Origin of the sequence: Olsenella uli, assembly GCF_016899935.1 — a bacterium.
Classification (GTDB): domain Bacteria; phylum Actinomycetota; class Coriobacteriia; order Coriobacteriales; family Atopobiaceae; genus Thermophilibacter; species Thermophilibacter uli_B.
In genome coordinates this window covers 220,891-271,375 of sequence record NZ_JACJJK010000003.1, presented here as the reverse complement: position 1 = coordinate 271,375, position 50,485 = coordinate 220,891, and the positions used below count along the sequence as shown (strand labels likewise).

General features: G+C 68.6%; 44 protein-coding genes and 1 pseudogene (1 of these 45 cut by a window edge). 17 read left to right on the top strand and 28 right to left on the bottom strand.

Annotated elements, in window-relative coordinates; genetic code table 11:
- From H6A07_RS04370 to H6A07_RS04360, 3 genes are all read right to left on the bottom strand, one after another.
- Nucleotides 1-887 (bottom strand): InlB B-repeat-containing protein (locus tag H6A07_RS04370; RefSeq protein WP_204813706.1); only part of this gene is annotated, 887 nt, incomplete at its 3' end.
- 413 nt (nt 888-1,300) lie between these two features.
- The gene (locus H6A07_RS04365) at nt 1,301-3,904 is read right to left on the bottom strand and encodes a heavy metal translocating P-type ATPase (protein ID WP_204813705.1); all 2,604 of its coding nucleotides are present in this window, start codon (nt 3,902-3,904) and stop codon (nt 1,301-1,303) included.
- Nucleotides 3,905-3,987: 83 nt separating this feature from the next.
- Nucleotides 3,988-4,299: a metal-sensing transcriptional repressor gene (locus H6A07_RS04360; RefSeq protein WP_204813704.1), complete on the bottom strand. Its 312-nt coding sequence runs from the start codon at nt 4,297-4,299 to the stop codon at nt 3,988-3,990.
- Nucleotides 4,300-4,476: 177 nt separating this feature from the next.
- Here H6A07_RS04360 and H6A07_RS04355 point away from each other — a divergent pair, with 177 nt between their 5' ends.
- Nucleotides 4,477-5,040 carry a GNAT family N-acetyltransferase gene (locus tag H6A07_RS04355; protein ID WP_204813703.1) on the top strand — a complete coding sequence of 188 codons (564 nt, stop codon included), beginning with the start codon at nt 4,477-4,479 and terminating at the stop codon, nt 5,038-5,040.
- 115 nt (nt 5,041-5,155) lie between these two features.
- Here the strand turns inward: H6A07_RS04355 and H6A07_RS04350 are convergent, their stop codons facing one another.
- Nucleotides 5,156-5,353: a hypothetical protein gene (locus H6A07_RS04350; protein ID WP_204813702.1), complete on the bottom strand. Its 198-nt coding sequence runs from the start codon at nt 5,351-5,353 to the stop codon at nt 5,156-5,158.
- 128 nt (nt 5,354-5,481) lie between these two features.
- On the opposite strand from H6A07_RS04350, the gene H6A07_RS04345 reads away from it, so the two are divergent.
- From H6A07_RS04345 to pflA, 5 genes are all read left to right on the top strand, one after another.
- Nucleotides 5,482-6,717: an iron-containing alcohol dehydrogenase gene (locus H6A07_RS04345; RefSeq protein WP_204813701.1), complete on the top strand. Its 1,236-nt coding sequence runs from the start codon at nt 5,482-5,484 to the stop codon at nt 6,715-6,717.
- Between the two features lie 159 nt (nt 6,718-6,876).
- Nucleotides 6,877-7,515, top strand: coding sequence for a DedA family protein (locus H6A07_RS04340; RefSeq protein WP_204813700.1), 639 nt, complete (start codon nt 6,877-6,879; stop codon nt 7,513-7,515).
- Nucleotides 7,516-7,927: 412 nt separating this feature from the next.
- Nucleotides 7,928-10,018, top strand: a complete 2,091-nt coding sequence (gene pflB, locus H6A07_RS04335) for a formate C-acetyltransferase (protein WP_204813699.1) — start codon at nt 7,928-7,930, stop codon at nt 10,016-10,018.
- 34 nt (nt 10,019-10,052) lie between these two features.
- Nucleotides 10,053-10,304, top strand: a complete 252-nt coding sequence (gene grcA3, locus H6A07_RS04330; protein ID WP_204813698.1) for an autonomous glycyl radical cofactor GrcA3 — start codon at nt 10,053-10,055, stop codon at nt 10,302-10,304.
- A 3-nt stretch (nt 10,305-10,307) separates the two neighbouring features.
- The gene (pflA, locus tag H6A07_RS04325; protein ID WP_204813697.1) at nt 10,308-11,108 is read left to right on the top strand and encodes a pyruvate formate-lyase-activating protein; all 801 of its coding nucleotides are present in this window, start codon (nt 10,308-10,310) and stop codon (nt 11,106-11,108) included.
- A gap of 59 nt (nt 11,109-11,167) precedes the next feature.
- On the opposite strand, the gene H6A07_RS04320 is transcribed toward pflA, so the two are convergent.
- On the bottom strand, nt 11,168-12,196 hold the full coding sequence (locus H6A07_RS04320; RefSeq protein ID WP_204813696.1) for a 3-deoxy-7-phosphoheptulonate synthase: 1,029 nt from the start codon (nt 12,194-12,196) through the stop codon (nt 11,168-11,170).
- A 376-nt stretch (nt 12,197-12,572) separates the two neighbouring features.
- Here H6A07_RS04320 and H6A07_RS04315 point away from each other — a divergent pair, with 376 nt between their 5' ends.
- Complete coding sequence (locus H6A07_RS04315) at nt 12,573-14,057, top strand: C69 family dipeptidase (RefSeq protein WP_204813695.1); 1,485 nt, start codon at nt 12,573-12,575, stop codon at nt 14,055-14,057.
- 6 nt (nt 14,058-14,063) lie between these two features.
- Here the strand turns inward: H6A07_RS04315 and H6A07_RS04310 are convergent, their stop codons facing one another.
- Both H6A07_RS04310 and H6A07_RS04305 read right to left on the bottom strand, forming a co-directional pair.
- A complete protein-coding gene (locus H6A07_RS04310) occupies nt 14,064-14,825 on the bottom strand; it encodes a hypothetical protein (protein WP_204813694.1) in 762 nt (253 codons plus the stop codon).
- Between the two features lie 15 nt (nt 14,826-14,840).
- Nucleotides 14,841-15,446: a sugar O-acetyltransferase gene (locus H6A07_RS04305; protein ID WP_204813693.1), complete on the bottom strand. Its 606-nt coding sequence runs from the start codon at nt 15,444-15,446 to the stop codon at nt 14,841-14,843.
- Nucleotides 15,447-15,755: 309 nt separating this feature from the next.
- Between H6A07_RS04305 and H6A07_RS04300 the strand changes: the two genes are divergently transcribed.
- From H6A07_RS04300 to brnA, 3 genes are read left to right on the top strand one after another with little or no spacing between them, the layout of a single operon-like run.
- Nucleotides 15,756-19,658: a SpaA isopeptide-forming pilin-related protein gene (locus tag H6A07_RS04300; protein WP_204813692.1), complete on the top strand. Its 3,903-nt coding sequence runs from the start codon at nt 15,756-15,758 to the stop codon at nt 19,656-19,658.
- Between the two features lie 54 nt (nt 19,659-19,712).
- Nucleotides 19,713-20,003, top strand: coding sequence for a BrnT family toxin (locus tag H6A07_RS04295; protein ID WP_342636556.1), 291 nt, complete (start codon nt 19,713-19,715; stop codon nt 20,001-20,003).
- A complete protein-coding gene (gene brnA / locus H6A07_RS04290; RefSeq protein ID WP_204813690.1) occupies nt 19,990-20,271 on the top strand; it encodes a type II toxin-antitoxin system BrnA family antitoxin in 282 nt (93 codons plus the stop codon). The genes H6A07_RS04295 and brnA overlap by 14 nt, the downstream gene beginning before the upstream one ends.
- A gap of 60 nt (nt 20,272-20,331) precedes the next feature.
- Here the strand turns inward: brnA and H6A07_RS04285 are convergent, their stop codons facing one another.
- The 5 genes from H6A07_RS04285 to H6A07_RS04265 form a co-directional block, all read right to left on the bottom strand.
- The gene (locus tag H6A07_RS04285; protein WP_204813689.1) at nt 20,332-21,159 is read right to left on the bottom strand and encodes a MetQ/NlpA family ABC transporter substrate-binding protein; all 828 of its coding nucleotides are present in this window, start codon (nt 21,157-21,159) and stop codon (nt 20,332-20,334) included.
- Between the two features lie 53 nt (nt 21,160-21,212).
- Nucleotides 21,213-21,896 (bottom strand): methionine ABC transporter permease, encoded by a 684-nt coding sequence (locus H6A07_RS04280; protein WP_204813688.1) that lies wholly within the window; start codon nt 21,894-21,896, stop codon nt 21,213-21,215.
- Complete coding sequence (locus H6A07_RS04275) at nt 21,889-22,638, bottom strand: methionine ABC transporter ATP-binding protein (protein WP_204813687.1); 750 nt, start codon at nt 22,636-22,638, stop codon at nt 21,889-21,891. Before H6A07_RS04275 ends, H6A07_RS04280 begins: the two co-directional genes overlap by 8 nt.
- 284 nt (nt 22,639-22,922) lie before the next feature.
- Nucleotides 22,923-23,534: a TM7S3/TM198-like domain-containing protein gene (locus H6A07_RS04270; RefSeq protein ID WP_204813686.1), complete on the bottom strand. Its 612-nt coding sequence runs from the start codon at nt 23,532-23,534 to the stop codon at nt 22,923-22,925.
- A gap of 3 nt (nt 23,535-23,537) precedes the next feature.
- The gene (locus H6A07_RS04265) at nt 23,538-24,032 is read right to left on the bottom strand and encodes a hypothetical protein (RefSeq protein ID WP_204813685.1); all 495 of its coding nucleotides are present in this window, start codon (nt 24,030-24,032) and stop codon (nt 23,538-23,540) included.
- Between the two features lie 80 nt (nt 24,033-24,112).
- On the opposite strand from H6A07_RS04265, the gene trhA reads away from it, so the two are divergent.
- A complete protein-coding gene (trhA, locus tag H6A07_RS04260; protein ID WP_204813684.1) occupies nt 24,113-24,799 on the top strand; it encodes a PAQR family membrane homeostasis protein TrhA in 687 nt (228 codons plus the stop codon).
- An 88-nt stretch (nt 24,800-24,887) separates the two neighbouring features.
- On the opposite strand, the gene H6A07_RS04255 is transcribed toward trhA, so the two are convergent.
- The 4 genes and pseudogenes from H6A07_RS04255 to H6A07_RS04240 all read right to left on the bottom strand — a co-directional run.
- Complete coding sequence (locus H6A07_RS04255; RefSeq protein ID WP_204813683.1) at nt 24,888-25,262, bottom strand: PTS lactose/cellobiose transporter subunit IIA; 375 nt, start codon at nt 25,260-25,262, stop codon at nt 24,888-24,890.
- Between the two features lie 9 nt (nt 25,263-25,271).
- Nucleotides 25,272-25,574: a PTS sugar transporter subunit IIB gene (locus H6A07_RS04250; protein ID WP_204813682.1), complete on the bottom strand. Its 303-nt coding sequence runs from the start codon at nt 25,572-25,574 to the stop codon at nt 25,272-25,274.
- Between the two features lie 112 nt (nt 25,575-25,686).
- On the bottom strand, nt 25,687-26,871 hold the full coding sequence (locus H6A07_RS04245) for a PTS sugar transporter subunit IIC (RefSeq protein ID WP_204813681.1): 1,185 nt from the start codon (nt 26,869-26,871) through the stop codon (nt 25,687-25,689).
- 4 nt (nt 26,872-26,875) lie between these two features.
- Nucleotides 26,876-28,201 (bottom strand): annotated as a pseudogene (locus H6A07_RS04240) (glycoside hydrolase family 1 protein); the annotation flags it as partial.
- 316 nt (nt 28,202-28,517) lie between these two features.
- Here H6A07_RS04240 and H6A07_RS04235 point away from each other — a divergent pair.
- Both H6A07_RS04235 and H6A07_RS04230 read left to right on the top strand, forming a co-directional pair.
- Nucleotides 28,518-29,234, top strand: a complete 717-nt coding sequence (locus H6A07_RS04235; RefSeq protein ID WP_204813680.1) for a GntR family transcriptional regulator — start codon at nt 28,518-28,520, stop codon at nt 29,232-29,234.
- Between the two features lie 97 nt (nt 29,235-29,331).
- Complete coding sequence (locus tag H6A07_RS04230; protein ID WP_204813679.1) at nt 29,332-30,204, top strand: ROK family protein; 873 nt, start codon at nt 29,332-29,334, stop codon at nt 30,202-30,204.
- A gap of 99 nt (nt 30,205-30,303) precedes the next feature.
- On the opposite strand, the gene H6A07_RS04225 is transcribed toward H6A07_RS04230, so the two are convergent.
- The gene (locus H6A07_RS04225; RefSeq protein ID WP_204813678.1) at nt 30,304-31,737 is read right to left on the bottom strand and encodes a 6-phospho-beta-glucosidase; all 1,434 of its coding nucleotides are present in this window, start codon (nt 31,735-31,737) and stop codon (nt 30,304-30,306) included.
- Between the two features lie 161 nt (nt 31,738-31,898).
- Here H6A07_RS04225 and H6A07_RS04220 point away from each other — a divergent pair, with 161 nt between their 5' ends.
- The gene (locus H6A07_RS04220; RefSeq protein WP_204813677.1) at nt 31,899-33,326 is read left to right on the top strand and encodes a Sapep family Mn(2+)-dependent dipeptidase; all 1,428 of its coding nucleotides are present in this window, start codon (nt 31,899-31,901) and stop codon (nt 33,324-33,326) included.
- Between the two features lie 266 nt (nt 33,327-33,592).
- Here H6A07_RS04220 and H6A07_RS04215 read toward each other — a convergent pair whose 3' ends face one another.
- The 6 genes from H6A07_RS04215 to nadA all read right to left on the bottom strand — a co-directional run bounded on the left by H6A07_RS04215 (nt 33,593) and on the right by nadA (nt 39,932).
- Entirely contained in the window at nt 33,593-35,116 is a 1,524-nt protein-coding gene (locus tag H6A07_RS04215; RefSeq protein ID WP_204813676.1) for an alpha-amylase, read from the bottom strand.
- A 43-nt stretch (nt 35,117-35,159) separates the two neighbouring features.
- Nucleotides 35,160-36,086 (bottom strand): hypothetical protein, encoded by a 927-nt coding sequence (locus H6A07_RS04210; RefSeq protein WP_204813675.1) that lies wholly within the window; start codon nt 36,084-36,086, stop codon nt 35,160-35,162.
- Between the two features lie 115 nt (nt 36,087-36,201).
- Nucleotides 36,202-36,756: a 3H domain-containing protein gene (locus H6A07_RS04205; RefSeq protein ID WP_204813674.1), complete on the bottom strand. Its 555-nt coding sequence runs from the start codon at nt 36,754-36,756 to the stop codon at nt 36,202-36,204.
- The gene (gene nadC / locus H6A07_RS04200) at nt 36,753-37,607 is read right to left on the bottom strand and encodes a carboxylating nicotinate-nucleotide diphosphorylase (RefSeq protein WP_204813673.1); all 855 of its coding nucleotides are present in this window, start codon (nt 37,605-37,607) and stop codon (nt 36,753-36,755) included. The genes H6A07_RS04205 and nadC overlap by 4 nt, the downstream gene beginning before the upstream one ends.
- 52 nt (nt 37,608-37,659) lie before the next feature.
- On the bottom strand, nt 37,660-38,946 hold the full coding sequence (locus tag H6A07_RS04195) for an L-aspartate oxidase (protein ID WP_342636555.1): 1,287 nt from the start codon (nt 38,944-38,946) through the stop codon (nt 37,660-37,662).
- Between the two features lie 56 nt (nt 38,947-39,002).
- Nucleotides 39,003-39,932 carry a quinolinate synthase NadA gene (gene nadA / locus H6A07_RS04190; RefSeq protein ID WP_204813671.1) on the bottom strand — a complete coding sequence of 310 codons (930 nt, stop codon included), beginning with the start codon at nt 39,930-39,932 and terminating at the stop codon, nt 39,003-39,005.
- Between the two features lie 190 nt (nt 39,933-40,122).
- Here nadA and H6A07_RS04185 point away from each other — a divergent pair, with 190 nt between their 5' ends.
- Genes H6A07_RS04185 through H6A07_RS04175 form a run of 3 tightly spaced genes read left to right on the top strand, consistent with a single transcriptional unit; the run spans nt 40,123 to nt 44,623 of the window.
- Nucleotides 40,123-40,575 (top strand): MarR family winged helix-turn-helix transcriptional regulator, encoded by a 453-nt coding sequence (locus H6A07_RS04185; protein WP_204813670.1) that lies wholly within the window; start codon nt 40,123-40,125, stop codon nt 40,573-40,575.
- The gene (locus H6A07_RS04180) at nt 40,572-42,818 is read left to right on the top strand and encodes an ABC transporter ATP-binding protein (RefSeq protein ID WP_204813669.1); all 2,247 of its coding nucleotides are present in this window, start codon (nt 40,572-40,574) and stop codon (nt 42,816-42,818) included. The genes H6A07_RS04185 and H6A07_RS04180 overlap by 4 nt, the downstream gene beginning before the upstream one ends.
- The gene (locus H6A07_RS04175; protein WP_204813668.1) at nt 42,818-44,623 is read left to right on the top strand and encodes an ABC transporter ATP-binding protein; all 1,806 of its coding nucleotides are present in this window, start codon (nt 42,818-42,820) and stop codon (nt 44,621-44,623) included. The genes H6A07_RS04180 and H6A07_RS04175 overlap by 1 nt, the downstream gene beginning before the upstream one ends.
- A 305-nt stretch (nt 44,624-44,928) precedes the next feature.
- Here the strand turns inward: H6A07_RS04175 and H6A07_RS04170 are convergent, their stop codons facing one another.
- From H6A07_RS04170 to hisS, 5 genes are all read right to left on the bottom strand, one after another.
- Nucleotides 44,929-46,062, bottom strand: coding sequence for a coiled-coil domain-containing protein (locus H6A07_RS04170; RefSeq protein WP_204813667.1), 1,134 nt, complete (start codon nt 46,060-46,062; stop codon nt 44,929-44,931).
- A gap of 110 nt (nt 46,063-46,172) precedes the next feature.
- Nucleotides 46,173-47,204 (bottom strand): nucleoid-associated protein, encoded by a 1,032-nt coding sequence (locus H6A07_RS04165; RefSeq protein WP_204813666.1) that lies wholly within the window; start codon nt 47,202-47,204, stop codon nt 46,173-46,175.
- Nucleotides 47,205-47,358: 154 nt separating this feature from the next.
- On the bottom strand, nt 47,359-48,921 hold the full coding sequence (locus tag H6A07_RS04160) for a 4Fe-4S dicluster domain-containing protein (protein ID WP_204813665.1): 1,563 nt from the start codon (nt 48,919-48,921) through the stop codon (nt 47,359-47,361).
- Nucleotides 48,922-49,215: 294 nt separating this feature from the next.
- The gene (locus H6A07_RS04155) at nt 49,216-49,869 is read right to left on the bottom strand and encodes an RluA family pseudouridine synthase (RefSeq protein WP_342636554.1); all 654 of its coding nucleotides are present in this window, start codon (nt 49,867-49,869) and stop codon (nt 49,216-49,218) included.
- 179 nt (nt 49,870-50,048) lie between these two features.
- A protein-coding gene (hisS, locus tag H6A07_RS04150) for a histidine--tRNA ligase (RefSeq protein WP_204813663.1) crosses the window boundary here: on the bottom strand, nt 50,049-50,485 show its 3' end. The gene runs 880 nt beyond the window's last position; the window shows 437 of its 1,317 coding nt (coding positions 881-1,317); the start codon falls outside the window, past its right edge; its stop codon occupies nt 50,049-50,051.

The following is a 50,485-nucleotide window of genomic DNA, read 5'->3' as shown; positions in this document are numbered from 1 at the left end:
GCGGCCTCAGGCTCGGCGACGAACTGAGCCACGAAGTAGGTGTCCTCGGTCCACGCGGTGGAGGCGATGGCGCCGGAGGTGTAGATGTTGTTAGCGTCGCCGTTCACGGCCCAGCCGGTGAAGACGTAGCCGTCGACCACGGGGTCGGCCGGCTTGGCGACGTGGCCGCTCTCGTCGGCCGTCGAGACGATCTCGTAGTAGGAGCCGTCGGCGGGGCTGGTGACCTGGTAGGTCAGCTGCACGGCGGCCTCAGGCTCGGCGACGAACTGAGCCACGAAGTAGGTGTCCTCGGTCCACGCGGTGGAGGCGATGGCGCCGGAGGTGTAGATGTTGTTAGCGTCGCCGTTCACGGCCCAGCCGGTGAAGACGTAGCCGTCGACCACGGGGTCGGCCGGCGCGGCGACGTGGCCGTTCTCGTCGGCCGTCGAGACGATCTCGTAGGAGGAGCTGTCGGCGGGGCTGGTGACCTTGTAGGTCAGGTCAACGGTGTCCTCGACAGGAGCCTCGGCCTCCTTGTACTCAGCGGCAATGGACGCGACATTGCTCCAATTGCCTGCAAGCTCATCAAACGTCTTGCCGCATGAAACGGTACCATCCGTTCCGGTAACAGTCCAGGTTCCGGCAAACACCTTGCCCTCAGGAGCATCGCTTTTCGGAAAATCACTGACAATGCCGGCCTGGCTCGGCATGTTCCAGTCACCATAGACGATACCATTGACATAGACAGCAACCTGCGTATCAGCTGCAGCCTGCTCGGTGCTGGCAGTCGCAGAAGTGTCACCGTCAGCGGCGAGCGCCGTGACCACGGGGCCCGCGACGGGGCTCAGCGCGAGCACCGTGGTGAGACCGGCGGTTACCGCCAGCTTCCCCTTGTTCTTCAAATCCATTCCTAACGTTCCCTTCTCCTAGCCACACGTGGTCTCGGGCGTGTCTGGACACGAGGGTCCTGTTGCCCGATTTAGCTGAATAGTAGTGGAACGTCATGTTTGTAATTGTTTCTGAAATTTAGTAACGGGGGGACAACCTACATATTCTGACCATTACTTTATGGGGAGGGGTCATTTCTCTTTAGCATCCATTTCAATAGCTCTTTTACTGCATGTTTTAATATTCGACGCCTCTTTTGTCGTTCTATTTTTAGCGTAGGGACCCTGTTTCTGTTCCTTAAAACAAGACAGCAGAAAAGCCGGAAGCGAGCCGGCGGGCCTCGCGCATGAAAAAACGGCCGGGAGGCCGCGGACCAACCCGCGGGCCTCCCGGCCGCCTCAGGGAACGGGACGAACGCCCTCGCCCCTCTCGCCTACGCCACCTTCGCCTCGTAGCCGGCGTCGGCCACGGCGGCGACGAGCGCGTCGTCGCTCACGGCGTCGGTGGCCTCGCAGGTGGCGGTGCCGGACTCCAGGTCGACCCTCACGTCGCTCACGCCCTCGACGCCCTCGAGCGCCTTCGTCACGTGCTTGACGCAGTTCTGGCACATCATGCCGGTCACGTTGAGCTTCTTGGTCATGGTCTTGTCCTCTCTCTTGGCATCGGTTGCTGACTCGGCGGCGACGTCTGCGGCCGCCTCCTTCACGGACACGGTCACGTCGGTGACCGGGGTGGCCTCTTGGGCGGCGCGCTCGCTCGGCTTCCAGGTGCGCAGGCGTAGCGCATTGGTCACCACAAAGACGGAGCTGAAGCCCATGGCGGCTGCGCCGATCATCGGGTTCAGCGTGACGCCCCAGGGGGACAGCACGCCCGCCGCCACCGGAATGCAGATGGCGTTGTAGAAGAGCGCCCAGAAGAGGTTCTGCTTGATGTTGCGCATCGTGGCGCGGGAGAGCTCCATCGCGGTGGCCACGTCGGCCGGGTCGGAGTGCATGAGCACCACGTCGGCCGAGCCGATGGCCACGTCCGTGCCGGCGCCGATCGCGATGCCCACGTCCGCGCGGGCGAGCGCCGGCGCATCGTTGATGCCGTCGCCAACCATGGCCACGGTGTGCCCGGCCTCCTGCAGCTCGCGGACCTTGGCCTCCTTCTGCGCGGGCAGCACGCCGGCGACGACCTCGTCCACGCCCACCCGGCGCGCCACGGCCGCAGCGGTGCGCTCCTGGTCGCCGGTGAGCAGCACGGTACGGGCGCCCATCGCGCGCAGGCGGGCCACGGCGGCCGCGCTCGTGGGCTTAACCGGGTCGGCCACGGCAATCATGCCCAGGATGCGTCCGTCAAGCGAGAAGAACAGCGGCGTCTTGCCGTCGTCCGCAAGCTCGGCCGCGGCGTCCGCGAGCGCACCGAGCCCCACGCCGCGCGCCTCCATAAGCCGCGCGTTGCCGGCGAGCGCGGACACACCGTCCACGAGCGCAGAGAGGCCGCCGCCCGGGACCTGCTCGAACCTCTCGACCCGAGCGTTCTTCTCGGCCGCCGCGCCCGTCTCGTCCGCGTAGGCGCAGACGGCGGCGGCGAGCGGGTGCTCGCTCTTGCGCTCCAGCGCCACGGCCACGCGCAGCAGCTCGCGCGCGTCCACGCCCGGCGCGGGGCACACGTCGGTCACGCGCGGCTTGCCCGCCGTCACGGTGCCGGTCTTGTCCAGCACGACCACGTCCACGTCGCAGGCGGTCTCGAGCGCCTCGGCGGACTTGATCAGGATGCCGTTGGCGGCGCCGCGGCCGGTGCCCACCATGATGGCCGTGGGCGTGGCGAGCCCCAGCGCGCACGGGCAGGAGATCACCAGGATGGAGATGGCATGCGTGAGCGCCGTGGCCACGTCGCCGGCGAGCACGAGCCACGCCACGAACGTCACCGCCGCGATGGCGATGACCACGGGCACGAAGACGCCGGCGATCCTGTCCGCCATGCGCTCGATCGGGGCCTTGGAGCTGGTGGCCTCGTCCACGAGGCGGATGATGCCGGCGAGCGTGGTGTCGTCACCGACGGCACGGGCCTCCATCGCAAACCAGCCGCTGGTGGAGACGGTCGCGCCGGTCACGCGGTCGCCGGGGGCCACCTCGCGCGGCACGGACTCGCCGGTGATGGCGGACTCGTCGACGGCGGCCGTGCCCTCGACGACCACGCCGTCCACCGGCACGGACTCGCCGGCGCGCACGATCACGCGCTCCCCCACCGCCACCTCCTCGGCGGGCACCGTGACCTCGACGCCGTCGCGCACGACCGTGGCCGTCTTGGGCGCGAGGTCCATGAGCGCGGCGATGGCGTCCGTGGTGCGGCCCTTGGCGCGCGCCTCGAAGTACTTTCCCAGCGTGATGAGGGTGAGGATCATGCCGGCCGAGTCGAAGTAGAGGTTGTGCGCGGCAGCGTGGAGCGTGGACGGGTCACCGGCGCCCAACGCCCACGCCATGCGGTAGAGCTGCGCGATGCTCCATACGGCCGAGGCCGCGCTGCCAAGCGCGATCAGCGAGTCCATGTTGGGCGCACGGTGCCAGAGCGTGCGGAAGCCGGTGACGAAGTAGTGGCGGTTGACCACGAGAATGGGCGAACAGAGCAGAAGCTGCGTGAGGCCGAGCGCCATGAGGTTGGCCTCGCCCGCAAGCGGCGCCGGCTGCGGCCAGCCGAACATCGGCCCCATGGCCACATAGAAGAGCGGGATTGAGAAGACCGCGGAGACGATGAGCTGGGTGCGCTTCTCGGCGATGGCACGCTCGGCTGCGGCGCCGGGACGCTCGGCAGGCGTGGAGACGGCGTTCTTCTCGCCCGCGTGGGTACGGGGCACGGCGCCGTAGCCGGACTTCTCGATGGCGGCGATGACGGCGGCCTCGGTCTCCGGAGCGCCGTCAAAGTCCAGCTCCATCGAGTTCTTGAGCAGGTTCACGTTGGCACAGGCCACGCCGGGCACCTCCCCGGCCGCCTTCTGCACGCGGCTCGAGCATGCCGCGCAGGTCATGCCCGTGATGTCAAAGGTCTCTCTCATCGAGGCTCCATCTGCCAGTTGGGGACAGTCCCCAAATTACAGAAAACTTTTATGTGAATTAGGGACTGTCCCCAACTCACAGGTCACATGAACTTGCGGAAGAGGTCCATAACCTCGGCCGTGACCTCGGTGTCCCCGGCCTGGATGCGCTCGACCACGCAGGTCTCCAGGTGGTCGCGCATCACCTCGCGCGAGATGGCCTTCACGGCGGACTCCACGGCCGCGAGCTGCGTGAGGACGTCGCCGCAGTAGCGGTCCTCCTCCACCATCGTCTTGATGCCGCCCAGCTGCCCCACGACACGGTTGATCCTGCGCGCAACGCTGGCCTTGAGCTCGGGCGAGCGCGGCGTGTGCTTGAGGGCACCACAGTGCGGGCAGTCGTTCTTCTCGGGCACGGTCCCTCCTTTGTCCAGATACCCCCTCGGGGCTTATTACAAGGTACTCTATACCCCCGTGGGGTACCTGTCAAACAAGGCAGCAGAGCAAATACGCGACCTCCACCATTCCGGGCACCGATTCCGTCGGAAATCGCATAATGCGGGGTGTTGACCGCTTGAGAAGAGGAGCCTGCCATGACCATCCGGCTCGAGACGCCCCGCCTGACGCTGCGCCCGTGGGCCGCGACGGACGCGCCCGCGCTCTATCGCTGGGCTCGCGACCCCGAGGTGGGCCCGCGCGCCGGCTGGGAGCCGCATGGCAGCGTCGAGGAGAGCGCCCGCATCATCCGGGAGGTGCTCGCCGTGCCGGAGAGCTACGCCATCGTGGTCCGCGACCGCGAGCCCGAGGACGAGCCGGTCGGCGCCATTGGCCTCAAGTTTGGCGCGGCGTCCGACGTGGCGCGCGACGCGAGCGAGGCCGAGCTCGGCTACTGGCTCGCCCGCCCGCTCTGGGGACGCGGCTACATGCCCGAGGCGGCGCGGGCGCTGCTCGCCCACGCGTTCGACGACCTGCGCCTCGAGGTCGTCTGGGCAAAGCACTACGAAGGCAACCTGCAGAGCCGCCGCGTCATGAAGAAGCTCGGGCTCAGCGAGCGGGGCCTGTACGACGCGGAGGGGCGCGTCGAGCACGTCCTGTCCGTCACGCGCGCGGAGTGGGAGCGCAACCGAGCGGTGGGCGAGAAGGGCGATCTCCCCTAACCGGCGAGTGGAAACTCGCGAACCCGCGGGTCATCGTAGGTCGCGTACCGATACGAGCGCGTAGTTGCAGGAAATTGGGGCCGGCGGCGGGCACGGCAGCGCAAACGTCGCGCGCTCAGTTGTCCCGCGCGACCAGGGCGCCCGCACCGGAGAGGCCCGCGCAGACGAGAAGCGCGACGACGTTCTCGAGAGTCGGCTGCAGCGCCACGAGCAGCATGCCGAGAAGCGCCGCCGCCCCGCAGAGCAGCCCGCTCAGGGTGCCAAGCCGACGCAGGTACGGCGCCTCCGCCCCACAGATCCTCTCACCCAGCATGGCAACCTCCTCGACCGGGAGAACTCCGCACGCTCACCGTAGCGCGCACGCGTCAGAGCGACGTAAGCGGCGCGCCAGCTCCATGCAAGCGGTAAGCTCTTCTCGTACCCGCCACGAAAGGAGCCCCTGTGAACGACTTCACGTTCTTCTCGCCCACCCGCTTCGTCTTTGGCCGCGGCGTCACGGAGCGCACCGGCGCCGAGCTCGCCGCAGCCGGCCACGCCCGCGCGCTCGTCGTCTACGGGCAGGGCTCCGTGGTCCGCACCGGCACGCTCGCGCGCGTGCTCGCCTCCCTCGACGCCACCGGCGTCGCCCACCAGGAGTTCGGCGGCGCGCGCCCCAACCCGAGCGTCGCCCACGTGCGCGAGGGCGTCGCGGCCGCCCGCGCCGCACACGCCGACGTGATCCTCGCCGTGGGCGGCGGCTCGGCCATCGACACCGCCAAGGCCGTCTCGCTCGGCGTGGCCTACGGGGGCGACGTCTGGGACCTCTTTGCCAAGACGGCCGCGCCCGTCGCCGAGGGCAAGCCCGCCGTGGCCTGCGTCCTCACGATCCCGGCTGCGGGATCGGAGGCGAGCGACTCCTGCGTCATCACCAACGACGAGCTCTGCCTCAAGCGCGGTCTCTCCACCGACCTCAACCGCCCCGAGCTCGCGATCATGGACCCCGAGCTCACGTTCACGCTGCCCGCCTACCAGACCGCGGCCGGCGTGACCGACATGTGCGCGCACGTCATGGAGCGCTACTTCTCCAGCGCAGGTCCCGTGCCCGTGACCGACAACATCGCCTGCGGGATCGTCCGCGCGCTCGTCGAGGAGGCGCCGCGCGCCCTTGCGGACCCCGAGGACTACGACGCGCGCGCCAACATCATGTGGGCGGGCATGCTCGCGCACAACGGCCTCGCGGGCCTCGGCCGCAACGCAAAGCCGTTCACGCGCGCCGGCGGCTGGGAGAGCCACGCCCTCGAGCACGAGCTCTCCGCCCACGACGCCCGGATCACGCACGGCGCCGGCCTCGCAGTCGTCTTCCCCGCGTGGATGCGCTACGTCTGGCGCGCCAACCCCGAGCGCTTCCTCTCCTTCGGCCGCGACGTCTTTGGCATCGAGCCGGTGGACCCGGCGGCCGACGGCGTGGACGTGACGCCCGAGGATGCCGTCCGTGACGCCGTGACCGCCACGATCGACGAGCTGCAGGCCTTCTTCGTCTCCCTCGGCATGCCGCGCACCCTCGGCGAGCTGGGCGTCACGGCCGAGCAGATCCCGGCGCTGCTGGACACGCTCGAGCAGAACAAGGGCCGCGAGCTGGGCGACCTCATGCGCCTCACCCTCGACGACGTGCGCGAAATCTACGAGTCCGCGCTCTAGGGGCCGCCGGCGCGCGCGGGCGAGAAGGACCACCGCTCCGGCCGCGCCCGGACCGCGCCGTCCTTCTCGCCCGCCGACTTCTGTGCAAACGTTGATGATTCGCCGTCCGGCCTCCCGGGCGGCGATAATGGTGCGCGGCCTCACCGCGAAAGGAGCCCCATGGAGGAGCTGTTCACCAACCTCATCAGCCAGTTCGGCTACATCGGCGTCTGGTTTCTCATCTTCTTCGAGAACGTCTTCCCGCCCATCCCGTCCGAGCTGATCCTCCCCCTCTCGGGCTTCTTCACCACCACGACCGAGCTCACGCTGCCGGGCGTGATCGTCGCGGCCACCATCGGCTCGGTCACCGGCGCCTACATCCTCTACGGCGTGGGCCGGCTCCTCTCGCGCGAGCGCCTCATGACGTTCTTCGGCACGCGCCCGATGCGCCTTCTGGGCTTCAAGCCGGACGACATCGCGAGCGCCGTGGACTGGTTCGACCGCAAGGGCCAGGTGACGGTGCTCATCTGCCGCTGCATCCCCATCGTGCGCAGCCTCATCTCCATCCCCGCCGGCACCGCCAAGATGAGCGTCGTGCGCTTCTCGCTCTACACGCTGCTGGGCTCCGCCGTGTGGAACACGATTCTCTGCTCGCTCGGCGCAGCGGCCGGCAGCGCCTGGGAGACCGTGACCGAGCAGGCCGAGTGGGTCTCCGACGTGGTCAAGTACGTGATCATCGTGATTATCGTGGCCGTGGCCGTGTGGTGGGTCGTCAAGCGCGTGCTGCCCGCCCTGCGCGAGCGCGGCGAGCAGGAGTAGGGCCGCGCCCGCAGCCGCACGTTCTTCTCGCCTGACGCAAAACCTCACAGGTGGTGGTTCTTTTCGGCCAAATATAACGTTTGGCATTACGTTGTTTCGAAAAAGTCTCGCCACCTGTGAGGTTCTGGCCACGGTCGCCAACACGTCCCGCCGATCGCGCGGCTCGTCCGCCGAGAAGGACCTCGGCCCGCCCGCCCTTCTCGGCGCTTGTTGTCCGGTCTTCATACTATACTGTGAGACCCCAACGGGTTGGGCAATGGGCTCGGAACTCAACACTATATGTTGTGGTGAACGGGACGTTTCAACCTTGGCTAACTTTCTCGGCCATGCGGGGGCCCAACTCTGGTAGGTTGGGATGTGCCGTTATCCGCGCGGCAGCACAACGACCGTTCTCGGAAAAGGAGCGTGAGCAGTGAGTCAGCAGGAGGCCTGGGCCGGCTTTGTCGGCGGCAACTGGGAGCACGAGATCGACGTCCGTGACTTCATCCAGCGCAACTACACCCCCTACGACGGCGACGAGTCCTTCCTCGCCGGCCCCACGGAGAGCACCACCAAGCTCTGGGACGAGGTCATGGACCTCTTTGCCCAGGAGCGCGCGGCCGGCGGCGTCCTGGACATGGACACCAAGGTCGTCTCCACGATCACCTCCCACGAAGCCGGCTACATCGACGAGCCGCTCGAGAAGATCGTGGGCCTGCAGACCGAGAAGCCCCTCAAGCGCGCCCTCATGGTCAACGGCGGCATCCGCATGGCCGTGGCCGCCTGCAAGCAGAACGGCTACGAGGTCGACCCGGAGATCGTGAACATCTACACGAACTACCGCAAGACCCACAACGCCGGCGTCTTTGACGTCTACACGCCCGAGATGCGCGCCTGCCGCCACAGCCACATCATCACGGGCCTGCCCGACGCCTACGGCCGCGGCCGCATCATCGGCGACTACCGCCGCGTGGCCCTCTACGGCGTCGACCGCCTCATCGAGGAGAAGAAGGCCGAGCACGCCGGCACGCAGAAGACCATGAACGAGGCCACGATCCGCCACCGCGAGGAGCTCGCCGAGCAGATTCGCGCCCTGCAGGAGCTGGGCCAGCTCGGCCGGATCTACGGCTTCGACATCTCCAAGCCCGCCAAGAACTTCCAGGAGGCCGTGCAGTGGCTGTACTTCGGCTACCTCGCGGCGGTCAAGGAGCAGAACGGCGCCGCGATGTCCATCGGCCGCAACTCCACGTTCCTGGACATCTACGCCGAGCGCGACCTCAAGAACGGCGTCATCACCGAGGCCGAGGCGCAGGAGATCATCGACCACCTGGTCATGAAGCTCCGCATGGTTAAGTTCGCCCGCACGCCCGAGTACAACGAGCTCTTCTCCGGCGACCCGCAGTGGGTCACCGAGTCGCTCGGCGGCATGGGCGTGGACGGCCGCTCGATGGTCACCAAGACCGCCTTCCGCTACCTGCACACCCTCGAGAACATGGGCACCAGCCCCGAGCCCAACCTGACGGTGCTCTGGTCCACGCGCCTGCCCGAGGCCTTCAAGCGCTACTGCGCCAAGATCTCCATCACCACGAGCTCCATCCAGTACGAGAACGACGACCTCATGCGCGTCTACCACGGCGACGACTACGCGATCGCCTGCTGCGTGTCCTCCATGCGCCTCGGCAAGGAGATGCAGTTCTTCGGCGCCCGCGCCAACCTCGCCAAGTGCCTGCTCTACGCCATCAACGGCGGCCGCGACGAGAAGACCGGCGAGCAGGTGGGCCCGAAGTTCCGCCCGGTCGAGGGCGACTACCTCGACTACGACGACGTCGTGTCCAAGTACCGCGACATGATGCAGTGGCTCGCCGAGGTCTACGTCAACTCGCTCAACATCATCCACTACATGCACGACAAGTACTGCTACGAGCGCCTGCAGATGGCCCTGCACGACGAACACGTGCACCGCTGGTTCGCCACGGGCATCGCCGGGCTCTCCGTCGTGGCCGACTCGCTCTCCGCGATCAAGTACGCCAAGGTGCGCGTGATCCGCGACGAGACCGGCCTCGTGACCGACTACGAGGTCGAGGGCGACTTCCCCAAGTACGGCAACGACGACGACCGCGTGGACCAGATCGCCCACGACGTGGTCGAGATCTTCATGAAGTACGTCCGCGAGACCGACACCTACCGCAACTCCGTCCCGACGACCTCGATCCTCACGATCACCTCGAACGTCGTCTACGGCAACGCCACCGGCAACACGCCCGACGGCCGCCGCGCGGGCGAGCCGTTCGCCCCGGGCGCCAACCCGATGCACCGCCGCGACACCCACGGCGCCGTCGCGTCGCTGGCGAGCGTGGCCAAGCTGCCGTTCAAGGACGCCCAGGACGGCATCTCCAACACGTTCTCGATCGTCCCGGGTGCCCTCGGCAAGGACGACGCCGTGATGTTCGACGAGCTCGACCTCGACGCCCTCGGTGTGGACATCCAGATCGAGAACCCCGCCCCCGACTGCGCCTGCTGCTAGTTGCCGGGCCCAACCCACGAGAAAGGACATGGACATGACCACCGCCACCGTTTCCAACGAGCAGGTCGACAACCTCGTCAACATGATCGACGGCTACGTCGAGGAGGGCGGCCACCACCTCAACGTCAACGTCTTCACCAAGGAGACCCTGCTCGACGCCCAGGCCCACCCCGAGAAGTACCCGCAGCTGACCATCCGCGTCTCCGGCTACGCGGTGAAGTTCAACTCCCTCACCAAGAAGCAGCAGGACGACGTCATCAGCCGCACCTTCCACGAGTCGATGTAGCGCGTGGGCGCGACCGTCGACACACGCGGAGCCGTGGACCCGCTCGCCGTGCGCGGGCGGGTCCACTCCATAGAGACGTTCGGGACGGTGGACGGGCCCGGGACGCGATTCGTGGTGTTCTGCCAGGGCTGCCCCATGCGATGCCGGTACTGCCACAACCCCGACACCTGGGACTTTGGCGGGGGAACCGAGAAGACCGTCGGCCAGCTGCTCGAGGCATTCGAGCGCAACCGTCCCTTCTACCGGCGCGGCGGCATCACCGTCACCGGCGGGGAGCCGATGGCCCAGCCCGACTTCGTGGCCGCCCTCTTCCGCGTCGCCCACACGGCGCCCGCCGGCCGCATCCACACCTGTCTGGACACCTCTGCCGCTCCGTTCTCCGCCAGGCGCGCGGGGCGCTTCTCCGAGCTGCTCGACGAGACCGACCTGGTCCTTCTCGACATCAAGACCTCGGACCCCACCCTGCACGAGACCCTTTGCGGCATGCCCGCGAGCCACGCCCTCGAGCTGGGCGAAGAGCTCGCGCGACGCGGCGTCCCCACGCTGGTCCGCCACGTGGTGGTGCCCGGCCTCACCGACTCCGAGGAGGAGTGCGCCGGCGTGGGCCGCATCATCGGGGACTGGGACAACGTGGTGGGCCTCGACTTCCTCCCCTATCACACGCTGGGCAAGCCCAAGTACGAGAGCCTCGGCCTCGCCTACCCCCTCGAGGGCGTGAGGGCAATGGACGCGGCGCGCGCCAGGGAGCTGCGCGCCGTCGCGCTGCGTGCCCGCGCCGCCCGGCGCGCCGAGCGCGGAAAGTAGCAAAGTCCGGCTTGTAAGCAGCTCACCAAGCGCTCGGGGCCCGCAGGCCCGTCCGGCGCCTATGCGCGCTCGGCAATCTCCCTCACCAGGCGCTCGGTCTTGTCCCAGCCGAGGCAGGCGTCGGTGATCGACTGGCCGTAGGTGGTGCCGCCCACGGGCTGGTTTCCGTCCACGAGGTAGGACTCCACCATGAAGCCGCGCACGAGGCGGCGGATCGTGTCGGAACGGCTCATCGAGTCGAGCACCTCGTGGCAGATGCGAATCTGCTGGAACGGGCGCTTGCCGGAGTTGTCGTGGTTGCAGTCGATGATCGCGGCGGGGTTCTCGAAGCTCGCCGCCGTGTACTTCTCGGCCAGACGCTCGAGGTACTCGTAGTGGTAGTTGGGGTAGTTGATGCCGTCGAGGCCCACGTAGCCGCGCAGCACGGCGTGCGCGAGCGGGTTGCCCGTGGTGGAGACCTCCCAGTTGCGGAAGATGAAGGTCTGCGGTTGCTGAGCGGCGTAAATTGAGTTGAGCATGACGTCGGTAGAGCCGCCGGTGGGGTTCTTCATGCCCACGGGCATGGGCACGCCCGAGGCAACGAGGCGGTGCTCCTGGTTCTCCACGGAGCGCGCGCCCACGGCGATGTAGGCCAGCACGTCGATGAGGTACTGGTAGTTCGTGGGGTAGAGCATCTCGTCCGCCGTGAAGAGCCCGGTCTCCTCCACCACGCGCAGGTGCATGCGGCGGATGGCCTTGACGCCCTCGAGCAGGTCGTCGGCGGCCTCGGGGTTGGGGTTGTGGAGCAGGCCCTTGTAGCCGGTACCCTTGGTACGCGGCTTGTTGGTGTAGACACGCGGGATCACGACGAGGCGGTCGTGCACCTGATCGGCGAGCTTGGCCAGGCGGGTGGCGTAGTCGAGCACGGAGTCCTCACGGTCCGCCGAGCACGGGCCGATGATGAGCAGCAGGCGGTCGTCCTCGCCGCGCAGCACGCGCGTCACGTCGGCGTCGAAGGCCTCCTTGCGCGCGGTCATCTCCGCAGAGAGCGGCATCTCGGCACGGATGTCCTTGGGGATGGGCAAGAGACGCTTGAACTTCATCGACATGCGGGTCGGCCTTTCGACGCTGGTGCGAACCGGGGTATTATCGCGCGCCGGCCGGCCTCGGCGCAACGTAGCCGCAGGGCGTTTGCACAAAAGCAACGTTCGTGTGATGGTTGCCGACCTCTGGAAGCAAAACGGGCGCTCGTGTGATGGAAAATCAGCCCCGTCTTCATATCTGATTTCACTACTTGATACTGCTATCTGGGGAAACGCGGCGGAGCGGCTTCGAGGTTCGGCTTTCGGAGCGGTTTTCCTATCACACGAACGCCCGTTTTGCGCCGAAAACGCGTCGATCATCACACGAGCGCCCGTTTTGCAGCCCGAGGGCCGCGCTAAGATGGTGGCGCACGTCCGAACGTCACGCCCAGAAGGAGGCACCATGCCCTGCACCACCATCCTGGTCGGCAAGAAGGCCAGCTACGACGGGTCAACCATCGTCGCGCGCAACGAGGACTCCCCCGGCGGCCAGTTCGAGGCCAAGCGCTTCGTCGCTCGAGAGGCGCCCAAGGCGGGCGACGTCTACAAGAGCGTGATCTCCCACCTGGAGATCACGCTGCCCGAGGGCGGCACCCGCTACACGGCGATGCCCAACGCGGACCTGCGCGAGGGCCTCTGGGAGGCGGCCGGCTTCAACGAGCGCAACGTCGGGATGAGCGCCACCGAGACCCTCACCTCCAACGAGCGCGTGCTCGCTGCGGACCCGCTCGTGGAGTACCGCGCCGCGCGCGGCACCGAGGGCGAGCCGGGCTTTGAGCCCGAGCGCCTGGGCGGCATCGGCGAAGAGGACATGGTCACGCTCGTGCTGCCCTACGCCACGAGTGCGCGCGACGGCGCGCTGCGCCTCGGCGCGCTGCTCGAGCGCTACGGCACCTACGAGATGAACGGCATCGCCTTCTCCGACGCCGACGAGATCTGGTGGCTCGAGACCGTGGGCGGCCATCACTGGATCGCCCGTCGCGTGCCGGACGACTCCTACGTCACGATGCCCAACCAGCTCGGCATCGACGACTTCGACCTCACGGACGCCTTCGGCGAGCAGCGCGAACACCTCTGCTCCGCCGACCTGCGCGAGTGGATGGAGGCCCACCACCTCGACCTCACGGTCGGCGTCTCCGCCGGCCACTTCAACCCGCGCGACGCCTTCGGCAGCCACTCCGACGCCGACCACGTCTACAACACGCCGCGCGCCTGGGACATGCAGCGCTTCCTGAGCCCGCACGCCGGCCCCTGGGAGACCGCCGCGCCGGGCGCCGACTTTGGCCCGGAGAGCAATAGCATCCCCTGGTGTCGCGAGCCGGAGCGCAAGGTCACGATCGAGGACGTCAAGTACGTGCTCTCCCTGCACTACCAGGGCACGCCCTACGACCCCTACGGCAACGGCCCCGCGTCCGCGCGCGGGCTCTACCGCCCCATCGGCATCAACCGCAACTGCCAGCTCGCCGTGCTGCAGCTGCGCCCGTGCGTGGACGCGAGCCGAGCGGCGCTGCAGTGGGTCTCCCTCGGGAGCAACGCCTTCAACGCGCTCGTGCCGTTCTACGCGAACGTCACCGGAACGCCGGCCTACCTCGCCGACACCACCACGCACGTCACCACCGACAGCTTCTACTGGGCCAACCGCCTCGTCGCCGCGCTCGCCGACGCCGCCTACGCCGCGTGCCTGCCGCACGTCGAGCGCTACCAGGAGCGCCTTGCGAGCCGCTGCGCCGCGATGGTGCTCGCCTGCGACGCCGAGGACGGAGACCTCGAGGCCTGCAACCAGGCCGTCGCCGACGAGTGCCGCCGCGAGACGGACGACCTGCTCGACAAGGTGCTTTACGAGGCCAGCATGCGGATGAGGAACGGCTTCTCCCGCAGCGACAACTAGCCGCGGCTAGCCCGCGCGGCGCTCCGGGGCCTCGGGCACGCCCAGGTCCCGGAGCGTCTGCGTCAGGTCGGGCGAGAAGTACGGGAGCAGCTCGAGGCCCAGCTCGCGATCGTCGGGTGCGTCGGCAGCGAGGTCGGCCGGCGCGCCGTGCCCCACGTTCAGCCGGCCCCGCAGGGCGCCGGACGCCTCGAGCTCGCGCTCGCTCGCGAACGCTCGCTCCCTGAGCGCCCCCGGGCGCTGCGGCAAGATGACCAGCTCGCGGTACTCATCGAGCAGGTAGAACGCGCAGGCGGGGAGATACGCCACGCTCGCGCGGACGCGCCTCCCCTCGCCCGCACGGCCCCAGAAGTAGCGACCGTCACCGGTGTCCACGAGCTCGCGCTCGTCCCGGCGCACGTAGACGAGGTAGCCCTCGCGGTCGATGACCAGGCGCTCGCCCGTGATACGTCGGCTCGCCGACGTCTCGAAGCGCCGGATGCAGAGCGCGGCGACCGCCGCCAGGACGAGGCAGCAGACCGCGCCCACGCACAGAAACGTCAGGTGCGTGAGCGCCGGCGTCTCGCCGGAGTCCGCCACCTCGCGCGCGACCGCGCCGAAGTCGGTCGTCAGGAGCGCGAGGGCACAGAAGAGGACCGCGCCGACAAGCCCCGCCAGTACGAGGCCGCGCGCCGCCCGGCCGCTCCCGCTGGTCTTGCTCCAGCCGTCCAGCCAGTGCTCCTTGAGCTCGGGGTCCACGGCGAATGCGATGTCGTGGTCAGGCAGGTTCATGGCAGGTCACCCTCCTCAGCGCGCGGGCCCGTCCGTCGGGACGAACGGCTCCACGCGGTCGCGCTCGTCGATCGGACGCAGCGTGCGGCAGGGCACGCCCGCCGCGACCACGCCGGCAGGAACGTCATGCGTGACGACACTGCCAGCCCCGACCACGCTGCCGTCGCCGATGGTGACGCCCCCGCAGACCGTCACGTTGGCACCGAGCCACACGTTCTCCCCGAGCGTGATGGGCACCGAAGTCTGGATTCCCTCGGCCCGCTGCGCCGGGTCCACGGCGTGCCCCGCGCACGCGAACACGCACCCCGGCCCGACGAAGGCTCCCGCGCCCACGTGGATGGGCGAGGTGTCCAGGAAGCAGCAGTCGTAGTTCACCACGGCGAGGCCGTGAAAGTGCACGTTGAAGCCATAGTCGCAGCGAAGGTTGGGGTCGATGAAGACCTGGGGCCCGCACGTGCCGAAAAGTTCGCCGAGAATCGCGGCGCGCTCGTCGGCGGCTCCCGGGTCGGACCCGTTGTAGCGGGCGCAGAGCCGCTTGGCGCGCAGCTGCAGGTCGTTCGGCATGTCCGAGAAGCGCGCCGCGTACGGGGCGGCAGAGCGCATGAGTTCGAGCGTGGTCATCGGGGCTCCTGACGGAAGGCGGCCGGGACGCCCCCATTCTATCTCCGGGAGGGTCGTCTTGCGTGGTCTCACGCGGCGTTTCGACCCCTCCGAGCCAGCGCGGACGCCCGCGCGCCACCCCATTTGCGCCACGGGAGCCACCCGTGACGCCCGGCGCCGCCGAAGCGCCGCCTGCCGACAAGTTCTCGAACCAAATCCTGCGGCCGAGCCGCCCCAGCTGGGCACGCAGACACGTGACAGCCCAGGGCAGATTCGTGTCAGGACCCGCGTGCTAGGCTCTCCGCCCACCCGTTTGGACAAGGAGGCCACATGAAGCACGCGAGACACGTCATGGGCGGCCACGGCGCCGCAGCGAGCATCGCCACCAGCAGGAGAGGAGGCGGACGCCCCAGAAGACGACGCGGCCTGCGGCGGGCCCTGGCGCTGCTCCTGGCCGCCCTGCTGATCGTCCAGGGATCGCTCGGGACACGCGGCGGCACCGCCTCCGCAGCCGAGACGGAGGACGGCGACCTGCTCTACCTCTCCGTGGGCAACCCGATCTGGTACGGCGGCCTGGGAACCATGAACACGGCCCGCATGAGCGTGAACGGCGAGGTCGCCTACTGCTCCGACCCCGTCAACGAGCCGCCCAGGTCGGGCTACTACCAACGTCAGGGCATACAGACGATCGAGCACAACGGCTGGCGCTGGCCCGTCGAGAGCGTCGACCGGATCCTGTTCTACGGCTACGGCGGCCCGGGTTTTGACGCGGGCTTCTGGCGCGACCACATCGGCGGCACGGACGCGGACGGTCGCAGCTTCGAGGCGGGCAAGGACTGGGACGGCTCGTCGATCACCAACGACGAGTTCTATGCCTACACGCACATACTGGTCTCGGACCGCGTGACGAGCGACGGCAGCGTGGCGCTCAGGAACACCTCGGAACGCTTCAAGGCGTGGTTCTGCTGGAACATCCTCGGCTACACCTACGGCAGCATGGGCGGCGTGGAGAACGAGGACGCCGTGGGGATCGCGATCGACGACCTGGACGTGCCGTCCGGATTCGAGTCCTTCCAGTTTGACACCGGACACAACTCGATGTGGAACACGGGAAATAAATCGCAGACCGTCGTCTCCTTTGAGTACAACCCCTACGTCGAGGTCCGATTTGACAAGGTCTCCGCCGACGCCGCGCTCACGAGCGGCAACGAGGAGTACGCCTACGCCGGCGCGACCTACGACATCTACGAGGCGGACACCGGGACCCTGGTCGCGACCGTGACCACCGACGAGACCGGCAGCGCCAGCTGCGAGCTCGAGCCCGACACCAGCTACTACGCCGTCGAGACGGCGGCGCCGAGGGGATTCGTCGTGAGCGAGGAGCGCGTCGAGTTCTCCACGGGGACCGAGGACGCCACGGTCGAGCTTCCCGACAGGCCCGGGACGATCGAGCTCACGGTGCAGAAGCGCGACGCCGCGACCCAGGGGGCGGCCCAGGCGGGCGCCACGCTCGAGGGAGCGGAGTACACGGTCGTCGACGCCAACGGGAACGCCCACACGGCGACGACCGACGCGAACGGCCACGCGTCCTTCTCGGGCCTTCCCCTCGGCGCGGCGAGCGTCACGGAGACCCGGGCGCCCGAGGGCTACCGCCTCGACCCCACCGTGCACGAGTACCACGTCAGCGCCGACGACCTGCCGGAGGGCGGCGTCGTCGAGCTCGCCCCCGAGGGCGACTTCGACGAGTCGGTCATGGCGTTCGACCTCGACCTCGTGAAGTACCGCGACACCGGGGCCGAGGGCTCGGGGCTTCAGGACCCGGCCGCCGGCGTCGAGTTCCAGGTGATCTCGGGCACCACGGGCCAGGTGGTGGCGACCCTCACCACGGACGAGAAGGGCTTTGCGACCACCTCGGGAGGCTGGTTCGGCGCGGGCGAGCGCCCCGAGGGCGTGCTCGGCGCGCTCCCCTACGACCGAGGGGGCTACGTGGTGCGCGAGGTGGCCTCGACGACGCCGGAGGGCTACCAGCCGGCGCCCGAGTGGTCGATCGCGCCCGAGCAGATGGTCGACGGCGCGACGCTGCACTACATCGTGGACAACGACTTCGTCGCGACGCGCATCCAGGTGGTCAAGACCGACGCCGCGAGCGGGCAGACCGTGCCGCTCGCCGGGTTCACCTTCCAGCTGCTCGACGCCGAGGGCAACGCGCTCTCCCAGGACGTGTGGTATCCCAACCACGAGCAGGTCAGCGAGTTCACCACCGACGAGACCGGCTGCGTCACCTTCCCCGGCCGCCTCGCGCCCGGAACCTACCGCATCCGCGAGGTCTCCGCAGCAGCGCCCTATCTCGTCTCCGACCAGGACGTCACCGTCACCATAGAGAACTCCCCCGAGGTGCCGCCGATCAGCGTGGTCACCTTCCCCGACGAGCAGGCCACCGGCTCCGCGACGATCTCCAAGCGCTGCTCGACCGGTCCGCAGGAGAGCGCGGGCGGCGTCTGCGACGCGGGCTGCGCCGACTCGCTCGCGGGCGCGGAGTTCGACGTCGTGGCGATGCAGGACGTGATCGCCCCTGACGGGACCGTGCAGGCCGCCGAGGGTCAGACCGTGACCCACGTGACGACCGGGGAGGACGGGACCGCCACGGCGGACGGCCTTCCGCTCGGGACGGGCACCGCCACGTACGCCTTCCTGGAGACCGTCGCCCCGTCGGGCCACGCGCTCGACGCCACGCCGCACGAGTTCACGCTCGCCTACGCGGACGACCGCACCGCCGTCGTCACCGCCTCCGTCGAGGCCGTCGACGAGCCCACGGTCGTGACGCTCGACAAGACCGTCCTCGGCACGGACGAGCCGCTGCCGGGCGCGACGTTCGCCCTCTGGAGCGACGCCGAGGGCGACGAGGACCCCGCCGAGGACGAGCGCACGCTCGTCACCACGGACGAGTCCGGCACAATCGCCCTGCGCCACCTCCCCGCCGGGACCTATCACCTCGCCGAGGTCGAGGCGCCTGACGGATACCTGGCGAGCGGGGAGCCGCTGACCTTCACCGTTGACGAGACGGGCACGATCGAGGGCGCGAGCTCGCTCGAGCTCTCCGTCGAGGACGACTTCACCAAGGTGAGCCTCTCCAAGCGCGACATCACGAACGAGGAGGAGGTCCCGGGCGCACACCTCAGCGTGCTCGACGCCGAGGGTAACGTCGTGGAGAGCTGGGTCTCCGGCGAGGAGCCCCATCTCATCGAGGCGCTCCCCGTGGGGACCTACACGCTCGTCGAGGAGATGACGCCGCACACCTACGACGAGGCGACGGCCGTCGAGTTTCAGGTGGCGTCGACGGGCGAGGTCCAGACCGTGACCATGTACGACGAACCGATCGAGGTCTCCGGGAGCGTCGACAAGCGCCAGGAGGTCGCCGACGTCGAGAGCGGGACCTACGACTACTCCGTCGACGCGCGGAGCACCAGCCCCACTTGGGTGGACGAGTTCACCGTGACCGACGACCTCACCGCCGCGGCCGACGGGCTCGCCGAGCTCACCGGCATCACCACGCCCGTCGCGGACGGCGACTACGACGGCCTGCTCAACGTCTGGTACCGGACCGACCGCACCGCACCCGACCTCGTCGACGAGAGCGGGGCGAACGCCACGCTCTCCGACGGCCACGCGAACCCCTGGCTCCAGTCCGAGGAGACCGCCGAGCGGCTGGGGGACGACGGCCGCGTCCTCTCCTACGACGGCTGGCGGCTCTGGGCGCAGGACGTGAGCGCCACGGAGGCCACCGAGCTCTCCGTCTCCGACCTCGACCTGGCCGAGGGCGAGAAGGTCGTGGCGGTGCGGCTCGAGTACGGGCGCGTTGACCCCGACTTCACGACGCGCACGGGAGAGTGGGACCGCGACGGCCTCAAGGACGTCTGTGACGACGTGAGCGACGTCGCCGCGCACGAGGGCGACCTGACCGAGGCCGGCACCGAGCGCTCCCCGCTCGTCGTCCACATGCGCCTCACCGACGCCTACCGGCCCGGCACGACCCTCGTCAACCAGGCGCGCCTCGACCTCTACCGCAACGGCGGCGGGTCCGAGGAGCTCGAGGGGCACGACGAGGACCGCGTCGAGCAGGCGCGCGAGGCGACCGGGCTCGCCAGGACCGGGGACGTCGCGCTGCCCGTGACCGGCGTGGCCGCGTTCGGCGTCGTCGCCGTCCTTCTCAGCATGAGGCGCAGACGCCGTTAGGGCATCGCAAATAGCACTGAATACGTACTGTATTCGGAGGGTAATGGAGCTATAGTGTTCACATTGGTAGATTCACTTCCCGAGTTCGAATGGGACCCACGAAAGAACGCGATGAACGTCGAGAAACACGGCATCAGCTTAGAGGAGGCGCGGGAGCTCTTTGCCGATCCAGAGAGAATCGAGGTGCGCCTCTCATATCCAGGCGAGCCCCGCTACGCCGTCGTGGGAAGGCTGTGCGGGAAGCACTGGACGGCGATCATCACGTATCGAGAGGGACGCACAAGGATCATCTCCGTGCGCCGTTCGCACCCGTTCGAAGAGAGGGCCTACGATGAAAAGCTTTAGCAGCTCGGAAGAGATGGAGCGCGTGTTTGACGAGGGAGCCGAGAGCATCCTCGACTACGCCGACATGTCCACGTTGAGAAAGCCCGGCAAGGAGCAGACCCGGCGCGTGGCGCTCGACATGGGGGACGAGGCGATCGCTCGCCTGGATACGTTCGCGGCTCGCTACGGGGTCACGCGCCAGTCCCTCATCAAGGTCTGGCTCGTGGAGCGCATGGACAAGGAGGACGAGCGCGCCGCCCGCCGCGCCCGGGCCGCCGCGACACTCTAGCACGGACGCTCGGCCGTCCCGCCCAGGGGACGTCGCCCCTGGGCGGGCCGCAGGCCTCTCCTAGAACGCGGCCTGGACGGCGTCGCCGAAGGTCTCCTCGAGGTAGGCCTTGAAGTCATCCGTGGTGAGCACGGCCACGAGCGCCGCGATCTTCTCGTCCGACTCCTTGTCCGGCGTGGTCACGATGACGTTGGCGTACTCGTTCTTGATGACGTCGGAGTCGGCGCTCTCCTGCGCCACGGCGTCGGACAGCGTGAGACCCGCGTCGATCGCATAGTTGCCGTTGATGACCGAGAAGTCCGCATCGGCCAGCGTGGACGGCAGCATCGCCGCCTCCTGCTCGATGAACTTCACGTTGTGGGGGTTCTCCACGACGTCATTGGGCGTGGCGGTGATGCCGGCGTCCTCGGAGAGCGTGATGATGCCCTGCTCCTGGAGCAGCAGCAGCGCGCGGCCCTCGTTGGTGGCGTCGTTGGGAATCGTGATCGTGGCGCCGTCAGCGATGGCGGCGAGGTCACTCGACTTGCCGGCGAAAACGCCCATCGGCTCGAAGTGGATCTTGCCCACGCTCACGAGGTCGGTCCCGTTCTCCTCGTTGTAGTTGTTGAGGTAGTTGAGGTGCTGAAAGTAGTTGCAGTCGACCTCGCCGGAGGTGGTGTCCTGGTTGGGCAGGATGTAGTCGGTGTACTCCTTGACCTCGAGCGTGATGCCCTGGTCGGTAAGACGCGGGGCGGCAAAGTCGTTCAGGATCTCGGCGTGGGGGCTGGGGCTCGCGGCCACGGTGAGGGTGGACGCGTCATCCTCGGACGAGCCGCCGCACGCGGCGAGCGCGCCGGTGGCGAGAAGGGCGGTGGCGGAAAGCAGAGAGCGACGGGTGATGTTGGACATGGGAATACTCCTTGGGAAATCGAGGACGTGGGGCGAGAGGTTCTTCTCGCCCGCTAGCTCTGGGTACGGTGGTCCACGCGGCGCGCCGCGAGGTCGCAGACGCTCTGGATCACCTGGACAATCACGACGAGCACGATCACGGCCACGACCATGACCTCGTCGACGCGGCGGTAGTAGCCGTAGCGCACCGCGATGTCGCCGAGGCCGCCCGCGCCGATGGCGCCCGCCATGGCCGTGTAGCCGAGCACGGCGATGAGCACCACGGCCACGCCGCGCACGATCGAGGGCAGCGCCTCGGGCAACAGGGCCGAGAACACGATGCGCGGCACGCTGGCGCCGCAGGCCTCGACGGCCTCCACGCTCTCGCGCGGGACCTCGGCGAGCGACTGCTCAACCATGCGCGCAATGAAGGGGGTGGTGGCCAGCACGAGCGGCGGGATGATGCCCGCGAGACCCGACGCCGTGCCCATGACCGTTCGGGTGAACGGGATGATGAACACCATGAGCACGATGAACGGGAACGAGCGCAGGATGTTGACCACCCAGCCGAGCACGGCATTGAGCACGGGCATCGGACGCAGCGAGCCGGGCGCGGTGAGATAGAGCACCACGCCGAGCGTGAGGCCCAGCACGTAGGAGATGGCCGTGGGCACGAGCACCATCACGATGGTGGAGAGGGTGCCCTCGGCGAGCAGCTCGCCGTACTCGGCGATGAAGGCGTTCACGAAATCAGGCATCCCACTCAACCCTTTCCAGAAGGACCTTGGCGGCCTGGGACTGCGGGTCGGCAAAGACCTCCGCCACGCTCCCCCGCTCCACGACGCGCCCGTGCTCCAGCACCACCACGTTGCGGCAGATCTTCTCGACCACGCCCATCGAGTGCGTGATCACGATGATCGTGACGCCGGTCTGGCGGTTAATCTGACGCAGCAGCTTGAGGACGGTGTTGGTGCTCGCCGGGTCCAGCGCCGAGGTGGCCTCGTCGCAGAGGATGTACTCCGGCTCGCACGCCAGCGCGCGGGCGATGGCCACGCGCTGCTGCTGACCGCCGGAGAGCTGGGACGGGTAGGAGTCGGCACGGTCGCGCAGGCCCACCAGGTCCAGCAGCTCGAGCGCGCGCTCACGGTTGGCCGCCGTGACGCGCCCGGTGGCCGCCTTGTACGGGAAGCACACGTTGGCGAGCACCGTCTTCTGGGCGAGCAGGCCAAAGTTCTGGAAGATCATCGCCACGCGGCGACGATAGGTGCGCAGCGCCGAGCCCGTGAGGCCCGTGACGTCGGCGCCGTCCACGAGGATCTGGCCCGAGTCCGGGCGCTCCAGCAAATTGATGCAGCGCACAAGCGTGGACTTGCCGGCGCCGCTCATGCCGATGATGCCCACGATGTCGCCGTCGGCCACGTCGATGGAGACGTCGTCCAGGGCGTGCGGCGCGTCCGGCGCGCTGCCGTAGGTCTTGGTGAGGTGCTTGATCTGAATCATGCGCGAGGCTCCGCTCGATGACGTGAACAGGGAGGGCCGCCTCCCGCCGGAGACGACCTAGTGAAGGCGCCCGGTCTCCCCGCCCGCGCGACGCGCGCACGGCACGGCAGAGTGCCCGGGCTTGGGCATCTCCATGACCATCATCATCGTGATATGTGCGACAGCGCTCTTCATGGTGGCTACGTTAGCAGGGCCCCGGCGCCCGCGCAAGCCGCGTTACCCGCACGTGACAAAGGCGAGAAGGACGTCGGGTGGGACGCCGTCCGCGACAACCCCGGCGATTCCTAGCCCTTCTGGCGCGCCTGGACCACGGAGCCCACCACGGCGAGCGCAAGCGTCCCCACAAAGATCGCCACGCCGTGGGCCGCAGAGAAGTCACCGGCGATGTAGGCGGAGAGCGCGTCGAAGGTTGCCGCGGCGTCGCCGGGAACGGCCAGCCCGGCGAGCGCGGGAAACGCGAGCGCCGCCGCGAGGACGTTGGGCACCGCGAACGACGCGCCCGACCACGCGGTGCTCAGGCGCACGGCCATATCGGACCAGCGGGCGGCCGCGAGGCCCACGAGCAGGCCGGCCACCACCACGATCACGCCGAGGAAGTCCGCGACCTCCCCGCCCACGAGGATCGTCACCACAAAGCCGAGCGCCGCGCCGGCGGCAAAGCCCACGAGGAACACGCCGGCCCGGTAGGCGAACTTGGAGAGCAGCGCGGCCACCACGCCGAGCACCGCCGCGATCGCCAGCGAGGCCGCCGAGGCGTTCGTGGACGCGAGCGCGATGTTGAAGACGCCGAGAAACACCAGCAGCCCGAGCACCGCGAAGAAGAGCCGCCGACCGAAGAGGCACGCGACGACGCCGATGACAATGTTAACGAGCAGGTAGACGATCACGTATTCCATGGGTCACTCCCCACCGGACGGCTCGTCCTCGAAGTGGTCGTCGGGCAGGTACTTGGCGAAGGGGCCGCGCTTGCTTGCGTCGACGCCCGCGCAGCCGATCGCGTAGACGAAGCCGATCGCGACGATGAGCAGCGGCGCCAGCATCGTGACGTAGACCACCACGAAGGCCGGCCCCAGCAGCGCCTCCCCCGTCGCGGGGACGAGCGCCGGCAGGCCCGCCAGCACCAGGACTCCCAGCCCCAGGATGCCGACCGCGCGGCACGCGCGCTTGGTGAGGCGCCCCACGAGGATCTTCTTGAACCACATCAGCGCCACGCCCAGCAGCGCGCCAATCGCGTAGAGCAGAAGCGGCGACGCCAGGACCACGCCGAGCTGGACCATCGGGTCCGAGATGTTGGGCGTGCCGTTGCCCAGGTGCCACCAGGCGAGAAACGCGCAGCACGCGGCGGCGACCACGATCCACGCCACAAGGTTTCCGATGAACGTCGATTTCTTCACGGCTGCCTCCCCAGCGGGCCGAGCGGGTATGCTTCAGCTGACAGGCGGTCATTATACCCTGCGGCCACAAGGGAGGTCCCATGGCGGATGCCAACGACGCCGGAACCGCGAGCACGGAGAGGCCCGCGCTGCGCACAAGGCTCTACTCGCTCGGCGAGGAGATCGCCAACTCGGTGAGCCACGGGGTGGGCGTCCTTCTCGGCATCGCGGCGCTGGTCCTGCTCATCGTGGTGGCGGTCTCGCACGGAGGCGGGGCGCGCCTGGCGGCGGCCATCATCATGGGCGTCTCGCTCATCGTGGAGTACCTCTTCTCCACGCTCTACCACGCGATCGCCGCGCCGCGCGGCAAGGCGGTGTTCCGCGTGCTGGACCACTGCGGCATCTACCTGCTCATCGCCGGCAGCTACGCGCCGTTCTCACTGGTCACGCTCGCCGGGCGCGGCGGCCTCGAGCTGTGCGCGGCCGTGTGGGCGGTGGCCGTGGCGGGCATCGTGGCCGAGTGCCTGCTGCGCGAGCGCCAGCCCGCCTGGCTCACCGCCGTGGTCTACGTGCTCATGGGCTGGCTCGTGGTCTTTCGCATCGGCGACCTCTGGGGGCTTCTGGCGCCGCCCGCGTTCTGGCTGCTTCTGGCCGGCGGGCTCAGCTACACCGTGGGCGCGGTCTTCTACGCCATCAAGAAGGTGCCCTACCTGCACTTCGTCTTCCACCTGTTCACGCTGGCCGGCAGCGTCTGCATCACGCTCTCGGCGCTGCTGTTCGTGGTGTGAGGAGGGCGGCGCACACCCCACGCAGGCGGGGCGCGGCGCGATGTGTGAACCGCGCCGCGCCCCGCGTCTTTGGACCTGCCCCTGAGGGCTACTGCTCCAGCTTGCCCATGCGCTCGTACACGCTGATGAAGTTCTCGGCCACCACGCGGAAGGTCTCGGCCTCCATCAGCTGGTCCTCCGCGTGCATGAGGAGCATCGAGAACTTGACGCTCCGACCGCCCGCGTCGTTGGTGAGCAGCTGCAGGTGCACGTTATGGCCGTTCAGGAAGTCCTTGCTGCCGGACTCGATCATCGCGCGGGCACCGTCGAAGTCGCCCACCTGAGCCTTGGAGATGGCCTCGATGTACTGGGACTTGGCGGACCCCACGTTGGCGATGATCTGGAAGCAGACCTCCTCCATGTCGAGTGAGGCGTCCTGCTGGGCCGCGTCCTGCGGCGCGTTCTGCTGCGCGTCCTCTGCCATGGCGCTCTCCTACCCCTCGATGGCGGCCATAGCGTCCGCCAGGATCTTCTTGGCGTTCATGCGACCGTAGTCGACCATCGGAATCACGAGCACGGGCGTGGAGCCCGCAGCGGCCTCGGCGTCCTTCTTGGCGTAGGAGATCTGCGGGCCGAGAAGCAGGACGTCGGCGGTGTCGATCTTCTCGAGGGCGTTGTTGAGCGGGCCTGCGGAGATGTTGACGTCCAGCCCCTGGGCCTTGGCCTCTGCCTGCATCTTCTGCACGAGCAGGCTCGTGGACATGCCGGCGTTGCAGGCGAGCAGAATGTTCTTCATGACGTTCCCCTTTCTAGGAACTTCCTGTGACGGTGGGCGGCGGCGCGGGGCCGCCGCCCGGTCGTGCCATCGGTGTCTCAAGCGTACGAGGTTCGCGACGATAGGCGCATGACTACTCGGCGAGCTCGCCGGCGGCCTCGGAGCCCTGGAGCGCCTGGGCGCGCTCGGAGATCTTCATGAACGGCAGGTAGATGGCCATGCCGATGACGATCTCGAGCACCTGCCACACGGCCGCGCGCCAGTCGAAGCCGGTGGAGAGCAGCGCGGAGAGGATGGGGGGCGTGGTCCACGGAGCCTGCGCGATGCACGGCGAGAGCCAGCCGGCGCAGGTCAGGCCGTAGGTGAGGCCGATGAACAGGTCGGGGATGATCACGAACGGGATCATGAGCGGGAGGTTGAACACGATGGGGTACCCGTAGATGACCGGCTCGTTGATGTTGAAGAGGCCGGGGAGGATGGGCTCGACGGTGGCACCGGAGATCGTGGACTGGTGGATGCCGACGCAGAACAGCAGGTTGGCCAGCGTGTAGATCACGATGAAGGCCCACGGGCCGGCGTTCATGATGCTCTTGAGCGGGGTCGCGATGAACGTGGAGATGATGGTCGGCAGGTCGGTGCTGGCAAAGACCGCGAGAAGCGCGGCGACCAGGCCGAAGATGGAGAGTGTCAGCAGCATCGGGATCATGACGTTGAACGAGTTGCCGACCGCAGGCGGCACGCCCTCGCCCAGGTTGACCTTGAGCTTCTCGACGCCGGAGATCTTGATGAACAGCGTGACCGCGAGCAGGCCGATGATGATCGCGCCGAAGAGGCCGTTGGTGCCGGTGTTGGTGGTCGAGAGCGCGCCGGTGACCTGCGCCGTGGTGACCTCGTCGGTCAGCAGCGGCGAGGTGGCGGCGAGGGTCGCGGTGATCGACTGCGGCATCATGACGACGAAGGCGGAGATGCCCACGACCACGCAGGCGAGCGGGTTCTCGAAGCGCTTGTTCGTGGCCAGGCAGTAGCCGATGAGGCCCGCGAGGATCAGCGCCGAGACGTTGAGCGTGCCGAGCGTCAGCGCGTTGCCCCACGTCTGGACGTTGGCGAGCAGCTCGGGGTTCGGGAAGAATCCCGTGTCGCTCCAGAGGTAGCCGAAGAGCACGTTGTTCACGAGAACCGCGATGCCCGCAAGGATGTAGAGCGGCGTGATGGTGGCAAACGCATCGCGCAGCGACCGTAGATGGACCTGGTTTCCGACCTTCGCCGAGACCGCAGCGAACTTGTCGAGAAACGCCTGGAGCTTGGTGTTCTCTGCCATGGGATTACTCCCCTTCAATGGTGAATTCGTGCGTGCGCGCGACCTCGGCGAGCCAGGATGCGGACTTCTTGGGACGGCGCGCGTAGCCGTCCTGGAGGTCGACCTCGACGAAGCCGTAGCGGTTCTTGAAAGCGTTGGCCCACGACCAGTTGTCGATGACCGCCCAGTAGTGGTAACCGACGATCTTCGCGCCGTCGGCGATGGCGCGGGCAATCCAGGCAAGGTGCTCGCGCACGAACTCGATGCGGTAGTCGTCCTGGATGGCACCGGTCTCGGGATCGCGGAAGTTCCACTCCCTCTCGATGCCGATGCCGTTCTCGGAGATGAAGAACTCGAGCTCAGGGTAGTCGCGCTTGAGATTCATGCCAAAGTCGTAGATGCCCTTGGGATAGATCTCCCAGCCGCGGCTCTCGTTCATCTTGGTATCGGGCCAGACGTAGGGCTCGGCGAAGAGCGGGTTGCCGTACTCGTCCCTCTCACGCGAGGGCGCCTGGACGCGCTCGGGGTGGTAGTAGTTGCAGCCCAGCCAGTCGACCTTGCCATCGGCGAGGATGAGCTTGTCCTCGGGGCGGACGGGCAGCTCGACGCCGAGGCCCTTGAGGTCCTCGAGGATGTCGGCGGGCAGCTCCCCCTTGGTCACGAGGTCGAGCCACCAGCGGTTGCGGATTCCGTCAGTGATGCGCACGGCCTCGAGATCGGCCGGGCTCGGGTCCTCGCGCGTGTAGGGCGGGGTGAAGCAGCTGATCATGCCGATGCGCGAGTCGGGCAGCATGAGGCCCTCGGCCTTGGCCGCGCGGTACTCGCGGACGGCGAGGCAGTGAGCGATCGAGATGTTGTACTGGACCGCGCGGGCGCGCTCGAAGCTGTGGGGCTGCGGGTACCACTCACCGCCCTCGTAGCGGTTGTCCGGCTCCACGATCGGCTCGTTGAACGTGAACCAGTAGCGGATCTCCTTGCCGAAGGTCCGAAACGCGACGCGCGCGTAGTGGGCATAGGCCTCGACGACCTCACGGCTCTCCCACCCGCCGCGACGGAAGAGGTAGGTGGGCATGTCGAAGTGATACAGGTTCACGAAGCACTCGAGCCCCGCCGCCCGCGCGTCGGCGAAGAGGTCGTGATAGTACTTCTCGCCCTCCGGGTTGATCTGGCCCTTCTCGTCGAGCAGACGGCTCCACTGGATGGAGGTCCTGAACGACGTGAGCCCTAGGTCCTTGAGGATCTTGAAGTCCTCGTTGTGACGCCTGGTGAAGTCGTTGCCCCCGTACGACCCCACCTTGTTGTGGAAGGCATCGAGATCCTCGTTGGACCACGTGTCCCAGAGGTTCTCGAGCTTCCCGCCCGACGCCTACTCTCCCTCGGTCTGCGGTCCGGACATCGCAGCCCCGAAGAAGAAGTCATCAGGCAGCTTGAGCTTCTCCAACTCTCTCTCCCTTCTCTCTTCTTTTCCTTCCCCCCACGCCCTGCTCGCCATGTGACAAACCTGACATGTCTTATTTTTAGACTAGGCATGTTTTATTCTTATTTAAGACGTTCTTGTGTATAAAATTTGAGCGATATGTTTTCATCGGTGAGTGGATACGGATGAAAATTACCCCCACACCTTCCTGCTCCGCGCTATGCTGGGGAGAACGAGAGGCGGCTCCCCGATGAAGTACGAGCTCGTCGCACAGGACCTGATAGCGCACATCCGCTCCGGCGCCTTCCTGCCAAACTCACAGCTGCCCTCCATAGAGTCGCTCTGCCAAAGCTACGAAGTCAGCAAGGTGACCATCAAGAAGGCGCTCGACATCCTGGAGGACCGTGGCTACATCACGCGGCGGCGCGGGTCGGGCTCGTTCGTCAAGAACGTCCGGACCCCGCTCAAGGATGACGCCGCCTTCGAGACGAGCCGCCAGATGGAGGGCTTCACCGCAGAGCACGAGCGCCGCGGCGAGGCCGTGCGGACCGAGGTCAAGGACTTCTCGGTGGCAATGCCCTCGCCCGACGTGGCCCACATGCTCGACATCGAGGCCGACCAGTTCGTCTACCACGTCATTCGCGTACGCTTTGCCGATGACGTGGCCACGGCGATCGAGTACACCTACATGCCCATCGACGTGATCCCCAATCTCCGGCTCAAAAACGTCGAGACCTCCATCTATCACTACATCGAGAAGGACCTCGGGCTCAGGATCGCGAGCGCGCATCGCACCATCCGCGCGGTTCTTCCCACCGAGGACGAGTGCGCGTGGATGGGGCTCGAGCCGGGCGACCCCCTGCTCGAGGTCGAGCAGGGGGGCTACCTCGATGACGGCACGCCGTTCGAGTACTCGTTCGCGCGCCGCCCGCATGGGTATGAGTTCAGGAGCATCAGCACGAAGTGACGAAAGGTCCGAAGGGGGCAGGCGCGGTGAGAGCCCGAGAGGGTTTCGAGACAAGGCACGTGAGGACACAGGTCCGCGGGGCCAGAAGGGGGCGCACATGAGAATCGGGGCACTCGAGGCGGGCGGGACCAAGATGGTCTGCGCCGTCGCCACGGAGCAGGGCGAGATGCTGGAGCGGGCGTCGTTTCCCACGCTCGCACCCGAGGACACCGTTCCCACGCTTGCGGGCTGGTTCCTGGAGCGCGGCGTCGAGGCTCTCGGCATCGGCGCCTTCGGTCCGACCTGCGTTGACCCGGAGAGCCCGTCGTTCGGCATGATTCTCGAGACGCCCAAGGTCGCGTGGCGCGGCTATCCCCTGCGCGATGCGTTCGTGCGCGCGCTTGGCGTGCCCGTCGGCTACGACACCGACGTCAACGTCGCCTGTCTCGGCGAGGCCACGTTCGGCAGCTCGCGGGGCATCTCGGACCTCGTCTACGTGACCATCGGCACCGGCGTGGGCGCAGGCGTCATGTGCGGGGGGCGCCTGCTTCACGGGATGCTCCATCCCGAGGCGGGACACATGCTCGTGAGGCGCGTCCCGGGCGACGAGGGCCCCTGCGTGTGCCCGAGCCACGAGAGCTGCCTCGAGGGACTCGCGGCGGGCCCGTCGATCGAGCGACGCTGGGGTGCCAAGGGCGCCGAGCTCGCCGGTCGCCCGGAGGTCTGGGAGCTGGAGGGAGACTACCTCGCGCAGATGTGCTGCGACCTCGTGCTGTGCTATTCGCCGCGCCGCATCATCCTCGGCGGCGGCGTGATGCACCAGGAGCAGCTCTTCCCCATCGTCCGGAAGAAGACCCTCGCCTACCTCGGCGGATACATCACCGCCCCGGAGCTGGAGGACATCGACGCCTACATCGTGCCCCCGAGCCTGAACGACGACCAGGGTGTGCTCGGCTGCGTCGAGCTGGGGAGAAGGGCCCTCATGGCATAGGGCTCCCGCGCCCGCGTCCGAAGTGCGTCGCCGCCCGAGAAGGACGCGCCTCGCTCGAGCCTCGCCCCCGAGTCCCCTCAGGCTCGGGGGCGATTCCGTCTAGAGCTCCTCGCCGTTGCTCGCGACCACGCGGGAGAACCACTCGAAGCTCTCCTTGCGCTCGCGGTGGAGGTCGCCCTCGCCCGCGTTGTTCTTGTTCACGTAGACGAGACCGTAGCGCTTGTCCATCTCGCCGGTGCCGGCGGAGACCAGGTCGATGACGCCCCAGGTGAGAAAGCCCATCAGGTCCACGCCGTCCTTCTCGGCGGCGTCCCTGGCGGCGCGGATGTGGTCGCGGAGGTAGGCGATGCGGTAGTCGTCGTGGAAGCGGCCGTCCTGCGCGCGCTCGTCGTAGGCGCCCAGCCCGCACTCCACCACGAAGACGGGCAGCTCCCAGCGCTCGGCGACCCAGTTGAGGCTCCAGCGCAGGCCGAGGGAGTCCACCGGCCAGCCCCACTCGCTCGCCGGGATGTGGGGGTTGTCCACCTTGTCCAGGTCCTCGCGATAGACGTGGTCGGGACCGTCGGCCGAGGCCGCCACCGTGAAGCTCTTGTAGTAGCTGATTCCCACGAAGTCGACGGCCCCGCGGGCGAGGTCCGCCTCGTCACCGGGCTCGATGCCGAGGTCGAAGCCGCGCTCGCGGGCGTAGGCGAGCGCATAGGACGGGTAGTGGCCGCGCGCCTGGACGTCGCCGTACCAGAAGCGGCGCTGCATCGCCACGCGGGCCGCCCACTGGTCCGCCGGGTCACAGGAGCGCGGGTAGACCGGCGTCATCGCGAGCATGCAGCCGATCCTGAACGAGGGGTTGATCGCATGGCCGGCGGCGACGGCGCGCGCGGAGGCCACCAGCTCGTTGTGGGCCGCGCGCAGCACCAGCTCCTCGCGGCGCGCGGGGTCATCGGCCTCGTCGAAGAGCAGGCCCGAGTCCGTGAAGGGCTCCCAGTCCGTGGCAAAGCTCGCCTGGTTGTTGATCTCGTTGAAGGTCATCCAGTAGGTGACCTTGTCGCGATAGCGCTCGAAGCACGTCGCGGCAAAGCGGACGAAGAGGTCGACCAGCCGTCGGTCGCGCCAGCCGCCGTACTTCTCGACCAGCGCGTAGGGCATCTCGAAGTGGCTGAGCGTCACGAGCGGCTCCATCCCGTGCGCGCGGCAGCAGTCGAAGAGCTCGTCGTAGAAGGCGAGGCCCGCCTCGTTGGGCTCCGCCTCCTCGCCCGTGGGAAAGATCCTCGTCCAGGCGATGGAGACGCGCAGGCACCTCATCCCCGTCTCGGCGAGAAGCGCGACGTCCTCCCGAAAGCGATGGTAGAAGTCGATGGCCTCGTGGCTCGGATAGCTCTCGCCGGCGATGACGCCGCGCGTGATGCGACGGTCGATCCCGTTGCCGCCCACCGTCATGACGTCCGCGATGGAGACGCCCTTGCCGCCCTCGCGCCAGGCGCCCTCCGCCTGGTTGGCCGCCAACGCACCGCCCCAGAGAAACCCGTCCTTGAGCATGCTTGCCCCCACGTCCTCGATGCGGTCGGGATGGCCCTGCCCGCCCGCTCCTGTCTCCGACGCCAGAATTCTAACGGATGCGTCCGGTCCGGTCGAACGCGCTAAGATGGTCGGCGAGAAGAACCGCGCGGCCGCCGCGCCGCACGACCCGAGGAGGACACATGACAGACGAGCAGCTCGAGACGCTCAAGCGTGACGTGGATGCCTACGTGGACGAGGTCTGGGAGGACGTCGTCGCCGACATCGACCGCCTCGTGCGTCATGACTCCGTGGAGGACCTCGCGCGCGCCGAGCCCGGCAAGCCCTGGGGCCCGGCCGCCTGGGGCGCGCTCGCGGAGGCCGAGCGGATGGCCGAGCGCCTGGGCCTCGAGGTCACGGACTTGGACGGCTATCTCGGCTTTGCCGACGTCCCCGGCGCATCCGGCCCCGAGCGCTACCTCGCCACGATCGCCCACACCGACATCGTGCCCACCGGCGAGGGCTGGCACTTCCCGCCTCTTGAGGTCACGCGCAAGGACGGCGTGCTCATCGGCCGCGGCGTGGCGGACGACAAGGGCCCGTTCGTGCTCTCGCTCTACGCGGCGGCCTACTTCGCGCGCCGTGCGGCCGCCGGCGAGGAGCTGCCGTACACCCTGCGCTGTATCATCGGCAACAACGAGGAGACGGGCATGGGCGACGTGCCCTACTACCTGGAGCGCTACCCCGAGCCGCTCTTCTGCTTCTCCCCCGATGCCGAGTTCCCGCTCATCTGCGGCGAGAAGGGCCTCTACGGCGGCGAATTCTCCTCGGGCGCCGTGGCGGGCGAGAAGATCGTGGAGCTTTCCGGCGGCACCGTCTCCAACGCCATCCCCGGCAAGGCCACCGCGCTCGTGCGCGCCGACGCCGCCACGCTGGCGGGTGCCGAGCGCATCACGGTCGAGCCCGCCGGCGAGGGCCTCGCGCGCGTGACGGCCGCGGGCATCGGCGGCCACGCCTCGATGCCGGCCGGCACCGTCAACGCCATCGGCGTGCTCGCGCGCTACCTGCTGGCGCAGGGCCTCGCGGGCGAGGGCGAGCGCGGCTTCCTCGAGCTTCTCGTCACGCTCACCGAGGACGCCTACGGCCGCGCGGCAGGCGTCGCCGCCACGGACGACAAGTTCGGCGACCTCACACTCGTGGCCGGCGTCGTGCGCACGGTCGACGGCCGCTTCACGCAGACCGTGGACTCGCGCTTCCCCACCTCCACCACGGCCGAGAAGATCACCGCTCGTCTCACCGAGCTGGCCGCCGCACACGGCTGCACCTACGAGCCCGGGCGCGGCGAGAAGCCCTTCTACATCAGCCCCGAGAGCCCAGAGATCCACGCCCTTCTCGACACCTACGCCGAGTACACGGGCCGACCGGGCAAGGCGTTCACGATCGGCGGCGGCACCTACGCGCGCCACTTTGCCCGCGCCTGCGCCTTCGGCCCGCAGGACCCCGCCGACGAGCTGCCGGAGTGGGTCGGCGGCGAGCACGGCCCCGACGAGGGCGTCTCCGAGGAGGCCATGCGACGCGCGCTCAAGATCTACATCGTCTCCATCGCCCGCCTCATGGAGCTCGAGCTGTAGGCAGCCCCCCACACTGACGGTTATGCGCAACGCTGACGGTTATGCGCAACGCTGACGGTTATGCGCAATCGTGACGGTTGTGCGCACCGGTCCTTCTCGCAAAGTCGCAGGTAGACGCTCTGGCCGAGAAAACCGTGTCGCCACAGCCTGTACATAACCGACGCGAGTGCGCATAACCGTCGCGGTTGCGCATAACCGACGGCCGCGCGCCCCCAGATGACGGGAGCGCGCGGCCCTTCTCGTTACGCAATTCCGGGACTGGGGCGCTACGCGCGCATCTCCTCGGTGTCCTCGGCGATCTCGCGGGCGATGCGGTGGAGCTGGCGGTCGTTCTCCAGCGCGTCGGCCGTCCTCTCGGGCAGGTAGACCGAGAGGCGCCCGCCGAGCGTGCGGAAGGCGGCCCAGCCCTCGGCGTCCACGACGACGTCGTCCTGCTCGCCGATGACGCAGCCCCAGGTCTCGCCGGCGTGACCCGCGCCCACGAACATGCGCTTCTCGCCGCCGTCGCGGTCGGTGAGGACCACGGCCACGCCGCTGCCCTCGTGCTCGGCGTCGCCCTCGCGCGTCCAGCCGATCACGTCCGGCGCGTCCAGGAAGTCGTGCTGCGCGCCGTAGGCAAAGCGACGACGGATCTCCATGAGCAGCGGCAGCTCGCGCACCGCTGGAATGTTGCCGTCGTTGGGCATGCCGTAGAGGTCGCCGTAGAAGACGCAGGGGTAGCCCGCCTCGCGCAGCAGGATCAGCGCATAGGCAGCGGGCTTGAACCACGTCTGCACGAAGGACTGCAGCGCCTGGCCCGGCTGCGTGTCGTGGTTCTCGGCAAAGGTCACGGCGTGCACCGGGTCGCGCTCCACGAGCGTGCCCGAGAAGATCTTGGAGAGATCAACGTCACCGTTGGAGCACGACGCGGCGTAGAGGTTGTAGTGCAGCGGGACGTCAAAGAGCGACAGGCACTTTTCGGCCCCCAGGTAGGCCGTGAGCTCGTCAGCCGTGCGGCCCCAGTATTCACCCACACAGAAGAGCTCACGCCCCGTGTGCTTGCGTACGGCGTCGAGCCAGCGCAGGTAGAAGCCTCGGTCGATGTGCTTGAGCGCGTCCAGGCGGAAGCCGTCCAGCCCGCAGGCGTCCACGTACCAGCAGCCCCAGCGCACGAGCTCGTCAAAGACGCGCGGGTCGTTCACGTCCACGTCCGCGCCCATGAGGTAGTCGTAGTTGGCGTTCTCCGTGCGGTCCACAGCGCTGTCCCAGTGCTTGCCGTCAAAGAGGAAGATGGCCTTTCGCTTGGCACGGTCGTCCCAGTCCACGCCGTGAAAGCACGTCCAGTCCCAGGTGAAGTCCGAGTAGGCGCCCGCGCGCCCGGGGAACGAGAAACGCGTCCACGCGGAGATCGTCCGCGCGTCGCCGAGCACAAGCTCGCGGTTGTTGGACTGCACCTCGCGCGCGACCACGTCCTCGCAGCCGTCCGCGCCGAGGCGCTGGTTGAGCACGATGTCCGCGAGCGCCTGGATGCCGTTTGCCTGCAGCGCGCGCACGGCGGCCTCGTACTCGGCGCGAGTGCCGTACTTGGTGCGCACGGTCCCCTTCTGGTCAAACTCGCCCAGGTCATAGGTGTCATAGACGCCGTAGCCCACGTCCTCGGCGCCCTTCTCGGCCTTGTAGGCGGGCGGCAGCCAGACGGCGGTGATGCCCTGGTAGGCAAAGTCGGCGGCCTGCTCGGCGATGCGGCGCCAGTGCGAGCCGTCGGCGGGCAGGTACCAGGAGAAGCCCTGGAGCATGGTTCCGTTGGTCATGCGGCTCCTTTCCGATGGGACAAGCGAACCTGTCCCCTTTGTCTCACTCCTGGTCGGAGACGAGGGCGACGCCGGCAGCGGCGGCGAGCTCCTCGGGCGTGGGCTGTCGGTCGATCCGCACGGCGAGGTAGACGCAGGCGGCCATGAAGACGACGTCGAGCAGCAGGTCGAACGAGAGGCCGAAGACGCCGCGCTCCAACAGGCGTCCCACGACCTGCACGAGGTCGAGCGCCAGCGCGATCGCCGCCACCACCAGAAACGGCCTGACCTTCTGCGGGCGGTTGGAGCCCCAGATGCCGAGCGCGCCCACGCCCACGCTCGCGCCCGCCGCGACGCCGCCAAAGACGAGCAGCGCGTAGAGCGTCCCCGTGACCGTGACGGGGACGCCCGAGATGACGGCGCGCTCGCCCTCCCCGTACACGACGAGGGCGGCGCCAAACACGGCGACCACCACAATGGTGAGCACGCCCTTCAGGACGATGAGCTCGGAGAGCAGGTGCAGCACGCGCTGGTGGCGCGACCGCAGGAACGTCTCGCCGGAAACGCCCTTGTCGTGCTCCTCCTTGACCTTGTCGGCCAGGCGCGAGCAGATCAGCACGTAGACGATCGTCGTCGTGAGGACGATGGGATTGAACAGGATGAAGGTGCCCATGCCCCAGCCCCACACGATGGCCACGAGCACGGCGAGCCCCACGAGGTAGCACAGGAACCGGTACGGCCCCACGCGCGCGGAGTTGTTGGAGGCCGCAAGCCCCAGGATCGCCGTCAGGACGAGCAGGCCGGCGGCCACGAGAATCATCACGCCAAAGGTGACCGACGCCCAGAAGTCGGCGCCGCCGATGACGCCCGGCACGAGCACGAGCAGCCCGCCGACCAGCGCCAGGGCGCCGATGCCCCCCATGAGCAGCGAGACCATGCGCAGCACCGCCTGCGCGGGCGTCCGCGGGATCGAAGGCTCCAGGTCCTCCATGCGCTGCCACCTCCCTGACACGAATCTGAACGTAGGGAGTATACCCAAACGCACGGACGCGCCCGCAGGCGCCCCGGCCCCTCTCGCCCCTGGGGCAGGGCGGGACGCGCCGGCATCACGCAAAGGTGACGGACTCGTAGTCGGTGGGCTCGGCGAGGTAGCCACGCTCGGCAAGGGCGAGCCCTATCTCGTCGAGGTCCCGCTCACTCCGGGCGCTCACGTGATGGAAGTGGTAGCCGCTCGTGACCTCCAGAAGCGGCGCGGACACCCCGGAGGAGAGCTCTTCCATGAAGCGCGCCACGTCACGTCGGCTCCCGATGCCCAGCTCGGAGGAGACCTTGCCGTAGACGCGGTGGTTCACGAAGACGTCCTCCACGCAGCCGCCCAGGTCGACCACGCAGGTGAGCTCGTCGGCGGTCTGCTCCGCCGTGTGACGACACTTGAAGAGACGCATCGGTCGGTCGGGCGCGCTCGGGGCGAGAAGGACGTAGCCGCGGTTGGTGGAGACGATCTTCTCCCCGCGCGTGCGCAGGAGGGCGACGTCGGTCACCACCACCTGACGGCTCACGCCGCACCGCGCGGCGAGCGCGCCGCCGGAGAGCGGGCGGTCGGACGCACGCAGGGCCGCGAGGATCTTCTCGCGACGGGCCTCCCCCGACCCGCCGCTCACCCCAGAACCTCCAGGTGCTTGAGGGAGAGGTCGAGGATCGGCGCGGAGTGCGTGAGCGCGCCGCAGGAGACGAAGTCCACGCCCAGGTCCGCGTAGCGGCCCGCGTTGGCGGCCCCCACGTTGCCGGAGGCCTCGGTCTGCGCGCGCCCGGCGATCAGGGCGACGGCGGCGGCCATGTCGTCGTGGGCCATATTGTCCAGCATGATGATGTCCGCCCCGGCCTCCACGGCCTCGCGCACCATGTCCAAGCTCTCGCACTCCACCTCGACCTTGTCCACGAAGGGCGCCGACGTGCGCGCCATGGCCACCGCATCGGCCACGCCGCCGGCGGCGTCGATGTGGTTGTCCTTGAGCAGCACGCCGTCCGAGAGGCCAAAGCGATGGAGGCTCCCGCCGCCCAGGCGCACGGCCTCGCGCTCGAAGAGGCGCATGCCGGGCGTGGTCTTGCGCGTGCAGACGAGCGTGGTCCCGGTACCCGCGAGCGCCGCCACGATGCCCGCCGTGTAGGTGGCGATGCCGCTCATGCGCTGCAGGTAGTTGAGGGCCGTGCGCTCCCCCTCCAGCAGAACGCGGACGTCGCCCTCCACGGTGGCGACGTGCTGGCCGGCGCTCACGCGCTCGCCGTCCGCCACGTCGGCGGTGACGCGCGTGGCCGGGTCGAGCAGCGCAAAGACGCGCGAGAAGACCGAGAGGCCCGCGATCACGCCGTCGGCCTTGGCGATGAGCTGCACGCGGCCGGGATGCGGCTCCGGCATCACGGCGGCGGTGGAGACGTCGCCGAAGGGCATGTCCTCGCGCAGCGCCGCGCGGATGTGGTCGTCCATCTGCATCTGGATCATGGGGTCGGTCATGGGGAATCTCCTCTCTCGACGGCCGCGGGACGGACGCGCGAGCGCGCCCGTCTCACGCGGCACCGGTGAGCAGCGCCACGTCGGTCACGTCGCGCGAACCCGCCACAAAGCGGGAGCGCGCCCGGGCGGCTGCGGCGAGCTGCGTCGCCGTGTCCTCGACAAAGCGGTCGCGCATGATCTTGTCGGCCGCCCGCTGCGCGAAGACGAGCGACTCCAGCAGGCTGTTGGAGGCCAGCCGGTTCTTGCCGTGCACCCCGTTGCAGCAGGTCTCGCCGCAGGCAAAGAGGTGCGGCAGCGTGGTCTCGGAGTCAGCGTCCACGTGGATGCCGCCCATGAAGTAGTGCTGGGCGGGCACCACGGGAATCGGCTCCTCACGGATATCGTAGCCCTCCTCGAGGCAGCGCTCCAGGATGTGCGTGAAGTGGCCCTCCACGACCTCGCGCGGCACGCGCTCGAAGGAGAGCCACACGTGCTCGGCGCCGGTCCGACGCATCTCGGCAAAGATGGCGGCGGAGACCACGTCGCGCGGCTGCAGCTCGTCGCAGAAGCGCTCGCCGGCGTCGTTCAGCAGGATGGCGCCCTCCCCGCGCGCGGACTCGGAGATGAGGAAGGCGCGCCCGGGCCTCTCGCTCCAGAGCGAGGTGGGGTGGACCTGCACGTAGTCCATGTGCTCGAGCAGGACCCCGTGCTCGGCAGCCACGCGGCAGCCGTCCCCGGTGAGGCACGAGAAGTTCGTGGAGCGCGAGTAGAGGCCGCCCACCCCGCCCGTGGCGAGGACGGTGGCGTCCGCGCGGATCTCGAGCCGCTCGCCCGCCGGCCCCGTGGCCACGACGCCGCGGCACACGCGCCGCCCGTCCCCCTCGAAGCCCTCCAGAAGGTCCGTCATGCAGGTGTGCTCGAGGATGCGCGCGTGGGGCAGCCCGCGCACGTCGGCGAGCAGGTGCGTGGTGATCTCCTTGCCGGTCACGTCCTCGTGGTAGACGATGCGCGGACGGGAGTGCGCGCCCTCGCGCGTGTAGTCCAGCTCGCCGTCCGGTCTGCGGGCGAAGCGCACACCGCGCTTGATCAGGTCGTCGATGATCGGGCGGCTCGCGCGGATCATGAGGTCCACGCTCTCCAGGCGGTTCTCGTAGTGGCCGGCGCGCAGCGTGTCCTCGAAGAAGGACTCGTAGTCGTCCGGGTCGTGCAGGACGCAGATGCCGCCCTGGGCGAGCATGGAGTCGCAGTGGTCCGCCTCCTCCTTGGAGAGCAGGACCACGCTGAGCGCCGCCGGCAGGTTGAGCGCGCAGTAGAGCCCCGCCACGCCGCAGCCGACGATGACCACGTCGCAGTCGATCACCCCATCAAAGTTTTCTGTTAATTGGGGACTGTCCCCAATTTGCAGACGCGGGGACATCAGCGGGCCCCCAGCTCGAGCATGCGCGTGAGCGCGGCGCGGGCGCCGTCGGCCACCTCGACGGGCGGCAGGCCCACCTCGCCGGTGCCCTCGCGCAGGCACGCGACGAGCCGCTCGGCGGTGATGCGGTCCATGTCCGGGCAGGCCGGGCGCGTGGCCGGGAAGTGGAAGCGCTTGTCGGTCCCGGCGCAGCGGCGCTCCAGCTCGCCGCGCACGCCGTCCACGGTGAGCACGATGTAGTCGCGCGCGGTGCCCGCCACGGCCGCCTCGATGATCTGCGAGGTGGAGCCGGCGACGTCCGCGAGCGCCATCACCTCGGGCCCGCACTCGGGGTGCGCGAGCACCGGCGCCTCCGGGAACGCCTCCTTGAGCGCGCGGACCTCGTCGGCGGAGATGGCCTGATGGATGGGGCAGCAGCCGTCGTTCAGGAGCACGTTCTTCTCGCCCACCTGGCGCGCCACGTAGGAGCCGAGGTGGCGGTCCGGGATGAAGAGGACGTTCTTCTGCGGCAGCGCGCGCACGATGCGCACCGCGTTGGAGGAGGTCACGCAGACGTCGGACCAGGACTTGGCCTCGGCCGTCGAGTTGACGTAGCACGCGACGGCCAGGTCGTCGCCGTAGCGCGCCCGCGCGGCGACGACCGTCTCATGGCGCACCATGTGGGCCATCGGGCAGTCGGCCGCCGGGTCCGGCATGAGGACGGTCTTGTCCGGCGAGAGGAGCTTGGCGCTCTCGGCCATGAAGCGCACGCCGGCAAAGACGAGCGTCCGGCACGGCAGCGTGGCGGCGAGCCTGGCCAGGGCAAACGAGTCGCCCACGTGGTCGGCGAGCTCCTGGACCTCGGGCGGGACGTAGTAGTGCGCCAGGACCGCCGCGTCGCGCTCCGCCTTGAGGCGCGCCACCTCGGCGCGCAGCCCCTCTGTCAGCATGTCCGCTCCCCTCGTCGGCAAACCATGTCAGTATACAGTCTGCTTGACAGGTGACAAGACACTAGCGAGAAGGACGGCGCGCAATCCCAAGCGTTGTGAAGAACGCGTGGCGAGAAGGGCCCGGCGTCTGCGGCCTCGCGACCCCGGGTATTACCTCACACCGTAAGTATCTTCTAATGTTAGGAGAATGATGGACGACACGCCCACCTATGAGGAGCTCGCCCAGGGCCTCCTCGCCGAGCTGGGGGCCATCGGGCGCGCGGTCGGGCCGAAGGCGCTCAACGCCACGCGCGGCGAGACCGCGACGCTGATGTCGCTCTCTCGTGCCGAGACCCCGCTCACCCCCACGCAGCTCGGCGCGCTCACGCACGTGTCCAGCGCACGCACGGCCAACATCCTGCGGTCCCTCGAGGAGAAGGGCCTCGTCACACGCACGCACGCGGCCGTCGACCGCCGCAGCGTCTCCGTGGAGCTCACCGACGCGGGACGCGCCCGCGCGGCCGAGATTCGCGACAACCGCACGCGAACCGTGGTTCGCTATCTGGAGGCCCTCGGCCCGGACGACGCGGCGGAGCTCGTGCGCATCGCGCGCCGCTCGCGCGACATCCTCGTCGAGGCGCTCGCGAGGGAGGTCGTCGAATGAGGATCCTCAGGCTCTTCAAGAACCACGTCCTCGCGCTGCTCGCCGTGGCGGCGCTGCTCGTGGTCTCCGCGAGCGCGGACCTGACGCTGCCCTCCCTCATGTCGGAGATCGTGGACGTGGGCATCCAGCAGGGCGGCGTCGAGAGCCCCGTGCCGGACACCATCCGCGCGAGCGCCCTCGCCGACCTCGAGCTCTTCATGACCGATGACGACGCGGTGCTCGTGGAGGCCGCCTACGCCCCCGCAGACGACGCCGGCGTGCGCGCGTTCCAGGGCACGGACGCCGAGAAGGACGAGGGCTCGAAGCTCGCCCGGGCCCTCGAGCTCCCGGAGGTCGCCGCGCTCGCGCTCGAGCAGGGCGTGGACGCCTCCGCGCTTGGCGGCGACGCGACGCTTCCCGCCGGGACCACGCTCACCCTCGACGACGTGTGCGGCCTCGTGGACGCCGGCGTGGTCTCGCGCGACCAGCTCGCCGCGGCGGCCGAGGCCCTCGGCGAGCAGATGGGCGCCATGGGCGGCACCATCGTCACCCAGCGCTCCATCTCCTACGTGAGCGCCGAGTACGAGGCGCAGGGCATCGCCGCGGCCGACGTGCAGAACGCCTACCTCGGCCGCACCGCGCTCGAGATGTTCGGCCTGTGTCTCGTCAGCCTCGTGGCCACGGTCCTCACGGGCGCGGTGGCCTCCCACACCGCCGCCACCATCGCGCGCGACCTGCGCCGGGAGACCTTCGCCAAGGTCATGCGCTTCTCGCCCGCCGAGGTCAACAAGTTCAGCCAGGCGTCGCTGATCACCCGCTGCACGAACGACATCCAGCAGATCCAGATGGCCGTGACGATGTTCATGCGCCTCGTCCTTCTCGCCCCGATCATGGGGGCCGTGGCCGTGGTGCGCGTGCTCGCCACCTCCACGGACCTCGAGTGGACCATCGGCGTGGCCGTGATCGCCGTGTGCGCCGTGGTGGGCGTGCTCATGGGCCTCACGATGCCCAAGTTCAAGGTGATGCAGAGGCTCGTGGACCGCGTGAACCTGGTGGCGCGCGAGATGCTGGACGGCATCATGCCCATCCGCGCCTTTGGCCGGCAGGACCACGAGCTGGAGCGCTTTGACCAGGCCAGCCGCGAGCTCATGGGCACGCAGCTCTTCACCAACCGCGCGATGAGCTTCATGATGCCGCTGCTCATGTTTGTCATGAACTGCGTGACGGTGCTCATCGTGTGGTTTGGCAGCCACGGCGTGGCCGACGGCGTCATGCAGGTGGGCGACATGATGGCCTTCATCTCCTACACGATGCAGATCGTCATGGCGTTCATGATTCTCACGATGGTCTCCGTGATCCTGCCGCGCGCCGAGGTGGCCGTGGAGCGCGTGGATGAGGTCCGCGAGTGCCCGCTCTCCGTGACCGACCCCGCGCGCCCCAAGCTCCCCGCCGAGGGCGCGCCGCGCGGCGAGCTCACCTTCCGCGACGTGAGCTTCCAGTACCCGGACGCCCGCTACGACGTGATCCAGGGCGTGAGCTTCACCACGCGCCCCGGGCACATGACGGGCATCATCGGCTCCACGGGCTCGGGCAAGTCCACGCTCGTGCAGCTCATCCCGCGTCTCTACGACGTCACGGGCGGCGCAGTGCTGCTCGACGGCGTGGACGTGCGCGACTGGAGCCTCTCGGAGCTGCGCCGGCGCATCGGCTACGTGCCGCAGCAGGGCATGCTCTTCTCCGGCACCGTGGAGACGAACCTCAAGTTCGCCGGCGACTGCGTGAGTGACGAGGACATGCGCGAGGCCGCCCGCGTGGCCCAGGCCGAGGAGTTCATCGAGGAACGGCCCGAGGGCTACGACGCCCCCATCTCCCAGGGCGGCACCAACGTCTCCGGCGGCCAGCGCCAGCGCCTCGCCATCGCGCGCGCCCTGGCCAAGCACCCCGAGGTCGTGGTCTTTGACGACTCGTTCTCCGCGCTCGACTACGCCACGGACGCTCGTCTGCGCGCCGAGCTCGCCCGCACGGTCACCGACGCCGCCGTCGTGGTGGTGGGCCAGCGCATCGCCACGATCATGCACGCCGACGAGATCCTCGTCCTGGACGAGGGCCACGTGGTGGGGCGCGGCACCCACGAGGAGCTGCTGCGCACCTGCCCCGCGTATCTGGAGATCGCCCAGAGCCAGCTCTCCGCCGAGGAGCTCGGGCTGGATGACACGCGGCCGACGGCCGCAGACGCACAAGACACGAAGGGAGGCGAGCGCTGATGCCGCCCGTCAGAGGAGGCCGCGGACGCGGCGAGAAGCCCAAGGACTTCAGGGGCACGATGGTCAGGCTGCTGGGCTACGTGGGGCGGCACAAGGTCGCCGTCCTTCTCGCCCTGCTCTTTGCCGTGGGGTCGGTCGTGTTCAACATCGTGGGGCCGCGCGTGCTGGGCACCGTGACCACCAAGCTCTACGAGGGCCTCGTGGCAACCGTGCAGGGCACGGGCTCGGTCGACTTTGCCTGGATCGGCGCGACGCTCCTGGGCCTTCTGGGCATCTACCTGGCCAGCTCCGCCTGCAACCTCGTGCAGGGCTGGCTCATGACCGGCGTCACGCAGAAGATCTGCTACCGCATGCGCCAGGAGATCGCCGAGAAGATCGCGGTGGTCCCGATGGCCTACTTCAACGAGCACAGCAAGGGCGACGTGCTCTCCCGCATCACCAACGACGTGGACACGCTCGGCCAGTCGCTCAACCAGTCCATCACGCAGCTCATCACCTCGATCACGCAGGTCGTGGGCGTGCTCGTGATGATGCTCTCGATCAGCCTGCCGCTCACGGGCGTGACGGTGCTCACGCTGCCGGCCTCGATCCTCATCGTGGGCGTGGTCGTGCACTTCTCGCAGCGCTACTTCCGCGAGCAGCAACAGGTCCTGGGCACGGTGAACGGCATCGTGGAGGAGGACTTTGCGGGCCAGGGCGTGATCCAGGTCTTTGATAGGGCCGACGCCTCCGTGGAGGAGTTCGAGCGCGAGAACGACCGGCTGTTCACGAGCGCATGGCGCAGCCAGTTCCTCTCCGGCCTGATGATGCCGCTCATGAGCCTCGTGGGCAACATGGGCTACGTAGGCGTCGTCGTGGTGGGGGCGGGGCTCTGCCTCTCCGGACAGGCCGGCCCCGGCGACATCCAGAGCTTCATCCAGTACGTCCGCAACTTCACCCAGCCGATCCAGCAGCTGGCCAACGTGTCCAACACGATGCAGTCCATGGCGGCGGCCACCGAGCGCGTCTTCGAGTTCCTGGCGGCGCCGGAGGAGACCGAGCCGGAAGCCCCACAGCTGCCCGCGCGCCGCGAGGGCCGCGTGGAGTTCGACCACGTGCGCTTTGGCTACGTGCCGGGACAGACCGTCATCCACGACTTCTCCTGCGTGGCCGAGCCCGGCAAGACCGTGGCCATCGTGGGCCCCACGGGCGCCGGCAAGACGACGCTCATCAAGCTGCTGCAGCGCTTCTGGGACGTGGACGCGGGGTCGCTGCGCGTGGACGGCATCGACGTGCGTGACTGGGACCGCGCGGAGCTCCGGCAGGAGTTCGCGATGGTGCTGCAGGACACGTGGCTCTTCAGCGGCACCATCCGCGAGAACATCCGCTACGGCCGGCCGGACGCCACCGACGAGGAGGTGGAGGCTGCGGCCCGCGCGGCGCGCTGCGACCGCTTCATCCACACGCTGGCGGGCGGGTACGACTTCGTGATCAACGAAGAGGGCACCAACCTCAGCCAGGGCCAGCGGCAGCTCGTGACCATCGCGCGCGCCGTGCTGGCCGACCGCCCGGCGCTCATCCTCGACGAGGCCACCTCGAACGTGGACACGCGCACCGAGGAGCTCATCCAGCGCGCGATGGACGAGCTCATGCGCGGGCGGACGAGCTTCGTGATCGCGCACCGGCTGAGCACCATTCGCAACGCGGACGTGATCTTGGTGCTGCGCGACGGCGACGTCGTGGAGAAGGGCACCCACGAGGAGCTTCTCGCCAAGGGCGGGTTCTACGCGGAGCTCTACAACTCCCAGTTCGACCACGCGGCGTAGACGCGACGCGAGAGGGGCCGGAGGGGTTCGTTGACCCTCCGGCCCCCGTTTGTCGTGACGCTGATCCGGGAATTGGCGCGCTTGTTCCGGGGCAGTCTAGAAATCGAGGCCCTTGTCGCGGGGCGTTCTAGAAACCGGGCACCTTGTCCCAGGTCGATCCGGAAATCGGCGTTCTTGTCGCCCCAAACTCTTGGAATCGCCGACCTTGACCCAATCCGTGCGGCGCCGCCGGGACAACCCCGGCGATTCTCGGACGCCACGGGAACAAGACCGGGGATTCCTAGAAGACCGACCGACCCCCGCCCCTACGACAGCGCGATGCCGCCGAGCCAGCCGCACAGGGGCACGGCGAGGGCGCTGTAGTAGCTCGTCCAGTAGGACAGGCTCGTCGAGCGCACGTAGCCCACGTTGTCCATGACCGTGCCGCCGCCGACGTAGATGCCGATGTGGCCGTAGATGCGGCCGGCCGCGCTCGCGGGCGAGCTGTTGACGGCCACGATCATGCCCGGCTGGATGTTGGACGGCGAGGTGTGGCACCAGCTGTAGTACATGTCGTCGGCGTTGCCCCAGAACGAGCCCACGCCGGCGTTCTGGAAGACGTTGGTGACCCACGCGGCGCACAGGCCCGTGCCCGGCGACGGCGTGGAGTGGCACGCGCTGATGACCGCCGAGAGCGACCCGTTGCCGGTGACGAGCGGCTCGTCCGTCACCGTGTTGGGCCCGGAGCCGTGCACCTGCTCGGCGAGCTGCTGGGCGGCGAGCAGCTCGGCGTCGCGCTGGGCCATGAGGTCCTGGACCTCGGCGGAGAGGCTGTCCACGAGCTCCTGCGACTCCTGCTGCTTGGCGCGGGCGTCCTCGAGCTGGGACTGCTGCTGGGCCTGGAGGTCCTCGAGGTCGGCCTTCTGCGCCTCGAGCTCGGCCTGCTCGTCCTCGAGCTGGGCCTTGAGCTCGCGGACCTCGGCGATCATCTCGCTGTCCGCCTCGGTGATCTTGTCGAGGTAGTAGATGTTGCTCGTGAGCTCGTCGAAGGTCGCCGACGAGAGCAGCAGGTCGAGCGTCGAGGACGGGCCCGCCTTGTAGCTCGAGCTCATGCGCTGGCCCAGAATCTCCTGCTTCTCCTCGATCTGGCCCTGCTTCTCGTCAATCTGGTCCTGCTTCTCGTCGATCTGGTCGGAGACGTCGACGATCTGCGCGGTGGTGTCGGAGAGCTGCGAGGCGATCGTCTCGTACTCCGAGGAGATCCGGTCGAGCTCAGCCTGGGCCTCGTCGTAGCTCAGCTGGGCGGCGTCGAGCTTCTCCTGGGTGGTCTGGGCGCGCGCCACGCCGGGGAGCACGGTCGCGCAGACGCCCGCGCCGATCAGCAGGCGGAGGGCGTCGCGACGCGTGACGCAGCGCGGCGTGATGCCGGCGTCGGTCTGGGCGATGCGCGTACGGGGCATGGAGTCTCCTTGGTACGTATGTGCGGCATTGTCGAAACTCATCGCACCATTCTAGCCACAATCGCGCTCGGACACGAGACACACATGAGCCCGCGCCCCGGGCGGCGGCCTCAGCGGTTCTCGATGTGCGCGACGTTGCCCACCGTGATCGTGATGCGTCCCTCGGCGTCGGTCGAGAAGTCCAGGTAGCCCGGGCGCTCCGCGAGCTCCGAGGGGAAGGTGATCTCCACCCCGGTGTCCGTGCGGATCTTGTGGCTGCGCGTGAGGCGGTTGGCCACGCCGCGACGCACTGGCGCCTCCTCGGGGAGCCTGGCCTCCTGGACGCGCTCCTCGAAGCGCTGCTGCACCTCGGGGCGCTCGGCAAAAACGGTCCGGCCCACCTCGGCGGGCGAGAAGGACTCCTCCACGTCGGCGCTTCTCGCCACGGCGGCCTTGACGCGCGCGGCCTCCACGGCCGGCTCCAGGCCGAACTCCTCCGCCACGTCGCGCACGATGACGTTGACCTCGTCGATGACCTCGTGGCTCGAGGCCTCGCTCGTGCACTGCAGGAAGCGCTCGGGGATGACGCTCACGCGCTCGCCGCCCACGGCGCGCTCCTTGTCGTGAAAGTCGATCGCGCCGGTCTCGGCGTCCACGAGCACGTAGGACGCCACCTTCTGGGAGGGGTTGGGCAGCGTGGCGTCCACCCGCGCGATGTCGTTGGCACCGCCGCCGACCTCGTGCACGAACGCCTGGCGGCGCGGCAGCAGCAGGATCGAGAAGAACCTGCGGCCGGCGGGGCCGTCGAACTCCACGTCCTTCTCGTCCGCGCCGTCCGTGTCCGTGAAGTCCGCGACGAGCAGGTCGCACTGCTCGAGGTCCTCCGAGCGGCGCAGCTCCTCCCAGAACCACTGGGCGATCTCCGTCGAGAACTCCACGAACTCGCGCTCGCCGGCCAGGTAGCGCGTAAGCTCCGCGGCAAAGCCCGAGTCCGGGGCGAACTCGCCGTGGCGGCTCTCCGCGTTGGCGGAGATCTTGCGCAGGTGGCGCTGCACGTAGGAGCGCGTCGCGCGGACCGTGAGGTCGAGCGGGCGTTCGGAGAGGTAGGTGGAGCCAGAGTCGAAGTCAAAGACGTGCAGGATCGCGCGGTCTACCTTGAGCATGGGTGTCCTTCTCGAGTCGTGACGACGGGGTGGGAGCAAGCGCGCCCACCCCGATTAATGCACTAAATCAAGCACCGTTTTCTATGTCCGCAGGTCAGAATAACGCACTTGTACGATTTAGCGCGTTATTCGAGCGGGCGGACGAGAAGCGCGCCTACTTGCCGTCCTCCTCGCGCTCGAGCGAGGGAATCTGGTCGCGGAACGCGTTCTCCGTGGCGTTGGCGTGCGGCGACTTCTTGGCGTAGCGCTTGACCGCCGCAGCCGTCTTGTTGATCGACTGCAGCGTGCCCGCGCCGGCCACGCAGCCGCCCGGGCAGGCCATGCCCTCGAGCAGGTAGCCGGGGTACTTGCCCTTGACGGCGTCCTTCATCATCTTGCGGCAGTTCTCCAGGCCCTCCGCGTTGACGACGTTGACCTCGCGCTCGGGGTCCATCACCTTGATCGCGTTGACCACGGCGCCCGCGACGCCGCCCGCCACCGCGAACCCGCGCCCATCGGCGGAGGCCACCTCGAAGTCCGAGCTGCCCTCGCCCGTGAGCTTGGTGTACTCGTCGATGCCGCGGCCCTTCATCATGCCGGCCATCTCCTCGAAGGTGAGCACAAAATCCACCTCGGAGCGCACGGACTTGCGCATGGCCTCGAGCTTCTTCGCCGAGCACGGCCCCACGAAGACGATCTTGGCGTTGGGGTGCTGCTGGCGTAGCAGGCGCGCCGTGAGCGTCATGGGCGTGAGGGCCATCGAGATGCACTCCGCGTGGTCCGGGAACTCGGTCTTGGCCATGACCGACCACGCCGGGCAGCACGAGGTGCCCATGAACGGAATCTTCTCGGGCACCTCCTCCATGAAGTCCTCGGCCTCCTGGACGGTGCAGAGGTCCGCGCCCACCGCGACCTCCTCCATGCCGGAGAAGCCGAGCATCGTGAAGGCCTGGCGCAGCTTGTCCACGTTGCCCTTGCCGCCGAACTGACCCACGAAGGCCGGCGCCACCTCGGCGATGACCTCGTCGCCGCGGTTGATGGCCTGGATGACCTGGAAGATCTGGCTCTTGTCGGCGATGGCGCCGAACGGGCAGTTGATCAGGCACTGGCCGCAGGAGACGCACTTCTCGTAGTCGATCTGGGCGCGGCCGTGCTCGTCGGAGCCGATGGCGTGCATGCCGCAGGCGTCCGCGCAGGGGCGCACCTGGTGCTGGATCGCGTGGTAGGGGCAGGTCTTGAAGCACATGCCGCAGTGGATGCACTTCTCCTGATCGATGTAGGCCTTCTTGTCCCTGAACGAGATGGCGCCCTTGGGGCAAATCTCGCGGCAGGGGTGCGCGAGGCAGCCCTGGCAGGCGTCGGTCACGCGGTAGGTGTTGTCCGCGCAGGCGTTGCACGCGAACTTGATGACGTTGATCAGCGGCGGCTCGTAGTAGGTCTCGGGCACGCAGGCGTCGGCGAGGCCGTCGGTGAGGCTCTCGCGCTTGTCCACGCCCTGCAGCGGCAGGCCCATGGCCAGGCGGATGCGCTGCTCCACGATCGCGCGCTCCAGGAAGACCGACTCGCGGTAGGTGGCCACGTCGCCGGGGATGATCTCGTACGGGAGGTCACGGAGCTTGCGGCGGGTGGTCTTCTCGTCGTCGTCCTTCATCTCGTAGGCGATCTTGGCCACGCTGGAGAACACGTTGCGGCGGATCTCGGTCAGGTTGGTGTAGACGCCGCGCATGGTATCGGCCATGGTTGCCCCTCTCCCGGGTGTCTCGTCGTGCGTCGCGCCTCCCCTCAGAGGCGCGTTCTCAACCAGTCAGTATCGCACAGCGGACGGGCGGGTGGCGGCGGCGTTCCCCTCGGCGTCGCGCGATTTGCGGCCTGCGGCAGGTTGTGCGCAATCTGCGAGGTTATGCGCGGCCGGGGAGGTTATGCGCGTCGTTTGATCGTCTCTATCCGCCGGTCACGGGCGTGCCGAGAAGAACCTCGGCGCGCGGCCGTGCGCATAACCTCGCGGCGTGCGCACAACCTCACTCCGGGCCGCTCAGAGCGCGGGCGGGCGCTCCGGCCAGAGGCGGGTGGGCCAGGCGGTCTCCAGACGCAGGCGCGCGCCGGTCACGGGGTGCGTGACGTCCTCGCGCCAGGCGTGGAGCATGAGTCCGGCCGGGCTACGCGGCCCGCCGTAGAGCGCGTCGCCCACGATCGGGTGGCCGAGCGCGGCCAGGTGCACGCGGATCTGGTGGCGCCGGCCGGTCACGAGCGTGACCATGAGCAGCGTGCGCCCGTTCTTCTCGGCGATGCGGCGGACGCGGGTCTCGGCGGGGCTGCCCTGCTCCGGGCGACAGACGCGCATGCGGCGCGCGTCATGGCGGTCCCGACCGACGGGCAGGAGCACGGTCTTCTTGGCCCAGGGGACGCGCCCCGCCACCACCGCGAGGTAGGTCTTGTCCATGTCATGGCCCGCGACCTGCGCGTCCAGCGCCGGCTGCGTTGCGCGGTCAAGCGAGAAGAGCACGACGCCGGTGGTCTCACGGTCCAGGCGCTGCACCGCCTGCGGGCGCGCTCCCGTGCGGCCCGCCGCCGCCAGGTGCGCCGCCACGACGTCCGTGAGCGTGCGCGCGCCCGTGCCGTCGCCGTGCACGATGATTCCCGCCGGCTTGTCCCAGGCGAGAAGGACCTCGTCCTCGTATATCGGCACGCCTTCGTCCACGCCAACCCTCTCCTGCCCGCAGTCCCAGTGCTGCCGATACGCGACTTCCAACGTTTTAGCGGCCCGTTCCGTCGGAAGTCGCGTACTGTCGTGAGGCAATATGCGATTTCCGACGGAATATGCGGGCAAAACGTTGGAAGTCGCGTATCGGCCGGGGACGAAAGCGGCTACGCCAGGCGGGCGAGAACCGCCTGCGCCAGCTGGTCCATCGGAACCTGCGTCTGCTCGTGCGTGGCCATGTCGCGCAGGGTGGCGGCGCCGGCAGCCACCTCGTCGCCGCCGATGACCACGCAGAGGCGAGCGCGCAGCTTGTCGGCCTGCTTGAACTGGGACTTGAGCGAGCGGCCCTGATAGTCGGCCTCGGTGCGCACGCCCGCTGCGCGCAGCGCCAGGCAGGCATCGAACGCCGCAGCGCGCTCCGCCTCGCCGCCCGTGCAGGCCACGTAGACGCAGGTCGGCTCGTCGCCGCCCATCTCCACGCCCGCCGCCGCGAGCGCGAGCGCGATCCGCTCGAAGCCCACCGCAAAGCCCAGGCCCGGCGTGGGCTTGCCGCCCTCGAGCTCCACCAGGCCGTCGTAGCGCCCGCCGCCGCCGATGGCGCCCA

What these genes read in the sequence shown, in the direction of transcription:
- H6A07_RS04365 (WP_204813705.1), bottom strand. Translation starts at nt 3,904, where the DNA reads ATGAGAGAGACCTTTGACATCACGGGCATGACCTGCGCGGCATGCTCG.
- H6A07_RS04355 (WP_204813703.1), top strand. Translation starts at nt 4,477, where the DNA reads ATGACCATCCGGCTCGAGACGCCCCGCCTGACGCTGCGCCCGTGGGCC.
- H6A07_RS04350 (WP_204813702.1), bottom strand. Translation starts at nt 5,353, where the DNA reads ATGCTGGGTGAGAGGATCTGTGGGGCGGAGGCGCCGTACCTGCGTCGG.
- H6A07_RS04340 (WP_204813700.1), top strand. Translation starts at nt 6,877, where the DNA reads ATGGAGGAGCTGTTCACCAACCTCATCAGCCAGTTCGGCTACATCGGC.
- grcA3 (WP_204813698.1), top strand. Translation starts at nt 10,053, where the DNA reads ATGACCACCGCCACCGTTTCCAACGAGCAGGTCGACAACCTCGTCAAC.
- H6A07_RS04320 (WP_204813696.1), bottom strand. Translation starts at nt 12,196, where the DNA reads ATGTCGATGAAGTTCAAGCGTCTCTTGCCCATCCCCAAGGACATCCGT.
- H6A07_RS04315 (WP_204813695.1), top strand. Translation starts at nt 12,573, where the DNA reads ATGCCCTGCACCACCATCCTGGTCGGCAAGAAGGCCAGCTACGACGGG.
- H6A07_RS04310 (WP_204813694.1), bottom strand. Translation starts at nt 14,825, where the DNA reads ATGAACCTGCCTGACCACGACATCGCATTCGCCGTGGACCCCGAGCTC.
- H6A07_RS04305 (WP_204813693.1), bottom strand. Translation starts at nt 15,446, where the DNA reads ATGACCACGCTCGAACTCATGCGCTCTGCCGCCCCGTACGCGGCGCGC.
- H6A07_RS04300 (WP_204813692.1), top strand. Translation starts at nt 15,756, where the DNA reads ATGAAGCACGCGAGACACGTCATGGGCGGCCACGGCGCCGCAGCGAGC.
- brnA (WP_204813690.1), top strand. Translation starts at nt 19,990, where the DNA reads ATGAAAAGCTTTAGCAGCTCGGAAGAGATGGAGCGCGTGTTTGACGAG.
- H6A07_RS04285 (WP_204813689.1), bottom strand. Translation starts at nt 21,159, where the DNA reads ATGTCCAACATCACCCGTCGCTCTCTGCTTTCCGCCACCGCCCTTCTC.
- H6A07_RS04280 (WP_204813688.1), bottom strand. Translation starts at nt 21,896, where the DNA reads ATGCCTGATTTCGTGAACGCCTTCATCGCCGAGTACGGCGAGCTGCTC.
- H6A07_RS04275 (WP_204813687.1), bottom strand. Translation starts at nt 22,638, where the DNA reads ATGATTCAGATCAAGCACCTCACCAAGACCTACGGCAGCGCGCCGGAC.
- H6A07_RS04270 (WP_204813686.1), bottom strand. Translation starts at nt 23,534, where the DNA reads ATGGAATACGTGATCGTCTACCTGCTCGTTAACATTGTCATCGGCGTC.
- trhA (WP_204813684.1), top strand. Translation starts at nt 24,113, where the DNA reads ATGGCGGATGCCAACGACGCCGGAACCGCGAGCACGGAGAGGCCCGCG.
- H6A07_RS04255 (WP_204813683.1), bottom strand. Translation starts at nt 25,262, where the DNA reads ATGGCAGAGGACGCGCAGCAGAACGCGCCGCAGGACGCGGCCCAGCAG.
- H6A07_RS04250 (WP_204813682.1), bottom strand. Translation starts at nt 25,574, where the DNA reads ATGAAGAACATTCTGCTCGCCTGCAACGCCGGCATGTCCACGAGCCTG.
- H6A07_RS04245 (WP_204813681.1), bottom strand. Translation starts at nt 26,871, where the DNA reads ATGGCAGAGAACACCAAGCTCCAGGCGTTTCTCGACAAGTTCGCTGCG.
- H6A07_RS04235 (WP_204813680.1), top strand. Translation starts at nt 28,518, where the DNA reads ATGAAGTACGAGCTCGTCGCACAGGACCTGATAGCGCACATCCGCTCC.
- H6A07_RS04230 (WP_204813679.1), top strand. Translation starts at nt 29,332, where the DNA reads ATGAGAATCGGGGCACTCGAGGCGGGCGGGACCAAGATGGTCTGCGCC.
- H6A07_RS04225 (WP_204813678.1), bottom strand. Translation starts at nt 31,737, where the DNA reads ATGCTCAAGGACGGGTTTCTCTGGGGCGGTGCGTTGGCGGCCAACCAG.
- H6A07_RS04220 (WP_204813677.1), top strand. Translation starts at nt 31,899, where the DNA reads ATGACAGACGAGCAGCTCGAGACGCTCAAGCGTGACGTGGATGCCTAC.
- H6A07_RS04215 (WP_204813676.1), bottom strand. Translation starts at nt 35,116, where the DNA reads ATGACCAACGGAACCATGCTCCAGGGCTTCTCCTGGTACCTGCCCGCC.
- H6A07_RS04210 (WP_204813675.1), bottom strand. Translation starts at nt 36,086, where the DNA reads ATGGAGGACCTGGAGCCTTCGATCCCGCGGACGCCCGCGCAGGCGGTG.
- nadC (WP_204813673.1), bottom strand. Translation starts at nt 37,607, where the DNA reads ATGACCGACCCCATGATCCAGATGCAGATGGACGACCACATCCGCGCG.
- nadA (WP_204813671.1), bottom strand. Translation starts at nt 39,932, where the DNA reads ATGCTGACAGAGGGGCTGCGCGCCGAGGTGGCGCGCCTCAAGGCGGAG.
- H6A07_RS04185 (WP_204813670.1), top strand. Translation starts at nt 40,123, where the DNA reads ATGGACGACACGCCCACCTATGAGGAGCTCGCCCAGGGCCTCCTCGCC.
- H6A07_RS04180 (WP_204813669.1), top strand. Translation starts at nt 40,572, where the DNA reads ATGAGGATCCTCAGGCTCTTCAAGAACCACGTCCTCGCGCTGCTCGCC.
- H6A07_RS04175 (WP_204813668.1), top strand. Translation starts at nt 42,818, where the DNA reads ATGCCGCCCGTCAGAGGAGGCCGCGGACGCGGCGAGAAGCCCAAGGAC.
- H6A07_RS04170 (WP_204813667.1), bottom strand. Translation starts at nt 46,062, where the DNA reads ATGCCCCGTACGCGCATCGCCCAGACCGACGCCGGCATCACGCCGCGC.
- H6A07_RS04165 (WP_204813666.1), bottom strand. Translation starts at nt 47,204, where the DNA reads ATGCTCAAGGTAGACCGCGCGATCCTGCACGTCTTTGACTTCGACTCT.
- H6A07_RS04160 (WP_204813665.1), bottom strand. Translation starts at nt 48,921, where the DNA reads ATGGCCGATACCATGCGCGGCGTCTACACCAACCTGACCGAGATCCGC.